Origin of the sequence: Clostridium sp. (assembly GCF_022482905.1) — a bacterium.
Lineage (GTDB): Bacteria > Bacillota > Clostridia > Clostridiales > Clostridiaceae > Clostridium_B.
Window position 1 is genome coordinate 2,883,575 of record NZ_JAKVOI010000001.1, and the last position, 57,671, is coordinate 2,941,245.

Annotated in this window: 49 protein-coding genes, 2 tRNA genes, 7 rRNA genes, 2 pseudogenes and 1 other annotated feature (2 of these 61 running past the window's edge); of the genes and pseudogenes, 9 read left to right on the forward strand and 51 right to left on the reverse strand. The window is 36.8% G+C overall.

The genetic code is table 11. The features are described 5' to 3' along the window. Together LKE46_RS14145 and LKE46_RS14150 are read right to left on the reverse strand one after the other, a co-directional pair. A 16S ribosomal RNA gene (locus tag LKE46_RS14145) occupies window positions 1-1,351 on the reverse strand (it extends 159 nt beyond the left edge of the window). Window positions 1,352-1,763: 412 nt separating this feature from the next. Beyond that, entirely contained in the window at window positions 1,764-2,852 is a 1,089-nt protein-coding gene (locus LKE46_RS14150) for a GntR family transcriptional regulator (RefSeq protein WP_291723660.1), read from the reverse strand. Window positions 2,853-3,143: 291 nt separating this feature from the next. On the opposite strand from LKE46_RS14150, the gene LKE46_RS14155 reads away from it, so the two are divergent. Beyond that, window positions 3,144-4,424: an MFS transporter gene (locus LKE46_RS14155; protein ID WP_291723662.1), complete on the forward strand. Its 1,281-nt coding sequence runs from the start codon at window positions 3,144-3,146 to the stop codon at window positions 4,422-4,424. Window positions 4,425-4,504: 80 nt separating this feature from the next. On the opposite strand, the gene LKE46_RS14160 is transcribed toward LKE46_RS14155, so the two are convergent. After that, the gene (locus LKE46_RS14160) at window positions 4,505-5,875 is read right to left on the reverse strand and encodes a sugar porter family MFS transporter (protein ID WP_291723667.1); all 1,371 of its coding nucleotides are present in this window, start codon (window positions 5,873-5,875) and stop codon (window positions 4,505-4,507) included. A 40-nt stretch (window positions 5,876-5,915) separates the two neighbouring features. Then, the gene (locus LKE46_RS14165) at window positions 5,916-7,520 is read right to left on the reverse strand and encodes a xylulokinase (RefSeq protein ID WP_291723670.1); all 1,605 of its coding nucleotides are present in this window, start codon (window positions 7,518-7,520) and stop codon (window positions 5,916-5,918) included. Window positions 7,521-8,016: 496 nt separating this feature from the next. Between LKE46_RS14165 and araD the strand changes: the two genes are divergently transcribed. The 3 genes from araD (at window position 8,017) to LKE46_RS14180 (ending at window position 11,334) form a co-directional block, all read left to right on the forward strand. Continuing rightward, on the forward strand, window positions 8,017-8,715 hold the full coding sequence (gene araD / locus LKE46_RS14170; protein WP_291723673.1) for an L-ribulose-5-phosphate 4-epimerase: 699 nt from the start codon (window positions 8,017-8,019) through the stop codon (window positions 8,713-8,715). A 21-nt stretch (window positions 8,716-8,736) separates the two neighbouring features. Beyond that, window positions 8,737-10,203, forward strand: a complete 1,467-nt coding sequence (gene araA / locus LKE46_RS14175) for an L-arabinose isomerase (protein ID WP_291723676.1) — start codon at window positions 8,737-8,739, stop codon at window positions 10,201-10,203. Window positions 10,204-10,299: 96 nt separating this feature from the next. Continuing rightward, window positions 10,300-11,334, forward strand: a complete 1,035-nt coding sequence (locus LKE46_RS14180; RefSeq protein WP_291723679.1) for an aldose epimerase family protein — start codon at window positions 10,300-10,302, stop codon at window positions 11,332-11,334. A gap of 47 nt (window positions 11,335-11,381) precedes the next feature. Here LKE46_RS14180 and LKE46_RS14185 read toward each other — a convergent pair whose 3' ends face one another. From LKE46_RS14185 to LKE46_RS14215, 7 genes are all read right to left on the reverse strand, one after another. After that, the gene (locus LKE46_RS14185; RefSeq protein ID WP_291723682.1) at window positions 11,382-12,125 is read right to left on the reverse strand and encodes a peptidylprolyl isomerase; all 744 of its coding nucleotides are present in this window, start codon (window positions 12,123-12,125) and stop codon (window positions 11,382-11,384) included. Window positions 12,126-12,181: 56 nt separating this feature from the next. Then, window positions 12,182-12,257 (reverse strand) — tRNA-Phe (locus LKE46_RS14190). A 6-nt stretch (window positions 12,258-12,263) separates the two neighbouring features. Continuing rightward, a 5S ribosomal RNA gene (rrf, locus tag LKE46_RS14195) occupies window positions 12,264-12,380 on the reverse strand. A 63-nt stretch (window positions 12,381-12,443) separates the two neighbouring features. Further along, window positions 12,444-12,608, reverse strand: a complete 165-nt coding sequence (locus tag LKE46_RS14200; RefSeq protein WP_291722585.1) for a hypothetical protein — start codon at window positions 12,606-12,608, stop codon at window positions 12,444-12,446. Further along, window positions 12,601-15,487: ribosomal RNA gene (locus LKE46_RS14205) — 23S ribosomal RNA — on the reverse strand. The genes LKE46_RS14200 and LKE46_RS14205 overlap by 8 nt, the downstream gene beginning before the upstream one ends. A gap of 460 nt (window positions 15,488-15,947) precedes the next feature. Continuing rightward, window positions 15,948-17,457, reverse strand: a 16S ribosomal RNA gene (locus LKE46_RS14210). Together the 16S, 23S and 5S rRNA genes with 1 tRNA gene alongside form the textbook arrangement of a ribosomal RNA operon. A gap of 395 nt (window positions 17,458-17,852) precedes the next feature. Further along, window positions 17,853-18,986, reverse strand: coding sequence for a pyridoxal-phosphate-dependent aminotransferase family protein (locus LKE46_RS14215; RefSeq protein ID WP_291723685.1), 1,134 nt, complete (start codon window positions 18,984-18,986; stop codon window positions 17,853-17,855). Between the two features lie 173 nt (window positions 18,987-19,159). Here LKE46_RS14215 and LKE46_RS14220 point away from each other — a divergent pair, with 173 nt between their 5' ends. Next, the gene (locus LKE46_RS14220) at window positions 19,160-19,756 is read left to right on the forward strand and encodes a uracil-DNA glycosylase (RefSeq protein WP_291723688.1); all 597 of its coding nucleotides are present in this window, start codon (window positions 19,160-19,162) and stop codon (window positions 19,754-19,756) included. On the opposite strand, the gene LKE46_RS14225 is transcribed toward LKE46_RS14220, so the two are convergent. The 3 genes from LKE46_RS14225 to LKE46_RS14235 form a co-directional block, all read right to left on the reverse strand. Beyond that, on the reverse strand, window positions 19,753-20,583 hold the full coding sequence (locus LKE46_RS14225) for an alpha/beta fold hydrolase (RefSeq protein ID WP_291723692.1): 831 nt from the start codon (window positions 20,581-20,583) through the stop codon (window positions 19,753-19,755). The genes LKE46_RS14220 and LKE46_RS14225 overlap by 4 nt on opposite strands. Beyond that, a complete protein-coding gene (locus LKE46_RS14230) occupies window positions 20,564-21,019 on the reverse strand; it encodes a VanZ family protein (RefSeq protein WP_291723696.1) in 456 nt (151 codons plus the stop codon). The genes LKE46_RS14225 and LKE46_RS14230 overlap by 20 nt, the downstream gene beginning before the upstream one ends. Window positions 21,020-21,093: 74 nt before the next feature. Next, complete coding sequence (locus LKE46_RS14235) at window positions 21,094-21,657, reverse strand: flavodoxin family protein (protein WP_291723699.1); 564 nt, start codon at window positions 21,655-21,657, stop codon at window positions 21,094-21,096. 147 nt (window positions 21,658-21,804) lie between these two features. Between LKE46_RS14235 and LKE46_RS14240 the strand changes: the two genes are divergently transcribed. Further along, window positions 21,805-22,137 carry a winged helix-turn-helix transcriptional regulator gene (locus LKE46_RS14240; RefSeq protein WP_291723702.1) on the forward strand — a complete coding sequence of 111 codons (333 nt, stop codon included), beginning with the start codon at window positions 21,805-21,807 and terminating at the stop codon, window positions 22,135-22,137. Window positions 22,138-22,176: 39 nt separating this feature from the next. On the opposite strand, the gene LKE46_RS14245 is transcribed toward LKE46_RS14240, so the two are convergent. The 3 genes and pseudogenes from LKE46_RS14245 to LKE46_RS14255 form a co-directional block, all read right to left on the reverse strand. Beyond that, entirely contained in the window at window positions 22,177-22,545 is a 369-nt protein-coding gene (locus tag LKE46_RS14245; protein WP_291723707.1) for a VOC family protein, read from the reverse strand. Window positions 22,546-22,634: 89 nt separating this feature from the next. After that, the gene (locus LKE46_RS14250; protein ID WP_291725710.1) at window positions 22,635-23,060 is read right to left on the reverse strand and encodes a TetR-like C-terminal domain-containing protein; all 426 of its coding nucleotides are present in this window, start codon (window positions 23,058-23,060) and stop codon (window positions 22,635-22,637) included. A gap of 6 nt (window positions 23,061-23,066) precedes the next feature. Next, a pseudogene (locus LKE46_RS14255) lies at window positions 23,067-23,246 on the reverse strand (TetR/AcrR family transcriptional regulator); the annotation flags it as partial. 159 nt (window positions 23,247-23,405) lie between these two features. Here LKE46_RS14255 and LKE46_RS14260 point away from each other — a divergent pair. Beyond that, complete coding sequence (locus LKE46_RS14260) at window positions 23,406-24,860, forward strand: MDR family MFS transporter (protein ID WP_291723710.1); 1,455 nt, start codon at window positions 23,406-23,408, stop codon at window positions 24,858-24,860. Between the two features lie 80 nt (window positions 24,861-24,940). On the opposite strand, the gene LKE46_RS14265 is transcribed toward LKE46_RS14260, so the two are convergent. From LKE46_RS14265 to LKE46_RS14280, 4 genes are all read right to left on the reverse strand, one after another. Further along, the gene (locus LKE46_RS14265) at window positions 24,941-27,328 is read right to left on the reverse strand and encodes an ABC transporter permease (RefSeq protein WP_291723713.1); all 2,388 of its coding nucleotides are present in this window, start codon (window positions 27,326-27,328) and stop codon (window positions 24,941-24,943) included. Between the two features lies 1 nt (window position 27,329). Then, window positions 27,330-28,004: an ABC transporter ATP-binding protein gene (locus LKE46_RS14270; RefSeq protein ID WP_291723716.1), complete on the reverse strand. Its 675-nt coding sequence runs from the start codon at window positions 28,002-28,004 to the stop codon at window positions 27,330-27,332. Between the two features lie 68 nt (window positions 28,005-28,072). After that, the gene (locus tag LKE46_RS14275) at window positions 28,073-29,356 is read right to left on the reverse strand and encodes a sensor histidine kinase (protein WP_291723719.1); all 1,284 of its coding nucleotides are present in this window, start codon (window positions 29,354-29,356) and stop codon (window positions 28,073-28,075) included. Then, entirely contained in the window at window positions 29,329-30,021 is a 693-nt protein-coding gene (locus LKE46_RS14280) for a response regulator transcription factor (RefSeq protein ID WP_291723722.1), read from the reverse strand. The genes LKE46_RS14275 and LKE46_RS14280 overlap by 28 nt, the downstream gene beginning before the upstream one ends. Before the next feature lie 111 nt (window positions 30,022-30,132). On the opposite strand from LKE46_RS14280, the gene LKE46_RS14285 reads away from it, so the two are divergent. Continuing rightward, window positions 30,133-30,624 (forward strand): HD domain-containing protein, encoded by a 492-nt coding sequence (locus tag LKE46_RS14285; RefSeq protein WP_291723725.1) that lies wholly within the window; start codon window positions 30,133-30,135, stop codon window positions 30,622-30,624. A gap of 4 nt (window positions 30,625-30,628) precedes the next feature. Here LKE46_RS14285 and LKE46_RS14290 read toward each other — a convergent pair whose 3' ends face one another. From LKE46_RS14290 to LKE46_RS14320, 7 genes are all read right to left on the reverse strand, one after another. After that, window positions 30,629-31,279, reverse strand: coding sequence for a GntR family transcriptional regulator (locus LKE46_RS14290; RefSeq protein WP_291723728.1), 651 nt, complete (start codon window positions 31,277-31,279; stop codon window positions 30,629-30,631). Window positions 31,280-31,378: 99 nt separating this feature from the next. After that, the gene (locus LKE46_RS14295) at window positions 31,379-32,551 is read right to left on the reverse strand and encodes a pyridoxal phosphate-dependent aminotransferase (RefSeq protein WP_291723732.1); all 1,173 of its coding nucleotides are present in this window, start codon (window positions 32,549-32,551) and stop codon (window positions 31,379-31,381) included. Window positions 32,552-32,621: 70 nt separating this feature from the next. Next, window positions 32,622-33,473: a dimethylarginine dimethylaminohydrolase family protein gene (locus tag LKE46_RS14300; RefSeq protein ID WP_291723735.1), complete on the reverse strand. Its 852-nt coding sequence runs from the start codon at window positions 33,471-33,473 to the stop codon at window positions 32,622-32,624. A gap of 24 nt (window positions 33,474-33,497) precedes the next feature. After that, window positions 33,498-34,793, reverse strand: a complete 1,296-nt coding sequence (locus tag LKE46_RS14305) for an aspartate aminotransferase family protein (protein WP_291723738.1) — start codon at window positions 34,791-34,793, stop codon at window positions 33,498-33,500. Window positions 34,794-34,805: 12 nt separating this feature from the next. Further along, window positions 34,806-36,476, reverse strand: coding sequence for a M20/M25/M40 family metallo-hydrolase (locus LKE46_RS14310; protein WP_434735199.1), 1,671 nt, complete (start codon window positions 36,474-36,476; stop codon window positions 34,806-34,808). Window positions 36,477-36,508: 32 nt separating this feature from the next. Further along, on the reverse strand, window positions 36,509-36,868 hold the full coding sequence (locus LKE46_RS14315; RefSeq protein ID WP_291723742.1) for a PilZ domain-containing protein: 360 nt from the start codon (window positions 36,866-36,868) through the stop codon (window positions 36,509-36,511). A 93-nt stretch (window positions 36,869-36,961) separates the two neighbouring features. Next, entirely contained in the window at window positions 36,962-37,948 is a 987-nt protein-coding gene (locus tag LKE46_RS14320) for a phosphoglycerate dehydrogenase (protein ID WP_291723745.1), read from the reverse strand. Between the two features lie 239 nt (window positions 37,949-38,187). On the opposite strand from LKE46_RS14320, the gene LKE46_RS14325 reads away from it, so the two are divergent. Further along, window positions 38,188-38,460 (forward strand): hypothetical protein, encoded by a 273-nt coding sequence (locus LKE46_RS14325; RefSeq protein ID WP_291723748.1) that lies wholly within the window; start codon window positions 38,188-38,190, stop codon window positions 38,458-38,460. Between the two features lie 139 nt (window positions 38,461-38,599). Here LKE46_RS14325 and LKE46_RS14330 read toward each other — a convergent pair. From LKE46_RS14330 to dnaX, 23 genes and pseudogenes are all read right to left on the reverse strand, one after another. Then, a tRNA-Lys gene (locus tag LKE46_RS14330) sits at window positions 38,600-38,675 on the reverse strand. 6 nt (window positions 38,676-38,681) lie between these two features. Continuing rightward, window positions 38,682-38,798 (reverse strand): 5S ribosomal RNA (rrf, locus tag LKE46_RS14335). Window positions 38,799-38,861: 63 nt separating this feature from the next. Then, window positions 38,862-39,026, reverse strand: a complete 165-nt coding sequence (locus LKE46_RS14340) for a hypothetical protein (RefSeq protein ID WP_291722585.1) — start codon at window positions 39,024-39,026, stop codon at window positions 38,862-38,864. Then, window positions 39,019-41,905, reverse strand: a 23S ribosomal RNA gene (locus LKE46_RS14345). Before LKE46_RS14345 ends, LKE46_RS14340 begins: the two co-directional genes overlap by 8 nt. A 460-nt stretch (window positions 41,906-42,365) precedes the next feature. Then, window positions 42,366-43,875: ribosomal RNA gene (locus LKE46_RS14350) — 16S ribosomal RNA — on the reverse strand. 540 nt (window positions 43,876-44,415) lie between these two features. Beyond that, window positions 44,416-45,360 (reverse strand): GNAT family N-acetyltransferase, encoded by a 945-nt coding sequence (locus tag LKE46_RS14355; protein WP_291723751.1) that lies wholly within the window; start codon window positions 45,358-45,360, stop codon window positions 44,416-44,418. Between the two features lie 76 nt (window positions 45,361-45,436). Beyond that, window positions 45,437-46,183, reverse strand: coding sequence for an AAA family ATPase (locus LKE46_RS14360; protein WP_291723753.1), 747 nt, complete (start codon window positions 46,181-46,183; stop codon window positions 45,437-45,439). A gap of 319 nt (window positions 46,184-46,502) precedes the next feature. Then, window positions 46,503-46,852: pseudogene (locus tag LKE46_RS17765) on the reverse strand (transposase). A 10-nt stretch (window positions 46,853-46,862) separates the two neighbouring features. Continuing rightward, on the reverse strand, window positions 46,863-47,066 hold the full coding sequence (locus LKE46_RS17770; protein ID WP_363316099.1) for a winged helix-turn-helix domain-containing protein: 204 nt from the start codon (window positions 47,064-47,066) through the stop codon (window positions 46,863-46,865). 23 nt (window positions 47,067-47,089) lie between these two features. Then, on the reverse strand, window positions 47,090-47,347 hold the full coding sequence (locus LKE46_RS14370; protein WP_291723756.1) for a terminase gpP N-terminus-related DNA-binding protein: 258 nt from the start codon (window positions 47,345-47,347) through the stop codon (window positions 47,090-47,092). Between the two features lie 268 nt (window positions 47,348-47,615). After that, the gene (locus tag LKE46_RS14375; RefSeq protein WP_291723759.1) at window positions 47,616-48,395 is read right to left on the reverse strand and encodes a PhzF family phenazine biosynthesis protein; all 780 of its coding nucleotides are present in this window, start codon (window positions 48,393-48,395) and stop codon (window positions 47,616-47,618) included. A gap of 456 nt (window positions 48,396-48,851) precedes the next feature. Next, complete coding sequence (locus LKE46_RS14380) at window positions 48,852-50,099, reverse strand: DUF1015 domain-containing protein (RefSeq protein ID WP_291723762.1); 1,248 nt, start codon at window positions 50,097-50,099, stop codon at window positions 48,852-48,854. Window positions 50,100-50,134: 35 nt separating this feature from the next. Next, window positions 50,135-51,070 (reverse strand): D-2-hydroxyacid dehydrogenase, encoded by a 936-nt coding sequence (locus LKE46_RS14385; RefSeq protein ID WP_291723766.1) that lies wholly within the window; start codon window positions 51,068-51,070, stop codon window positions 50,135-50,137. Between the two features lie 63 nt (window positions 51,071-51,133). Continuing rightward, a complete protein-coding gene (locus LKE46_RS14390) occupies window positions 51,134-52,204 on the reverse strand; it encodes a pyridoxal-phosphate-dependent aminotransferase family protein (RefSeq protein ID WP_291723768.1) in 1,071 nt (356 codons plus the stop codon). Window positions 52,205-52,335: 131 nt separating this feature from the next. Then, window positions 52,336-52,542: a binding site (T-box leader), on the reverse strand. Window positions 52,543-52,701: 159 nt separating this feature from the next. Continuing rightward, window positions 52,702-53,493, reverse strand: a complete 792-nt coding sequence (locus LKE46_RS14395) for an EFR1 family ferrodoxin (RefSeq protein WP_291723771.1) — start codon at window positions 53,491-53,493, stop codon at window positions 52,702-52,704. Between the two features lie 24 nt (window positions 53,494-53,517). Next, on the reverse strand, window positions 53,518-54,213 hold the full coding sequence (locus tag LKE46_RS14400) for a hydrolase (protein ID WP_291723774.1): 696 nt from the start codon (window positions 54,211-54,213) through the stop codon (window positions 53,518-53,520). Window positions 54,214-54,225: 12 nt separating this feature from the next. Beyond that, on the reverse strand, window positions 54,226-54,759 hold the full coding sequence (locus LKE46_RS14405) for an NAD(+) diphosphatase (protein ID WP_291723777.1): 534 nt from the start codon (window positions 54,757-54,759) through the stop codon (window positions 54,226-54,228). A gap of 125 nt (window positions 54,760-54,884) precedes the next feature. After that, a complete protein-coding gene (gene sfsA, locus LKE46_RS14410; RefSeq protein ID WP_291723780.1) occupies window positions 54,885-55,577 on the reverse strand; it encodes a DNA/RNA nuclease SfsA in 693 nt (230 codons plus the stop codon). Between the two features lie 50 nt (window positions 55,578-55,627). Continuing rightward, window positions 55,628-55,891 (reverse strand): pro-sigmaK processing inhibitor BofA family protein, encoded by a 264-nt coding sequence (locus LKE46_RS14415; protein ID WP_291723783.1) that lies wholly within the window; start codon window positions 55,889-55,891, stop codon window positions 55,628-55,630. Between the two features lie 93 nt (window positions 55,892-55,984). Beyond that, complete coding sequence (locus LKE46_RS14420) at window positions 55,985-56,272, reverse strand: DUF2508 family protein (protein ID WP_291723786.1); 288 nt, start codon at window positions 56,270-56,272, stop codon at window positions 55,985-55,987. 66 nt (window positions 56,273-56,338) lie between these two features. Then, complete coding sequence (recR, locus tag LKE46_RS14425) at window positions 56,339-56,935, reverse strand: recombination mediator RecR (RefSeq protein WP_291723789.1); 597 nt, start codon at window positions 56,933-56,935, stop codon at window positions 56,339-56,341. Window positions 56,936-56,985: 50 nt separating this feature from the next. Beyond that, the gene (locus LKE46_RS14430) at window positions 56,986-57,330 is read right to left on the reverse strand and encodes a YbaB/EbfC family nucleoid-associated protein (RefSeq protein ID WP_291723792.1); all 345 of its coding nucleotides are present in this window, start codon (window positions 57,328-57,330) and stop codon (window positions 56,986-56,988) included. Between the two features lie 70 nt (window positions 57,331-57,400). Further along, window positions 57,401-57,671 carry the end of a DNA polymerase III subunit gamma/tau gene (gene dnaX, locus LKE46_RS14435; protein ID WP_291723795.1) on the reverse strand. The gene runs 1,385 nt beyond the window's last position, so the window shows 271 of its 1,656 coding nt (coding positions 1,386-1,656); its start codon lies beyond the right edge, outside the window — the gene reads right to left on this strand; its stop codon occupies window positions 57,401-57,403.

Sequence of the window (57,671 nt, forward strand, 5' to 3'; positions counted from 1 at the left end):
AACGTATTCACCGCGACATGCTGATTCGCGATTACTAGCAACTCCAGCTTCATGCAGGCGGGTTTCAGCCTGCAATCCGAACTGAGAGCAGTTTTTGAGTTTGGCTCCTCCTCACGGTCTTGCTTCTCTCTGTTCTGCCCATTGTAGCACGTGTGTCGCCCTGGACATAAGGGGCATGATGATTTGACGTCATCCCCACCTTCCTCCGCGTTAACCGCGGCAGTCTCGTTAGAGTGCTCATCTTTCATGTTAGCAACTAACAACAAGGGTTGCGCTCGTTGCAGGACTTAACCTAACATCTCACGACACGAGCTGACGACAACCATGCACCACCTGTCTCCCTGCCCCGAAAGGCTTCGCCTGTCTCCAGGCTATTCAGGGGATGTCAAGTCCAGGTAAGGTTCTTCGCGTTGCTTCGAATTAAACCACATGCTCCGCTGCTTGTGCGGGCCCCCGTCAATTCCTTTGAGTTTTAATCTTGCGATCGTACTTCCCAGGCGGAGTACTTATTGTGTTTACTGCGGCACAGAAGGGGTCGATACCTCCTACACCTAGTACTCATCGTTTACGGCGTGGACTACCAGGGTATCTAATCCTGTTTGCTACCCACGCTTTCGTGCCTCAGCGTCAGTTACAGTCCAGAGAACCGCCTTCGCCACTGGTGTTCTTCCTAATCTCTACGCATTTCACCGCTACACTAGGAATTCCGTTCTCCTCTCCTGCACTCCAGATATCCAGTTTGAAATGCAGCTCCCAGGTTAAGCCCGGGTATTTCACATCTCACTTAAACATCCGCCTACGCACCCTTTACGCCCAGTAATTCCGGACAACGCTCGCCACCTACGTATTACCGCGGCTGCTGGCACGTAGTTAGCCGTGGCTTCCTCTTCTGGTACCGTCATTATCGTCCCAGAAGACAGAGCTTTACAATCCGAAGACCTTCATCACTCACGCGGCGTTGCTGCATCAGGCTTTCGCCCATTGTGCAATATTCCCCACTGCTGCCTCCCGTAGGAGTCTGGACCGTATCTCAGTTCCAATGTGGCCGATCACCCTCTCAGGTCGGCTACGCATCGTTGCCTTGGTAGGCTTCTACCCCACCAACTAGCTAATGCGCCGCGGGTCCATCTCAAAGCGGATTTCTCCTTTTATCCTGAATTCATGCGAATTCAGGTCTTATGCGGTATTAATCTCCCTTTCGGGAGGCTATCCCCCTCTTTGAGGCAGGTTACCCACGTGTTACTCACCCGTCCGCCGCTAAGTCTCCCCCGAAGGGGTTCCTTCGCTCGACTTGCATGTGTTAGGCACGCCGCCAGCGTTCGTCCTGAGCCAGGATCAAACTCTCAATTTAAAAGTTTGTCTCTACTCATTACTGTTTTACTTTACTGCATCTCTGCAGCTCAAAAAAATTGCTGGTTTATTTCTTCAAGTTTTCACTTGTTTCTATTCTGTTTAATTTTCAAGGATCATGTCTCTTCTTTCGCCGCCTCTTTGGACAGCTTTTATAGTATATCATCTCATCTCATGTTTGTCAACATTTTTTTATCTTTTTTTCATTATGCTTCAATGAGTTGATATTACTGACTTCTGTCATCTTTTGAGACAACGAATGTTATTATATCACAGCTTATTATTCTACAATTTATTTATTTTATTATAATACAAGTTTATTTTATCCTTTCTTCTCTTTTCTATTCATTTCTCACTTTTTTATATATGGATACGCTTGGTTATGTTTATATTATTATTGACCATAATTAACTTTAATTTATTGAAGTCGTGGAATTACGCACTATAAGCTTGGGTTCATATAATACAGAATCACTTTTGCTAAATTGATTGTTATTATTAATCAGCTTGATAATTAACTTGGCCGCATCTATTCCCATCTTCTGTTTCGGATGAGTTATTGTAGTAAGCCTCGGAGTAATAATTTTTGATATTTGTGAATCATCAAATCCAATAACAGATATATCTTCAGGAACTTTTAAATTCAAACTATGTACAATATTTACGACCATAAATGCAATTTCATCATTATAACAAAAAATTCCTGTTGGATGCTCATCTTTGCCAATAATTCTTTTAATTCTATCAGGCAATAAACTATCTGTCTCTTCAGATAAATAAGTTACGATCTGATCTTGATGCAGCAAAACATCATTTCTCTGGCACTCTGATATGAAACCATTCATCCTGTGAACACCTTGTAAATCATCCACTTTGAAAATCCCCATTACATTTTTATGCCCCAAATTAAAAAAATACTCAGCCGCTATCTTCCCCCCCTTAAAATCATCTACACATAAATTTGGAGCTTGTATTTGAGGATAAGACGCATTTATCATAATAAATGGAATATTTTGTTCTACAAGATTATTTAAATATCCTGTATTTGGATTTTGATATGAACTTTTCGTAGGCTCCATTATAAGTCCATCTATTTTGTGGGCTAATAAATTATTTAAATTTCTATTTTCGAACATTATGTTGTTTCTTGTAGAAGACAATAAAAGAGAATATGATTTTTCGTAAAGAGTATCTTCAATTCCCCCAATTATATCTGGAAATATATAATTAGAAATAAATGTAGTAAGCACACCTATATTTTTATACCTTTTTAAGTAGGACTCATTTTGTTTAAAATCGGACAGGTATATACCGCTGCCTTGTATTCTATACAAATAATTTTCAGAAGACAAGTCGCTTAAAGCCCTTCTTATAGTATGCCTACTTACTTTAAACAAATCCATCATTTCTGACTCAGTTGGAATCTTTTCATGCGATTTATATTTGCCATCTATTGCCCATTTTATAATCTTTTCCTTGACAACTTCATATTTATGCTTCATAAACTTTTCTCCCGTAATTCCTTAATAATGTTGATTTATTATATTATAGCAAAGGATACCCTATATAAAAAGTTTCATATATAAAAATATATGATATTATTATTTATATAAAATAGTACCTAATCGGAGATGAGATATAATGTTTTACAATTTAGATGTTTTTCTCTGTGCAAGATTTAATGATTGGGCGAAAATTGTACAGAGAAAAATCCATGATGTAAATTAAAATATCGCTCACATTGGATTTTGCACTTTTAAGTTTATTATAAACAACTTAAAAGGAGAAAAACAATGAAAATAAATAAACTTAAAAATTACATAGTATTTTGGTTAAGCCAATCAATTTCACAATTAGGAAGTTCAATGACAAGTTTTACTTTAGTTATTTGGGCATATAAACAGACAAATTCAGCAATGACCGTATCACTTATTACATTTTCTTACTATTTACCATATATTGTTGTAAGCATTTTTGCCGGAGCATTTATTGACAATCATAAGAAAAGAACAATTATTTTATGCTCTGACTGCATAGCAGCTATGTGCTCGATGGTTGTTTTAATATTAACATTTGTCAACAAGTTAGAAATTGTTCATATATATATGGTAAATTTCATTGTTGGATTTATGAATTCTTTTCAATCACCAGCTGAATCAATAACCATCAGTATACTGGTTCCAAAAGATAAATATTTCAAGATAAGTGGGCTGAATTCTTTTTCAAATTCATTGCTTGCCGTGGTTACACCCATGCTTGCTGTTTTTATAAGTTCTTTTATGGGCCTACAAGGGGTTATAATAATTGATCTAATTACCTTTATTTTTGCTTTCACCGTATTGTTGATATTTATAAAAATACCAGAAAAAATAAATAGACAATGTAGTATTTTGTATGGCTGCAAAGAAGGAATATTATTTCTACTTAATCATAAAGGAATATTTTATATAATTATTAGCATGGTATCTTTAAATTTTTTTTCACGATTAACTTACGAGAATATTTTATCTCCAATGATATTGGCAAGAAGTGGTGGAAATACTTATGTTCTTGGAATAGTTAGTGGAATACTTGGTATAGGCGGTATTATAGGAGGAATCGTTGTTTCAACCAAAAAGATTATAGATGACAACGTAAAGCTAATATATTTTTCTGCTGCGTTTTCATTCCTATTTGGTGATTTATTGATGGGGTTAGGACAAACACTATTTATTTGGTGTATAGCAGCTATTATGGCAAGCGTACCAATTCCATTCATAAGTGCCGGACAAAATGTTATTATTTATAATACTATTCCAAAAGAAATTCAAGGGCGAGTTTTTGCTGTCAGAAATACAGTTCAGTTTTGTACTATACCTATTGGTATTATATTAGGGGGATTTTTATCAGATTATATATTTGAGCCGTTTATGAAATCTAACAATATAGTTGCTTTAAATTTACAAAAGGTAGTAGGCTATGGTGCCGGAAGCGGAATGGCTGTTATGTTTTTATTCACAGGCATATTAGGAGCAATTACAAGCATTTTATGGTATAAAAACAAGGATATACAAGATATTAATTCCACATTATAATATTTATTTTCAGTGTATGATAGAAAGCTTTCTATGAATATTTTAATTCTATATCATAGAAAGCTTTTTATAGATAATTATTAATTTTTCATCAATCCAACAACTTTTCCAATTGATCGCTCATACAGGTATGTTTCAATTTCTTCCAGTGATTTTCCTTTTGTTTCATAAAGAAGATATTTAGCAAATATAAATCCTAAAACACAAATTGCAGCAAAGCCAAAGAAAATTACAGACAATCCTACTGTTTCAAGTAATACCGGGAAGAACAGAGCAACTAAAATATTGCCAAACCAGTTGACCGTTGATGCAATACCGGTAGCAATTCCACGAACATTACTTGGAAACAATTCCCCAACTACGATCCACGTAACAGCAGCCCAAGAGTATGCATAAAAGATAACATATATACAGATAAAGAAAAATACAGTCCACATTGCCCATACATGATTGGCTTGAGCAGAAGGATAGATCAGTCCTACCAATAATAAGGAGATTCCCATACCAATAGAACCTGACATAAATAGTGTACGACGTTTAAATTTATCTACAATCAATAATGTTACAATCGTTGCCAATACAAAGACTACACCAATGCCGACTGTACTGATAACCCCACCTAGTTCCGAACCGAAAACCTTTGCTAGAATTTGTGACGAGTAATAAAAAATTGTATTTGCACCTTGAATTTGCTGCAATAGTGTCAATCCACAGCCTGCAATTACAGAAGGCAGTGCCATTTTAGAAAATAAATCCTTAAATGAGCCTGCATCAGAATGCTGTGCATCAATAATTCCTTTATATTCTCTTTCTGCTTCTTCAGGAGAACGTAACATTTGTAGCACCTGTCTGGCTAATTCATTTTTACCGATTCTAACCAAGAATCGTGGTGATTCCGGCAACAAAAATGTTCCAAATAGCAATACCATAGCCGGTACAACAGCACCTCCAAGCATCCAGCGCCATCCTTCAAATACATGCACAAATGCATAATTTATACCATATGCACTGAGCATTCCTATAGTTATCATCAACTGATTTAAACCTGACAGCTTCCCGCGTGTTTCAGCAGGGCTGATTTCTCCCATATACATTGGAACCAAAGCAGATGCACCACCTACAGCCATTCCTAAAATAATACGGGCAATAATCAAAAAACTTGTATTAGTAGAAAATCCAGATCCTATGGCACCGATTGCAAATACAATCGCACTCCACATGATCATTCGGCGGCGACCGAAACGATCTGCCAATGAGGCCATTAGTGAAGCACCAATCATAGCTCCTACAAACAATCCAGAAGTAATCAAACCCTCCAGCCATGGATTAATATTCCACGTGGCCTTAATTCCAGGTAACGCACCGTTAATTATTCCGATATCATACCCAAACATAAATCCTCCAAAAGCTCCAAAGAAGTAAATTAATGTTGGAGATACTTTTTTATTCATTATATTTTTCCTCCCTAATTATTCATTAAATAGTATTTATCTAAGTCAAATAATCCACTGCTGCCTTTTCAATGGGAATTCCTTTTTTATAAAGCTTGATGAACTGTTCAAATCCATCAACATCTTTTTGATCGGGCCTTATTTCCTCAGGCACATAACCTGCAAAAACTTTTTTTGATAAAAATTCTGCCAATGTGGAACTATCTCCCTTGTTTTTTAAATAGCTGGCTAACAATGCAATACCCCATGCACCACCTTCTCCTGCAGTCTTCATAACCGATACAGGAGTATCTACTGCAGCTGCAACCATTGCTTGCCCAACAACAGGTGTTTTGAATAATCCCCCATGTCCAAGTAATTTGTCAAGTTTCACGTTCTCCTCCTTTAAAAGCATATCCATGCCAATTTTCAATGCTCCCAAAGAAGTAAATAGATGTGCCCGCATAAGATTGGGAAGATTAAATTTGCTTTTCGGTTTTCTTACAACCAAAGGTCTACCCTCCGAAACACCTGTGATGTTTTCACCTGCAAGATAGTTATATGCAAGAACTCCGCCGCAATCAGGATCACCCAGAAATGCCTGAGTATAAAGCGCCATATAAAGAAGATCTTTTCGGATCTTTACATTTATAGCTTCTGTAAATTCCCGAAATATATTAACCCATGCATCTATATCAGAATAGCCATTATTTGCATGAACCATACCTACTAAATCTCCCGAAGGTGTTGTTACCAGATCAATCTCTTGATGGACCCTGGTAAGCGGTTTCTCAAGAACTACCATTGCAAAAATTGATGTACCTGCAGAAACATTGCCTGTGCGGGGTGAAACTGAATTTGTTGCAACCATACCTGTACCTGCATCTCCTTCAGGTGGACACAGTGGAATTCCGGCTTGGAGATTTCCGCTTATATCAAGCTTTTTTGCCCCCTCTGGAGTTAAGACACCCGCATTCTCGCCAGCTAATAAAACCTTCGGCAAAAGCTTCTCTACATCTAATGACTGTTTTGTAACTTCTGGCAAATGGTTGAATACCTCTAACATGTGCCTATCATAATTACGTATTCCCATATCAATCGGGAACATTCCTGATGCATCGCCTATGCCCAAAACCTTTTCACCTGTTAATTGCCAGTGAACATAACCTGCCAAGGTAGTCAGAAAATCCAGCTTCTCAATATGTGGTTCATTACGTAGAATAGCCTGATACAAATGAGCTATGCTCCACCTTTCGGGGATATTGAACTCAAATACTTCCGTTAACTTTTTAGCTGCTTCTTCTGTCATGGTATTACGCCAGGTCCTAAATGGGACAAGAAGATTCCCCTGTTTGTCAAATGCCATATATCCATGCATCATTGCTGAAAAACCAATTGAACCAATTTTTGAAAGTGTAACTCCATATTGTTCTTTTACCTCAGCAAAAAGTTTTTGATAACTGTATTGTAGTCCCTTCCAGATTTCTTCCAGTGGATATGTCCAAATCCCGTTTTCTAAGCTTGTTTCCCATTCAAAATTACCACTAGCTAATGGAGAGAAATCATTTGCAATAAGAACTGCTTTAATACGGGTCGAACCAAATTCTATTCCTAACGATGTTTTGCCATTTTGAATTTCTTCAGCTCTTTTTACCTTTATAGTCAATAAAAAAACCTCCTCATTAAAACCTTAAAACAGTAGTAAACGCTTTCTTTATGACAATATTACTATATACATACGTACATGTCAATAAAAAAATATAAAAGGTACGTACTTATTTTTTTATTATTAACCTTCAACATAAGAATCTCCAATGACAAAATAAAAATTGTAAAGCTCTTTATTCCAAATGTTTATATTAACTATTTATTTATAATTTTTTAAAATTTATACCTATAAATTTTAAAAAATTATTGACATTTATAAGTATAAATATTATAGTTATCTTGAAAGTATACAGACAAATAAAAAAAAGTTGCCTGTTTATATGCTGCTAATATTATTTTCTCTTTATGTAAAGGATTACCTCATGGTGCAATAAATATACTTTAATTAAAAAATGGAATTGCAAAATTAGGAATAATTCTTAGTATAATGAGAATCTTACTTGTAATATAACTTTTTTAGAAAGAATTCATAATAGAAAGAAGGTTAATCTCTAATGTTGGAAGATTTAAAAGAGCAGGTGCTGAAAGCCAATTTAATGCTTCCGGAATACCACATGGTAACATTTACCTGGGGAAATGTAAGTGGAATTGATCGGAGCAGCGGATTAGTAGTTATTAAGCCAAGCGGTGTTGAATACAGTAAAATGAAAGCATCCGACATGGTTATAGTAGATCTTGATGGAAATGTAATTGAAGGAAATCTTAATCCTTCAAGTGATACTCCAACTCACCTGATTTTATATAAAAAATTTTCAGATATACTGGGTATAGTCCATACTCATTCTTCATGGGCCGTTGCATTTGCCCAGGCAGGACTTTCCATACCAGCTGCCGGCACAACACACGGTGATTATTTCTATGGGGATATACCCGTAACTCGTCCAATGACTAAAAGTGAAATTGAAGCTGAATATGAAAAGCAAACAGGTTCCGTAATTGTTGAAACCTTTAAACTCAATAATATTAACCCTAATGAAATACCTGGAGTGCTTGTAAATGATCATGGTCCATTTGCATGGGGAACCAGTCCTAAAAATGCAGTTCACAATGCAGTAGTACTGGAAGAGGTAGCAAAAATGACATATCACTCACTGCAGTTAAACCCTTATAACATCAAAATGGATCAAATCTTACTGGACAAACATTTTAAACGCAAGCATGGAAAGAATGCTTATTATGGTCAAAAGAAATAAAATATAGGAGGATCAATAATCATGTTAAAAAACAAGAAAATGGAATTCTGGTTTATAGTAGGAAGTCAATATTTATACGGTAAAGATACACTTACACAGGTTAAAAGTGATTCTATCAAAATTGTAGATGGCTTGAACAAAAGCGGAAATTTACCTTATACTGTTACATTCAAGTCCCTGGCAACTTCTGCAGATGAAATTAAAAAACTTATGAAAGAAGTAAATTACAATGACAACGTAGCCGGCGTAATAACATGGATGCATACTTTTTCACCAGCTAAAATGTGGATAGCAGGTACTAAATTGCTGCAAAAACCTTTGCTCCATTTTGCAACTCAGTTCAATCAACATATACCATGGAATACAATAGATATGGATTTCATGAATTTGAACCAGAGTGCACACGGTGACAGAGAATATGGCTTTATCAATGCAAGATTGAATAAACACAATAAAGTAATTGTAGGTTATTGGGAAAAAACCGAAATTCAAAAAGAAATTGCTGACTGGATGAATGTAGCTGTTGGATACATTGCCAGTCAGGATATAAAGGTGGCACGTTTTGGAGACAATATGCGTAATGTGGCTGTCACTGAAGGAGATAAAATTGAAGCCCAGATCCAGTTTGGCTGGACAGTAGACTATTATGGAATTGGTGATTTGGTTGCTGAAATAAACAAGGTTTCACAAAGTGACATTGACAAAACCTATGAAGATTTTAAAAAGATATATATTATGGATACAGGTGATAATGATCCTGAATTTTATGAAAAACAAGTAAAAGAACAAATAAAAATAGAAATAGCTCTTCGAAATTTCCTGAAAGCCGGAGACTATACTGCATTTAGTACAAATTTTGAAGATTTGTATGGAATGAAACAACTACCAGGCCTTGCTGTTCAGCGCCTGAATGCAGAAGGATATGGCTTTGCCGGTGAAGGTGACTGGAAAACTGCAGCTCTGGATCGTTTAATTAAAATTATGGCTGACAACAAGAAAACAGGTTTTATGGAAGATTACACTTATGAACTAGGTGCAGGCAGTGAAGAAATTTTAGGTGCACATATGCTTGAAGTTGACCCGACTTTTGCCTCCGACAAGCCAAGGGTAGTTGTAAAGCCTCTCGGAATTGGAGACCGTGAAGATCCTGCACGTTTGATTTTTAACGGTTCTACAGGCAAGGGTATTGCAGTGTCAATGTGTGATCTTGGAACACATTACCGTCTTCTCATAAATGAAATAAATGCTGTTGAACCTGCTGAAGATACTCCAAATCTTCCTGTAGCCAAACTGGTATGGAAACCTGAACCGAACTTCAGTGATGGAGTAAAATCCTGGATTTATGCCGGAGGTGGTCACCATACAGTTGTTACCCTGTCATTATCTGCTGAACAAATCTATGACTGGAGCAGAATGGTGAATTTGGAAACAGTTATTATTGACCATAATACAAAATTAAGAGATATTATAAATCAAACTACACGGTAACCATTAACTGGCATATTGATTATTTTTCTATAGATAATCAATATGCCAAATATAAATTTCTGATACTAAAATCTACAATTAAAGGAGTATATTATAATGATAGAAAAAAGTATCCTGGGCTCTTTTGATGGAAATAAGATTTATAAATACACAATTGAAAATATAAAAGGGGTAAAAGTCTCCTGTATATCCTACGGAGCCACCTTAACAGAAATTATTGTGCCGGATCAGTTCAATAACTTTTCAAATATATTGCTTAATTTTGATGACCTGGAAAGTTATATAAATGACAAGTCCATATTCCTGGGTGCTTCAATAGGTCCCGTTGCCGGACGTATTACAAATGGATGTTTTAAAATCAATGGAATCGACTATAAAGTATCCAAAAATGAATCAAATAATACACTTCATGGAGGCAGTCATGGATTCAATACACTTCTATGGAACAGTAAAACCATTGAAGCAAAAGAATCTAACAGCATTATTTTTTACAGAACTATTACAAACAAAGAAGATAGTTTTCCTGGAACAAGAGATATAAAAATAACATATACTTTAAATGATAATAACGATTTGTCAATCACGTTTAATGCTGTAAGCAGCAAGGACACACTTTTTAATCCTACCGTTCATTCATATTTTAACTTGAATAATGATGTCAATCAACTTCTGTCAGGTCACTTCTTAAAGATAAATGCATCGCACTATGCCGAAATCGATAAAAATTTATTGCCAACAGGAATTTTAAGGGATGTTTCAGGAACCCTTTTTGATTTTCGCCAATCAAAAAACCTGAAAGATACATTAAATAAATTAAATAATGACTTAAATATTGATGGATTGGACCATCCATTTAATGTAAATTGTAAAAATGTAGTATGTCTAGTAAATCATAACACAGGAAGACGTTTGGATATAGAATCAGATAGAAATGGATTGATTGTTTATACTCTCAATGGGGTAAAAGGAGTTTGGAAAATACACGGTCAAACGGCAGTGGCACATATGGGAATAGCACTGGAACCACAAACACTTCCAGATGCAATTAATCATACAAATTTTGGAGATATAATATTACCTAAAAATACAAACAAAGAATACAATATTAGGTATCATTTTAGCCTAATTTAAAATACTCCTGGATTAGTCTTTCCAGGAGTATTTTATACAATTTAGATTCACTTTATTTCAACTTTATATTTTTTCCTAAGATCACCGTCAAGCTCTGAATATTTATATGCCTGTCTTTCTTGTAACAACCCTCTTCTTATAGTATCTTTTACTTCATCAAAGGCTATTACGGCAGGTTCTATCTTTTCTTCCACTTTTATAAGATGGTATCCAAACTGAGTTTTTACTGGTTCGCTAATCACTCCTATACCTAAGTTAAAAGCAGTATTTTCAAATTCAGGAACCATTTGCCCTCTGGAGAACCTTCCCAGATTACCACCTTGAGCCTTTGATGGACAACTTGAATACTTTTCGGCTGCTTCCTCAAAAGACATACCCATTGATATATTATTTGAAACTTCCTGAGCTTTTTCAAGACTATCAACTAATATATGTTTTGCACTTATCATTTCTGGAGTTTTATACATATTTTTATTTGCATCATAATAATTCTCAACTTCTTTATCTGTTACACTGACTTCAGCTACAACTTTAGCTATTGCAGTTTGTGTTAAAATCTCTTTTTTTGCTTCCTCTAATTTTTGTAAATATGAACTATCTTCTTCTAGATTCAAATCTCTTGCATAGTTATACACCAATTCAAAAAATACTACTTCATTCAGTAATTGTTTTCTACCCTTTTTTGTGTTTAATTGCATCTGCTTATCAGCAGGAAACTTATTGATTGTATGTTGAATATCACTTTCTTTTATTTCAATTCCATTTACGACTGCAAGTACCTTATCTTCCATACATTTGTCTCCTCTTTATAAGATAAAAAAAGGCTTCAAGTTTTACCTGAAACCTTTGGTGGCCAGACCAGGAATCGAACCAGGGACACGAGGATTTTCAGTCCTCTGCTCTACCGACTGAGCTATCTGGCCATAAAAACCCGGCAGCAACCTACCCTGCCACAGGGCTTCCCCTGCAGTACTCTCGGCACAATGAAGCTTAACCATCCTGTTCGGAATGGGAAGGGGTGTTACCTTCACGTCATAACCACCAGATATTTGACATAAATCATTATCAGCTTCATATCTCTGCGTCAAAGTTCTCACTGCGGTGCTCATTTACGTAAGTAAATTCCGCTCCTCCTTCAAGCTTTTCCTTGATCTATTCGCTGCTAATAATTTATTTACTGTAAACTCTACAGCAAATATTGAAAACATGTGTATTCCATATGGAATACTGCTCTGTTCCCTGAAAATTGCACAGTAAGATGAATGTTTGGTCAAGCCCTCGACCTATTAGTATCAGTCAGCTGAACATGTTGCCATGCTTACACCCCTGACCTATCAACCTCGTGTTCTCCGAGGGGTCTTACCAGCTTACGCTGTGGGAAATCTAATCTTGAGGTGGGCTTCACGCTTAGATGCTTTCAGCGTTTATCCCTTCCCGACATAGCTACCCAGCCATGCTCCTGGCGGAACAACTGGTACACCAGAGGTCAGTCCATCCCGGTCCTCTCGTACTAAGGACAGCTCCTCTCAAATTTCCTGCGCCCGCGACGGATAGGGACCGAACTGTCTCACGACGTTCTGAACCCAGCTCGCGTGCCGCTTTAATGGGCGAACAGCCCAACCCTTGGGACCTACTTCAGCCCCAGGATGCGACGAGCCGACATCGAGGTGCCAAACCTCCCCGTCGATGTGAACTCTTGGGGGAGATCAGCCTGTTATCCCCGAGGTAGCTTTTATCCGTTGAGCGATGGCCCTCCCACGAGGTACCACCGGATCACTAAGCCCGACTTTCGTCCCTGCTCCACCTGTATGTGTCGCAGTCAGGCTCCCTTCTGCCTTTGCACTCTTCGAAGGATTTCCGACCCTTCTGAGGGAACCTTTGGGCGCCTCCGTTACTTTTTAGGAGGCGACCGCCCCAGTCAAACTGCCTGCCTAACAATGTCCCGTGACCAGTTTCATGGCCGCCGGTTAGAATTCCAGTACTGTCAGGGTGGTATCCCAACGTTGGCTCCGCCAGGGCTGGCGCCCCGGTTTCCATGCCTCCCACCTATCCTGTACAGACAATACCGAAACTCAATGCTAAACTGCAGTAAAGCTCTACGGGGTCTTTCCGTCCAATCGCGGGTAGCAAGCATCTTCACTTGCACTACAATTTCGCCGGATTTGTTGTCGAGACAGTGCTCAAATCATTACGCCATTCGTGCGGGTCGGAACTTACCCGACAAGGAATTTCGCTACCTTAGGACCGTTATAGTTACGGCCGCCGTTTACTGGGGCTTAAGTTCATACCTTCGCTTGCGCTTAGTATTCCCCTTAACCTTCCAGCACCGGGCAGGCGTCAGCCCCTATACTTCAGCTTTCGCTTTAGCAGAGACCTGTGTTTTTGATAAACAGTTGCTTGAGCCTATTCTCTGCGGCCCCTTTCGGGGCACTCCTTATCCCTAAGTTACGGAGTTAATTTGCCTAGTTCCTTAACAACAATTCTTCCGATGGTCTTAGGATTCTCTCCTCACCTACCTGTGTCGGTTTGCGGTACGGGCACAAACTTGCTCCATAGAGACTTTTCTTGGCAGTGTGAAATCGGATACTTCTCCTTAATTGGATCCCTGTAACACCTCAGCATTAACCGGATGGGTTTTCCTCCCCGGCCTGCCTCAGTGCTTAGACACACATCCAGTAGTGTGCACATCCTATCCTTCTGCGTCATCCCTTCTGTCAAACGCCAGTTTGCGGTATCGGAATATCAACCGATTGTCCATCGCCTACGCCTTTCGGCCTCGGCTTAGGTCCCGACTAACCCTGGGCGGACGAACCTTCCCCAGGAAACCTTAGGTCTTCGACCAATAAGATTCTCACTTATTTCTCGCTACTTATGCCAGCATACTCTCTCCTGTACAGTCCACAGCTCCTTACGGTACTGCTTCTATCCGTACAGGATGCTCCTCTACCACCCTTTCGGGTCCATAGCTTCGGTGGTAAGTTTTAGCCCCGGACATCTTCGGCGCAGGATCTCTCGACTAGTGAGCTGTTACGCACTCTTTGAATGTGTGGCTGCTTCTGAGCCAACATCCTAGTTGTCTTCGAAATCCCACATCCTTTTCCACTTAACTTACACTTTGGGACCTTAGCTGATGATCTGGGCTCTTTCCCTTTTGACCGAGGATCTTATCATTCCCGGTCTGACTGCCGTGATTCAAGTATATGGCATTCGGAGTTTGATAGGGTTCAGTAACTGTTGTCAGCCCCTAGCCCATTCAGTGCTCTACCTCCACTACTCATTCACGACGCTAGCCCTAAAGCTATTTCGAGGAGAACCAGCTATCTCCGAGTTCGATTGGAATTTCTCCGCTATCCACAGCTCATCCCATGGTTTTTCAACACCAACGTGGTTCGGTCCTCCACGGAATTTTACTTCCGCTTCAACCTGGCCATGGATAGGTCACCCGGTTTCGGGTCTACTGCATGCAACTAGACGCCCTTTTAAGACTCGGTTTCCCTTCGGCTCCGCACCTTAAGTGCTTAACCTTGCTGCATACCGTAACTCGCTGGCTCGTTCTACAAAAAGCACATCGTCGCACGTTAAAGTGCTTCGATCGGTTGTGGACACACGGTTTCAGGTTCTCTTTCACTCCCCTTCCGGGGTTCTTTTCACCTTTCCCTCACGGTACTTCTTCTCTATCGGTCACCAGGTAGTATTTAGCCTTAGGAGGTGGTCCTCCCTCTTTCCCACAAGGTTTCTCGTGTCTCGTGGTACTCTGGTACAGACTGGAACTTTTTCAGCTTTCACCTACAGGGCTTTTACCTTCTATGGCGGAGCCTTCCAGCTCTCTTCACTTAACCTATTGTTCTCTCTGTCTGCCCGAACCCCAGAAACAAGTTCCTGGTTTGGGCTCTTTCCCTTTCGCTCGCCGCTACTTGGAAAATCGATTTTTCTTTCTCTTCCTCCGGGTACTTAGATGTTTCAGTTCCCCGGGTTTACCTCTATAAACCTATGAATTCAGTTTACAGTTCAGTGCTTCCACTGTGGGTTTCCCCATTCGGAAATCTTCGGTTCTCAGACTATTTGCGTCTACCCGAAGCTTATCGCAGCTTATCACGTCCTTCGTCGGCTCCTGGTGCCAAGGCATTCACCATGCGCCCTTTGTAGCTTGACCTAAAGAAAATCCATATTAGCTTCGCATTTCATCGTCAAGTCTTTCGCTGTGGTGCTCACTTACACAAGTAAGCTCCGCTCCTCGCTCAAGCCTTTCCTCGAACTGCTTGCTACTATTAATTTTCCACATATATCTACAAAGGTTATTTCATTAACCTCAGCTTTACTTTACTTTCATGAAGTCTTTCGACTTCTCTTTTTTCTTACTGTACAATTTTCAAGGAACAATTTTGAAGAATATTGAATAACCTGATCCTTCAAAATTAAACAGAATAAAAAATTGTTATTAACTTCGCATCTTTTCGTCAAAATCACTCACTCCGGTGCTCATTTACATAAGTAAACTCCACTCCTCGTTCGCGTTTTTCCTCAATCTGCTCGTTACTATCAATTTTTCAAGTTACTTGCTCAAACAAAATACCAACTTTTATGGAACAGTGTCCTGTTCCTTTTCTCCTTAGAAAGGAGGTGATCCAGCCGCAGGTTCTCCTACGGCTACCTTGTTACGACTTCACCCCAATCACTAACCCCACCTTCGGCCGCGTCCTCCTAAGTTAGACTACGGACTTCGGGTGTTGCCAGCTCTCATGGTGTGACGGGCGGTGTGTACAAGGCCCGGGAACGTATTCACCGCGACATGCTGATTCGCGATTACTAGCAACTCCAGCTTCATGCAGGCGGGTTTCAGCCTGCAATCCGAACTGAGAGCAGTTTTTGAGTTTGGCTCCTCCTCACGGTCTTGCTTCTCTCTGTTCTGCCCATTGTAGCACGTGTGTCGCCCTGGACATAAGGGGCATGATGATTTGACGTCATCCCCACCTTCCTCCGCGTTAACCGCGGCAGTCTCGTTAGAGTGCTCATCTTTCATGTTAGCAACTAACAACAAGGGTTGCGCTCGTTGCAGGACTTAACCTAACATCTCACGACACGAGCTGACGACAACCATGCACCACCTGTCTCCCTGCCCCGAAAGGCTTCGCCTGTCTCCAGGCTATTCAGGGGATGTCAAGTCCAGGTAAGGTTCTTCGCGTTGCTTCGAATTAAACCACATGCTCCGCTGCTTGTGCGGGCCCCCGTCAATTCCTTTGAGTTTTAATCTTGCGATCGTACTTCCCAGGCGGAGTACTTATTGTGTTTACTGCGGCACAGAAGGGGTCGATACCTCCTACACCTAGTACTCATCGTTTACGGCGTGGACTACCAGGGTATCTAATCCTGTTTGCTACCCACGCTTTCGTGCCTCAGCGTCAGTTACAGTCCAGAGAACCGCCTTCGCCACTGGTGTTCTTCCTAATCTCTACGCATTTCACCGCTACACTAGGAATTCCGTTCTCCTCTCCTGCACTCCAGATATCCAGTTTGAAATGCAGCTCCCAGGTTAAGCCCGGGTATTTCACATCTCACTTAAACATCCGCCTACGCACCCTTTACGCCCAGTAATTCCGGACAACGCTCGCCACCTACGTATTACCGCGGCTGCTGGCACGTAGTTAGCCGTGGCTTCCTCTTCTGGTACCGTCATTATCGTCCCAGAAGACAGAGCTTTACAATCCGAAGACCTTCATCACTCACGCGGCGTTGCTGCATCAGGCTTTCGCCCATTGTGCAATATTCCCCACTGCTGCCTCCCGTAGGAGTCTGGACCGTATCTCAGTTCCAATGTGGCCGATCACCCTCTCAGGTCGGCTACGCATCGTTGCCTTGGTAGGCTTCTACCCCACCAACTAGCTAATGCGCCGCGGGTCCATCTCAAAGCGGATTTCTCCTTTTATCCTGAATTCATGCGAATTCAGGTCTTATGCGGTATTAATCTCCCTTTCGGGAGGCTATCCCCCTCTTTGAGGCAGGTTACCCACGTGTTACTCACCCGTCCGCCGCTAAGTCTCCCCCGAAGGGGTTCCTTCGCTCGACTTGCATGTGTTAGGCACGCCGCCAGCGTTCGTCCTGAGCCAGGATCAAACTCTCAATTTAAAAGTTTGTCTCTACTCATTACTGTTTTACTTTACTGCATCTCTGCAGCTCAAAAAAATTGCTGGTTTATTTCTTCAAGTTTTCACTTGTTTCTATTCTGTTTAATTTTCAAGGATCATGTCTCTTCTTTCGCCGCCTCTTTGGACAGCTTTTATAGTATATCATCTCATCTCATGTTTGTCAACATTTTTTTATCTTTTTTTCATTATGCTTCAATGAGTTGATATTACTGACTTCTGTCATCTTTTGAGACAACGAATGTTATTATATCACATGCCCTCATATTTTCTGCAGTAAATATATTCATTATATCGATTTATTATTCTCTACTTATATTATTTACATATTTTCTTCAATATACTTATATTGATACACAAGGTAATGTTGATTCAATACTATAAGCTACTGAGAAAAAATGATGACATATCACATCTGCACTGAAACCCAAAGTTCTCCAATGATTTCTGAAATGCATACAATGTATAGCTGACTCTATCTGGTCTGGCATTTTCACCCATATGCCCTATTCTTATTACTCTGCCTTCCAGATAGCCAAAAGATCCTGCTATCATTACATTATATTTATCCTCCATGTATTTTCTGAGTTCCACGTCTTTTACTCCTTCTGGAACTTCAATTACTGTCACTGTATTGGAATATCCATTTCTTGTATACAGGTTTAATCCCGCTTTCTTTACTGCACTTCTTGCAGCTGCCGCAATTTTATGATGCCTGTCTATTATATCTTTATCTTCGAGTATATTGTCTATGGCTTTCCTGAACCCCAATATATCACTTACAGGTGGTGTATATGGAAACCATTTATCCTTATAATAATTCTTCCAGACAAGCAAATTACAATAAAAAGATGCTATTGGACTTTTCCTGCTCTCCATACAATCAAAGGCATCTTTGCTTATACTTAAAAGTGTAAGTCCCGGAGGTGCTGAAATACATTTCTGAGATGCTCCCACCACTATATCTATATCCCAATCATCTACTTCTAATCTCTCTCCTCCCATGGCTGCAACACTGTCAACTACAGTAAGTATACCCTTCTTTTTAAGTATAGGACAAATTCTGGATATATCATTTAGAACTCCCGATGGAGTATCACAGTGAACTACAGTAGCATATTTAAAATTACTGTCCTTTTCCAAAAAAGCCTTTAACTCTTCTATATCTATCTGTTTCTTTCTATCACCTTTAAAAAATACAACTTGGCCGCCATATAGATTGATGAAATCACTAAATCCCTCTCCAAATATTCCATTATCAATTACGAGAATCCTGTCTCCTTTTTCAGTGAGAGAAGCACAGGCTGCTTCAAGCCCAAGTATTCCTTCACCACTCAATATTCTTACCTCATTTTCGGTATTCAAAAATTGAGCTGTTTTTTCACAGGTTTCTTTATAAAAATCATAAAATTCAAGATCTAAATCCGGATTTGTAAATCTTTTACTTCTAGCCATTCTAACATTTTCACTGACTTCAGTAGGCCCTGGAGTCATTATATAGAAATTTTTCATGGAATTTCACCTCTTATGTATTATTTATAACTATTTAGAGTTGATTATATCATTATTTAAGCCAATGTTAAAATGCACCGATACATTTAATTTAATGTAAATTTTGTTATAATTATATTAGAATATTTTTTATAATTTCATCAAAAAATATAAAAAAAGAAAGGAAGCTTTCTATGGATATTAACAACTATCTAAAGGAAAAAATCAGGCTCATATGTGAAAATTACAGCAACTCACCTGTTGGTGGATATATTACAGGTGACGGTCCCATACCCTGTGATATATTATTTATCGGAGAAGCTCCCGGGAAAACAGAAATAATAGAGGGCAGACCTTTTGTTGGAATGGCTGGAAAGAATTTTGAAAAGTATCTGACTTCTATAGGCCTCACACGTAACAGAGTGAGGATAACAAACACCTGCTTCTTCAGACCCATAAAAATAACTGAAAATAAAAATGGCAGAAATACTGTAAAAAATAGAACTCCAAAGGTCTCTGAAATAAATTTATTCAGGGATATTCTCAAAGAAGAAATTGACTTTGTCAATCCCAAAATAATAATAACTCTTGGAAATATACCTCTAAAAAACCTAACAGAATTCAAATCCATTGGAGAATGCCATGGCAAATTGTCATTTAACAAAGAGTTAAAAACGTATATTTTCCCCATGTATCATCCATCTTCTCTAACCTACAATAGAAATGATGATTTTAGAAACATGTATAATGATGATTGGCTTAAATTAAAAGAAACTCTAATAAAAATTTAGAGTTTCCCACCCTCTTTTTGAATTCTCCTTATCCACTCATCTACCATGTAGTTAAACATATCTTCCTGTTCTATCTGCAAATTATGTCCAGCATTATCAATTACAGCAAAGGTTGCCCTTGGATAGTTGTTTAAAATAGTCCATGCATCCTTGTAACCTACACGTGAATCTTGATGTCCTAAAAGTATAAGGGTCGGTTTCGTAAACTTTTTATCTATTTTATCAACATCAAAAGAAAATTTATATCCATTTTTCTGGAAATATCGCAAAAATTCATGTTTCCCTGCTTCTAAACCTGAAAGTACTTCATCTTTGTACCTCCTATATATTTTCTCACTTTGAAGTACAGATATTGAATTGAAGTTTTCAATTTCATACTCATTTAACTGTGAAAGCAATTTTCTATCTTTTACAAGAATAACATGCTCTGGCAGATCTCTCTTCTTAAAATCGGGTATTATAACCGGACATATCAATAGAAGCCCATCTACCTTTTCAAACATTTTATAAATTATTCCCCTTGATAAATATCCCCCATAGGATTCTCCTGCAAGAAGAAAATTTTCGTCTGGAATAATTTTTCTAATAAAATCTACTATAACATCCAGCATATCATCTGCATTTGTAATCCTTTCAGAGGTACTGCTTTCCCCCATGCCAGGAAGATCCATATATATTCTCTTATAATCCTTCTTATTTAAAAAGGCAGGTTCCATACACCCCATCATCAGCCTGCTGTCTGCAGCATAACCATGAATCATAACAACCGGTTTTCCATTTCCTTTTATATGATAGTTTATTGATATATCATCTATTTTGCATTTCATCTTGAACTGTTCTCCCTTTCTTATACGAATGATAAAAACTCAGAAGGAGTCCTGCAAAACCTCCTGTAGTGTCTATAATAATATCTCTTATTCTAGAAGATCTCCCAGGTATAAACAATTGATGAACTTCATCCATACATGCATACACAAATACTAGAATTAATGAAATTAAAAGAGCTCTTTTGATTTCATGTTTTTTATACACTGCATTAAATATTAATATGTAAAGTATAAGATACTCAATAAAGTGTGAGGCTTTTCTAACCGCAAAGTTTGCCATATTGCCAAATACATTATTAAGATTTACTCCAATTGCATTGAACAAACCAACTACAAATTTGCTCTTCTCATCTGATACGTTTCCAGGTTGATTTGAAAACATAAATATTACTATTATCCATATAATAACAAGTAGCCATTTAATATTTTTATTCATTCTTGAAGCCTTTCCAAATTAATCTTCCTAATTATTATAACATAATCGGGTATTATATATGTTTAAACTATCAATTAGATTAGTGTATGTTCCCCATCCTTGAATGCTCTTAAAGACAACTCATCAAACATTGCTAAATCAGGATTATGACTAGTTCCACAGTAATGAATGCTATCCTCTAACTTCCAACCATATATTTTAAAAATATCATTGACAAATTTAATGCCATCTGCACCTATTTTAGGATCCGGGTTTCCTTGAACAAATATTGTTATTAACTTTTTATCTGGATGTCTAGGTACTAAAGTGTCTTTAAGACCTCCAACCATCGGAAATGTACGATCTAACCAAACTCTTGCCTGACCTGTAATTTGATAATAATAGATTGGAGAACCAAATACAATAGCATCTGCTTCATTAATTGCTTTATACATTGGCCGCAAATAATCGTTAACAGCACATCCGTCATATGTACGGCAATAAAAACATCCTTGGCATCCACGGATTCCAGGATCATTTAAATCAAATTCAATAACCTCGGCACCTTTGGACTTCGCTCCTTTTGCTACTTGTTCTAATAGTTTTGCAGTATATCCATTCTTTCTTGGACTACCTTTGAAAACAACTACTTTTGACATTTCTCAGCGCTCCTTTTAGATATAAAATTTTTTAAATTAAGTCAGTTGTCTATTGACTAACTTCATTATATTAAGTAGCATATAAATCAACAAGTACACAAAAAATGTTTAGTCACTAATATTTATATAAGTAATGGAGGTTGTCTTATGGAAGATTGTTATGTTAGGTACGCTATGGATATTATAGGTGGCAAATGGAAACTCTTAATCATTTGGACTATGTTCCAAAATGGAGTTATTCGATTTAATGAACTACAGAGGAAAGTTAATGGCATATCCAGTCTGATGCTTTCAAAAAACTTAAAAGAACTTGAAGAAGACTCTCTTGTTATTCGTCATCAATATAATGAAATTCCACCAAGGGTAGAATATGAATTGTCAAAACTTAGTCAAAAACTCATAGTCGCTTTAAAGTCTCTAGATAAATGGGGAAATGAAGTTTATAAATATAAAAAACACCTATCTAACATATTTAACTAGAGTATTTTTACTCTGATTAAATTGGCAGACATTTAAATTTTACAAATTAATATTTTTATTATGTTCAACATATTCGATTATGGTACCATCCGGATGTCTTACAGTTAAATTCATTCCTGTTGGAACTTTTTTTAAATCTCTAATGATTATAACACCATTTTTTAATAAGAATTCTCTAAATTCAACAGCAGAGTCTACCAAGAAAGTTGCCTTTGTATCCTTAAATGGTTCTAAAGCTTCTTCAGTACCACCTAAAATTAATATATTTCCTATTTGTGCTAATTCTAAATTCATTTCAGTATGCCTAAATCTTAAATCACAATCTTTATTTAATAATTTTTTATAGAAATCTATAGCTTTATTTATATCATGTACATACAGGCGAGTTAATATTTTTTTTATTCTCATTAACTTATGTCTCCTTTGTAAACTGAGTACTTCACATTATATACAAATACGAATCTTCAGTTGTCAATTAACCTTAAATGACCTTTTTGCTATTGCTGTGTTGAATGTATAAGCGGCATAAAAATGTCATCTACAATCTCAGCTATGGCTTCATCGGATACTGGTTCCAACTTTTTAATCAGCTCATACTGAAGCAGGTCAAGCGGCAGTGAGATGATTCGGGGCGACAGTTTTTCAAGGCAGACTTCACCACGAAGTTCCGCGTTTTTTAAAATCGTCTTCATAGCCACCGTCAGCTTGCCCTCCGACCTTCGTTCGATTATTTGCGGCATGGATGCAACTATATTTTGCCACACCACTGGTTCCATAATAAGTCCCCTGATCGTTTCCGCACCGATTATTTTCAGTGGTTCAACACGTGCACGCAGATAGGTATATACATCGCCGCGTAGACTTCCAGTATCTGGTATTTCATTCGTAATTTTAGGAAAATAATATTTACGTATGGCAGCCATCACAAGTTCAGACTTATCAGACCATCGACGATAAAGGACAGATTTATTTGTTCCCGCCCGAGTTGCAATGCTCTCCATCGTCATTCGTGTATAGCCGGTTTCTAAGAGTTCCCCCCATGCGGAAAGCAGGATTGCCTCTTCCAGAACCTCTCCGCGGCGGCGCGTACCCTTCTTTCGTTTGTCCATCTTTTATTTCCCTCCAGGAATCAACAATAAATGCTCCTCTGCCGTGGAAATATTTATAAAAAACTCCAAGTTTCCTATTGACAAAGGTTTGTATTTATTATATCATAATTTCATAAGAAACTCAACGTTTCTTATTTTAACTATGAAAGGAGTTCTCTTATGAATACAGAAAATGCAAAACCATCAAAAGAAAAACTCGATCCAATCGTGCTCAGGGCTGCTATTGTCCTGGTGGTCGGCGGACTTGCACCGCTGTTTGATTCCACGATGGTCAATGTGGCCATCCATACCATTTCAATCGAAATGAAGGCAACCATTTCTGTTGTGCAGTGGATCACGACGGGATTCGTTCTTGCAATGGGACTGACCGTTCCAATTTCAGGCTGGGCTGTCAAACGATTTGGATGCAAACGATCCTATATCTTTTCCTTGGCAATCTTCTTGATCGGTTCCGTGCTTGCCATGCTGTCCTGGAATATCCAGAGCTTAATCTGTTTTGCCGTTATCCAGGGAATCAGTGCAGGGCTCCTGATGCCAACATTGCAGACAGAGCTTGTACAAATCTCCGGTGGTCGCAATCTCGGGCGGATCATGTCCATCGTCAGCATTCCTGCTCTGCTGGGACCAATCCTTGGCCCGGTGTTAGGAGGAATTATCGTTAATGGCTTAAGCTGGCGCGCAATTTTCTTTGTCAATATTCCAATCTGTATCGTAGCCATCCCGTTAGCTTTGTGGGGAATACCGGCCGATAAGCATGTGGAAAAGGAAGCATCCCTTGATGTGATCGGCATGCTTTTGCTTTCTCCCGCGTTTGCTCTTTTGATCTATGGCATTGCGCAGGTTGCTACGCACGGTGGCTTAAATAGCAGTACAGTCTATGTCCCACTGATCATGGGCATTGTTTTGATGGCATCCTATGTCATCTATGCGCTGAATACAAAACGAGAACCGGCTTTGAATGTACGGCTGTTCAAATCCGCCAATTTTTCCGCTTCCAATATCCTGCTGATCCTGTGCGGGATCATCACGAACGGGGCCATGCTGATGCTTCCGCTCTATTATCAGGAGGTGCGCGGGGCAAGTGCACTGTATGCCGGATTGTGGCTGCTTCCACAGGGAATTGGGATGCTATTCACCAGAAGCTGGGCCGGTAAGGTGGCAGACCGCAACGGTTCACGCAATATCGTGTTGATTAGTCTCGTTGGTATTGCAGTCGGCACTCTGCCATTTGCTTTTGCAGGTGTTGATACGAATCTGATCTTTCTGGCTGCCGCTCTGCTAATCAGAGGGGCGGGACTCGGCGGCTTGCTGATTGCAATCATGATGTCCGCTTATATTGGACTTCCGAGAGAGCAGGTTCCCCATGCGAGTATTGCCACGAGGATCTTTCAAACCATCGGCGGGGCTTTCGGGTCGGCTATCCTTGCTACCGTCGCCCAACAGCAGATGGTGGGCCAGGCTGCCTCCGATCTTCATGCGCTTGCTCATTCCTTCGACGTCTCGTTCTGGTGGGCCATCGGCTTCACCGTGGCGGCTGTGATTCCAACGCTGTTTTTAACCATGTATAAAAAACCAGGATATGAAACAACCTCGCAGGCTGACGGAGAGCAGTGAAATCAGAGTGATTCTTAGGTTCATAGTGATTACCCTTATAAAAAAATCTTTCTCAAGAACCTAAGAATCACTTTATATTATCATTCACTGTACCTGATCCTGTCAATTATGGATTCCTTTTTTAATCTGCTTTCAATAAGGTAGGTTATCAGTATTTCCAGCAAAATAAACACCACAATAATTGCAAGTATAGGTATGAGAGGGAATTCATACTCTGCATAATCCGCTCCTGCCTTTTTAAACAGTTTAAAGCAGAAGTATCCAAGACCGGTTCCAAAAATCACCGACAGTAAAGAACTTATACCAGCATAGTACATGCCCTCTATCTGAAGCATCTGTCTCAGCTGTTTGTTTGACAGCCCCACTGCCTGGAGCATTCCATACTCTCTTTTTCTTGTGAGTATGCTTGTAATCATGGTATTTATGAGATTCAAAATTCCTATGAGGGCTATTATTCCCGTAAAGCTCATTGCTGTTATCTCTATTGCCATAAACTGATCATCCAGTTCCTTCTGCCAGTCCGTATTTGAATCATACATTATCCTGCTGTCCCTATTTACTATAGCTTTGAGCCTGTTTTTTATGGTATCAAATTTACTGCTGTCTATATCTATATAAATGTCAGTTAATTTGTTGTCCCTGTTATCTGCCAGGCTGTCTTTAAATTCTTCTTTCGTAAATACATCCTCATGAGTTATAAATTCATACCCTCCCACAATCAAGCCGGAGCCTGCAATATTGCCGCTTAGTATACCTGCTACGGTGAACTCTTTATTCATGACCTCTCTCAAATTGCCGCTGCTGTCCTCTTTCCTGATTGAAAAAGGTATTTTGTCCCCAACCTTGTATTTGCAGGTAACGCTGCCGTCTTCATTTTTTCTGCCCACTATGAGAACTTCATCTCTGTTTTTCAGATTTTCGCTGGATATATTCCCTCTTATCAGATACTTATTTAACCTGTTCAGTATATAATCATCGTATCCGTATAGAATGCTGCGCGCATTGTTTACAAAAATGCTGGATGTGTTTTTACTTACATGGACATTTTTTACTCCATCCATGCTTTTTATATCATCAATCAATTTTTTATTCAATGGACTTCCATAGGTATTTGTAACTGAAAGGGCAAATTCATATTTAAAATCACGTCTGACAATATTATCTATACTCATGCTTTTTAAAACACTGCATATTATGATAAATAAAACTCCGCTCATGGTCAGAGAAAGCATGGTCATAATCGTACGCTTCTTATTTCTCCACAGATTCAGCCGTGCAATTTTAGCCATGGATATCTTTTTTAATGAAGCCCTCTCCTTTTTACTGGAACTTATTTTTACACCGCTGTATTTCATAGATTCTACAGGAGATATCTTCGAAGACAGCCTCCCTGGTTTTATAAGAGAGATTGCCACTGCAGCCAGACTTATAAATACACATACAATCACAATGTAGGGAGAGGACTTCATTCTTATATTAGAAATCTGTGAAAAAAGATATCCAATCATAAAAGCAGCAATGTGGGCAAGTATACTCCCCAGTGGAATTCCTACCACAGACAGCAGAAGTCCCTCCCTGAATATTATCTTTCTGATCTGTTTCCTGGTGGCTCCCACTGCTGCAAGCAGCCCGAACTGTTTTATCCTTTCAATAACGGATATATAAAATATATTATATATGACCACCACTGTCGTCAGAACAACAATTACTGCTATCACGGCAAACGCCGCCAGCATCATGGGATCTCCTCCTGAGGCATCTATATACATGGAGTTTTTGATTATATTTTTGTCTTTTATCCCAATACTATGACCTACATCAGTGACACTCTTTTCCACGTCTCTATGGTTTTTTATCCTTACAAAGCAGTCCTTTTTTACATTTGGCAAGTTTTCATATACAAATTTTTTTGACACCAGCCCTGTACTCACGTTTTGCTGCTTGTGCATTGTACTGTCCTTCAATATACCACTTAGTACAAAGTCTGCAGCTGAAGAGGTATTTCCATATTCAATATGTATGGTTTCCCCTAAAGCACTTTTTACATTTAATTTTTCAAGTACCCATTTTTCCAGGGCTATCTCAGTGCTTTTTTGTGGAAGCTCACCCTTCTCCAGTTTAATATTTGTCATATCTGCTGCTTTGAAATCTGCGTAAATTAAGGATATATCCGGATAATTGGAATTTTTTCTCTTTACACTCTCAAATGGAATGTATTCTCCTGCACTTTCAATTTTTATGTTGTTCTTCAATATTTCAATCTGCCTGTCATTCACATTTTTGTAGATTCCATGATAATTTCCGGATTGTTCTTCGGTGGAAGCTATTACCATATTTTGAATGCTGTAGATCACTATACCGGAGGCAGTTATGAGACATGTAGCAAGTGCTATGGTTATTATGACAAGAATATTTTTAGTCTTTGAGAATTTTAAATTTTTTCTGGCCAGATTTGATATACAGTTCATTTTACATATCACCTGCCCTTATTTTTCCATCCTCTATTCCAACTATTCTGTCACCCATCTGGGCTATCTTTTCATCATGAGTTATCATTACAAGTGTCTGATTGTATTTTTCCACTGACATTTTAAGCAGCGACATAACTTCCTGGGCAGTTTTGGAATCAAGATTTCCCGTAGGCTCATCTGCAAGCATTATGGAGGGCTTGCTGGCAAGGGCCCTGCAGATGGCAGTTCTCTGCTGTTGTCCGCCTGAAAGTGTATTGGGAAGTGAACTTCTTCTATCATATATGTTTAGAGTTTCCATAAGTTCTCTTATATAATTTTCATCCACCTTCTTATTGTCAAGACCTATTGGCAGCGTCACATTTTCCCATACATTCAGCACAGGCACAAGATTGAAGGCCTGAAATACAAAACCTATATTCCTCCTTCTGAATATAGCCAGATCGTCTTCCTTCATTGAAAATATATCTCTTCCCTCAATATACACATTTCCTGAAGTAGGCCTGTCTAGTCCACCCATCATATGAAGCAGCGTACTTTTTCCCGATCCCGAGGTACCTACTATTACAATAAATTCTCCCTCCTGTACAGTAAAACTTATATCATCCACAGCTTTGACCAAATTTTCACCTCTACCGTAGTATTTCTTTAAAGACTTCGTCTCCAATACCTTCATGTTATTACCTCTCTTTTACATTTGATACACAGATCATAACATGGCAATATTACATATCACTTTCAAACTCACTTACACTTCTGTAAGAAAAGACTAAACCTGCTTCCTTTCCCTACTTCTGAATCCACCATGATATTTCCCCCCTGCTGCTCCAGTATCCTCCTGGTAAGATACAGTCCAACTCCGGATCCTTCACATTCCTGAACCACCCTGGAATTTCCCCTATAAAATCTTTTGAAAATCTTGTTGAAATCTTTCTTTGGTATACCTATTCCATTATCCTCTATATCAATCCTTATAAAAAAATTCGTTTCAACCATACTTATATTGATCTTTCCACCCGAATCCGTGTATTTTATAGCATTTTCAAGCACATTGATTATGGCCTCCTTGGTCCACCTGGGATCATGAAAAACAAAATACTCATCAATATCTTCAGCATCTATCTCTATATTTCTATGAAGTGCTTTTGAATATACTCCCTTTATGGATTTATATATTGTATCCTTTATGGATTTTTTCTCTTTTTTAAATGTGATCATGCCTGCTTCAAGTCTTGACAGCTTTATAAGAGATCCTGTAAGCCATTCAAGTTTTAACGTTTCTTCTTTTATGGTATATAAAAATTCTTTTCTTTCATCTGTATTTATATTTTCATCCTCTATTAGAAGGGAGTTGAAGAGTTTTATGGAGGACAAAGGTGTTTTGATCTGATGTGATATATCTGTAACAAGGGACTTTATATTTTCCTTTTCCCTGTCCAGTTTATTTATATTCAGCTCAAGTATTCTGGTCATTTGATAAAGCCCTGAATATATTTTAGATAAAATCCCCTCTTTATCATTATCAGCCTTTATGGAAAATTTGCCGTCTATTATTTTATCAACTACATTTAAAATTTCCTCAAGTTCTTCTATAATCCTCAGACTGCAGTATCTAAAAATACATATGCCTCCAGCAAGAGGCAGTATAAACACAACCAGATCGTCAATTGCCATAGCATATACATTTTTATTAAATGCAGCATCGTTCCAGGCTTTGACTTCATCATCATATCCATATTTTTTTATGATGCTCTCACCATAATTTAAGTCCTCAGAATTATATTTTTTTAACAGAATGGTTTTTACAATTTCTACTTCATCTTCTGGATGCGATCTTGCAAGAGATCCCACCAATTGTACTGTGGAATTCATCTGATTTACATAGATCTTATTTATCATATAATAATGCAAAAAGCAGACAGCCATGGAAATAAGCATGGTACCTAAAGCCGCTGTTATAAACGCTCTTTTAAATAATGGATTTTCTTTTAAATATTCAATCATATTTTTGCACAGCTCTCTGCCCATATGTATCCTATTCCCCTGACATTTTTTATATATTGAGGATTTGAAGGATCATCTTCTACTTTTTCTCTGAGCCTTCTTATATTTACAGCTATAGTATTTTCATCTATAAAGGTACCGTCTATGGAATAAAGTTTATCCAAAAGCTGATCTTTACTTATTATTTGTCCTGAATTATCCATTAAATATTTCAAAAGTTTTACCTCATTCCTGCTCAGGAACAATTCTTTCCCCTTTTTCAATACCTTCATATCATTTACATAGAAGGCCATATCCCCGGACATGATTTTACTGTTTCCTCCTTTATCACAGTTTCTTCTAAGCAAGGCATTTATCTTCGACATCAGTACCATGAGACTGAAAGGTTTGGCGATATAATCATCTGCACCCAGATCAAGTCCTGTTACAATATCCACTTCCTCATCACAGGCAGTTAAAAATATAATGAGCAAATCACTATTCTTTCTGATTTCACTGCAAAAATCAAATCCATTTCCATCTGGAAGTCCTACATCAAGGATCATAAGATCGACACTCTTACCATATAATATTTTTTTTGCTTCTTCTATACTTCTGGCTGAAAATACTCCATAGCCCTCTTTTTCCAATTTAAAACTAATTCCTCTATTCAATGATCTATCATCTTCCACAAGCAGTATATTTTTCATTATCTTAAAACCTCCATGCTTTTACTAAAATAATATTCAAATTTAATACTATCATTGTGTCTATAAAAATATTATAATAAAATTAACAATTTAAAACCCGGGGAGGAAATTATGTCAGAAATATCTAGTACGGTAATTAAAAAGATGATAACTTATTTTGGAAATGATATTAAAAGAATAAATCATGCTTTAAAAGTATACAGCTTCAGTAAAACCATAGGTGAACTAGAAAAATTGGATGATCACCAGATGTTCATACTTGAACTGGCTTCTATTCTTCATGATATAGGCATTAAGGAAAGTGAGAGAAAATATAACAGCTCGGCAGGAAATTATCAGGAAATTGAAGGTCCCCCTGTAGCTAGAAAATTACTCGAAGATATTGAATTGAATAATAATGTGGTAGACAGAATATGCTTTTTAATAGGCAATCATCACAGCTATAATAAAATTGACGGAATAGATCTTCAGATACTTATTGAAAGTGATTTTTTAGTCAATGCCTACGAAGATAATCTAAAAAGACCTGATATAAACTATATGAACCACAAATATTTTAAAACTCCTTCAGGGAAGGAATTTTTAAGATCAATGTATCTATAACAAGCTATTTCAACATCCTGTTAGATACTTTGATTATATGTATTTTCATATTCTCTGCGGCTTTATTGTATCTTCCATTTTCTATCTCCTTCAGTATTTCTCCATGTTCCTCAATTGCAAGTTTATTATATCGATTCAGACTTCCAGATAATATGAGAAATCTCTGAATTATAGTATTGATGTTTTTTACCATTTCATATATCCATTCATTATCAGTAAATTTTGCTATGCTTACATGAAATTCGTATTCCATCTTTATAAGTTCATCATACTCTTTTTTTATTGATGCTTCCTCTTCCCTTTCTACTATTTTCCTTAAATCTTCAACCTGTGTTCCTTTTATTTTATTTTCAAGGCTCAATACAGCAACTGGTTCCAATGCCTGTCTAACAACAGTTATCTTTTCAACATCCTGCTGGCTCACATTCGATACGATAACATTTCTCGAAGAATTTATATCCACCAGATGCTCATATGCCAGCCGCTTTAAGGCCGCTCTCAAAGGAGTTCTGCTTATTGCCAGCTTCTCTGCCAGCTTTTCTTCTATCAATAATTCTCCAGGTTTGAAGTAATTTGTCATAATGGCATCTTTAATAGTTTCATACGCCTTATCAGTCAATGAAATTTTTGTTCCTATCCTGGGTAATCCATTCAAGCCTATTCCTCCCTTCAGTATCCGTATATGTATACATTTCTATTGAAAAGCAAAACTTTACTTGCATATTTATACAGGTAAAGTTTATCATAATACAATCTAAAATTCAATCTTCACTTTATTCAAGACTTTTTCAATCCTGTCAAAAGCCTTCTTGAGTTTTTCAGCTCCTACGGTACAGGCTATTCTTACATGTCCCTCTCCACATTTTCCAAAAGCTGTACCCGGTATAACAATAACTTTTGCTTCCTGCAGCAGAAGATTAGAAAATTCCAGGGAAGTCATTCCTGTTTCTTTGATATTCGGGAATAGATATATACCTGCTTTAGGTTTCATCACACTCATTCCTTCAATTGAGTTTATCCTTTTATAACAATAGTTCAATCTATTTTTAAATTCTTCTATCATTAAGGGCTGTATCCTCTTTCTCATTCTCAATGCATATATGGCAGCCCTTTGAGATATAGAGGGTGCTGAATAGCATATATTCTCATTGATACTTTTCATACAATTTATTATAAAATCAGGTGCTATAACAAAACCTATTCTCCACCCGCTCATGGCATATCCCTTTGAAAAACTTCCCAGAGTTATAGTCCTTTCCTTCATTCCAGGGAGTGATACCATTGGCACAAATTTATTTTCATAATCAAAAACATCATATATCTCATCTGATATTACCAATAGATCATTATCTACCGCAATTTGGGCTATTTCCTCAAGCAGTTTCCTGTCAAATACGGCTCCCGTAGGATTATTGGGATAATTCAGCATCAAAGCTTTTGTTCTTGGAGTTATACTTGATTTTAATTTATCTGCATCTATGTTAAATTCATTATCTTCAGAGGTATCAATTACGATCATCTTTCCTCCTGCCATCTTTATCTGTTCTTCATATGGTGTAAAATAGGGAGCATGTACTATAACCTCATCACCATCGTCAAGTACTGCCTGCAATGAAAGATATGCTCCATGACATGCACCAACTACAGTCATTATTTCTTCACTTTTAAATGCCAAATCATATTTCTCATTGTACAATTTTACTATTTCCCGTATCAATTCAGGATCTCCTGCCGATTCCGTATATTTGGTATGTCCTTTTTTAGCATCTTCCATTGCTTTTTCACTTATTTCCCAATCAGTTATAAAATCAGGTACACCGAGACTCAAGTCTATTACATCTTCTTGTTTTATAAACTTCTTTGTAGATTCATCCATGATGGTAACTGCATCTTTCCAATGCTTTTTTGAAATAAACCTATGTTCCATAAAGAATCACCTTCCTGTCTAGATCTCTTTAAGACAATCTATATAAGTATTCGTATTTGTATACAACTAGTTAAATCCTGATCAGCGGAAATGTCATACAGTGAGGCCCTCCACCGCTTTTCAATATCTCACTTGCATTCAATTCTAATACATCCAGTCCATTTGCTCTCAGTTTTCTATTAACTTCAGTATTTGATTTCAATGATATAACTTTTCCATTGCCTATGGATTGTAAATTACACTGATGCTTGAAAACACCTTCCTGTGGAATATCAATCAACATAAATCCTCTCTTGTTCAGTATTTCAATGAAAGAATCCGGTAATGCCCGTCTGCATACTACTGCCATTTTCTCTGCCACTATATTAAAGCACATGTCAAGATGCAGATTTTCTTGCGGACATTTGACAGGTACTACACTATAACCAAATTTATTTAATCCTTCCCTTATTTCCTGTATGCCAGTTTCATTTGTTCTTGCCACTGTTCCAATAGCAAGAGTATTATCATCCAAAAACCAAAAATCTCCACCTTCAAAAATTCCTTTTTCCACTCTTGCCACACATGGAACACCTATTTTCTCCATTTCTTTTTCATATTCTTCTGTTTCCCTAAATCTGATTTTTTCTTTAAATTTTCCCAATATATATCCTTCGTATACGCAGCCGCCAAAATCTCTCGCAAAAACTTCATTTGTTATTTCTTCTTTCGGTTCCATCAACTCAACTTCTATGCCATTTTCTTTATATATACTTACGAGTTCCCTGTGTTCCTCAATACACTTCTCTATATCCAGCCCTTTATTCTGTTCAATCCATTTGTTTGCAATAACGTTAATAGGCTGCAGCTTCATATAATCCGGCGGACACAGCAGCACCTTTTTCAATATACCCGTTGAATTTCTTACAAAACCCTTGTTCATTCCATCCTCTCCTTTTAAAAAATATTATATATTGGTATGAAATTTCATGTACTCAGTTATACCTTTCTCCACAATAGTTAATGCACTGTCTATTTCATCCTTTGAAACAATGAGCGGTGCTATAAATCTTATTACATTATGATAAGTTCCACAGGATAAAAGTATAAGATTATTCTCAATGGCAAATTCAATAATATCATCTACTATTTCACTGCAAGGTACCTTGTTGATATCACAAAATTCCATGCCTATCATAAGTCCCATTCCTCTTACATCGCCTATAATTGGATACTTGTCTTTTAATTCAAGCAGTCTTTCTTTTAAATAGTCACCCATTTCCCTGCCATGTGAAATAATTCCTTTTTGCAGTTCATCTATGGTAGCTATAGCAGCAGCACAGGCAACAGGATTCCCCCCAAAAGTTCCTCCGTGAGCTCCAGAAGGCCATTTCTCCATAATTTTCTTTTTACCGATGACAGCACTTAAAGGAAAACCCGATGCTATTGACTTTGCGCATGTAAATATATCGGGTCTGACAGAAAAATTTTCTTGTGCAAACATTTTACCTGTTCTTCCAAACCCTGTCTGTATTTCATCAAATATAAGATATATTCCATACTTGTCACATACTTTCCTAACATACTCTACAAATTTTTCGGGAGGAACTATATATCCACCTTCCCCCTGAACAGGTTCCATTATAATTGCAGCAACACTATAAGGATCAACAAGTCTTTTAAAAATGTCTTCTTCAAACTGTTCTGTACACTCCATGCTGCATGATTCCATTTTCTGCTTATATGGACATCTGAAACAATAGGGATACTCTGCAAAATATACACTTGGCAGAAGTCCCTCATAATTTTTTCTGTATTTTGAATCTGAACCGGTTATGGACACAGTTCCCAGAGTTCTGCCATGAAACGACCCTTTAAAAGAAATAATGGCACTTCTTCCTGTAACATACTTTGCCAGTTTTATTGCTCCTTCATTTGCTTCCGCACCGCTGTTGCTAAAATAAACCATAGTATCATTTCCCGTCAGCTCCACTAATTTTTCTGCAAGTCTGACATAAGATTCATAATATACTACATTATGTCCTCCGTGGATCAGCTGTCTCATCTGTTCTTCAGCTGCCTTTATGACTGAATCATTATTATGCCCTAAATTACAAACTGCCACTCCGCTTGCAAAATCAAGCATTTTCCTTCCATCTTCCGTATACAAATAAGCACCCTTGCCTTTTACAACACCCAATTTAGTCGCTCTTTTAGCAACAGGAGGCATAACCTTCAAACTCCGTTCATATAAACTACTCAAAATATATCTCCCCTAACAATTTAAAAATTTATCTACAGTTTTTAATATCAACTTTGGCAGGACTTCAAATGAATAAGGCTTATATACCCTTTCAGTCCATTTATGTGCATCCTTACCATAACACCCGTAGTTAACTATTGGTATGTTAAGTTTCTTTATCTTTTGTAGTGGCACTTCATAAACTTGTCCCCACCCAGGAAAATTAGAAGTTAACTTATAAAGTTCTTCAAAATCATCATCTATCTTCAAATAGCTGCTGTCAGAAAGACTCGGGAAGAATTTCATCATTTTGAATGATTCCATACATCCATCTTTACCCATCTCATCTATGGATTCTTCTATTTTTTCTATTACTTCTCTTTCTGTCACATCTTCATCTTTTAATACATTATGCGGACAATATGGTGCCGCAAAAAACAGCACTATACATGGTTCTTTATTTTCGTACAATTTAAATACCTTTTCCACCATTTTTAAAGAAATAATCCTCAAATCCATATTCATTTCAAGAAGATTTTCCGTATATTTAGCAAGTTCTTTTTTCAAATTACCGTCAAAATTTTTTTCCACAATTTTACACAGTTCAGAATAGGTCAATATGCTAGGCTGAAAATCTATAGGTGTATATTTTTGGTTTACTTTTTCACAATAAGCTCTATAGCTCTTGTCATTTCTGCTTACTATTTTATCGAAGACTTCTACTGCTGATTTTTTCAACTTTGCCATAGTTTTTTCAGGAGATTCATTGTGAACTGCATAATTAAAATATACAAAAGCTGAAGATGGTGTCTGAACATTATATAACTTCTTTAAATCCTTGAATTTCAGGACAGATGGCGGGAGAGTATATTCTCCGCTATACTCATCACATAATTCCACATTCAAATCAATTTCATTTATAAGCTGCCCTGCCAGTACATCAGGATTCAATCCTTCAAAACACTGACCTACATGAGTTTCTTTTCCAAATATATAAAAGCAGGGAAGTAATTTTCCAACTGTTCCCGTGTAAATATATTTTGCAGTATCACCCTCATACATTGGACATATATAGTCATTATTTATAGCAAGTGAATATTCAAGATTATATTTCTCCTTTAAATCTTCAAGTACATCCAGCGCTTCTATTATTCCCGTATGTTCATTTTCCTCTACCGGATTTGACATAAACAATATATTGCCCTCTATGTCTTTAATTTTTTTTGAAAGTTCTTTTAAAACTATTAGATGTACTGCATCACCGCTTTTCATATCAGATGCTCCTCTACCAAACAGCCATTTTCCACTATCAAGATCTTTCCTTACATCATTTGGAAGATCAAGGTTTTTGAGCTGTCTTTCAAATTCAACTGGATTAAAGGCATATTCGGAAAGCTGTCCAAAATCATCAACTCCAACTGTATCCATATGACCGTGTAAAATAATAGTTTTCCCTGATCTTTTCTTCTCTCCTCTCAAAAATGCAAAAACATTTTTCCTGCCTAACCTATCATTTTTTAGCTCTGTCTGCCAGACATAATCTTCGTTTATTTTAAAATAATCAATACTTTTTATATAATTATAAATTTTATTGCTTATATCAACTTCTCCCTTTGTGCCATTAACACTGGGAACCTTAACCAGATCTATGGTCAAATCCTCAATTTCCTTGCTAATTAAATTTGTTTCCAACAACTCCATCATATACATCACCCCTTAATCATTTTTAATTCTTTCTATAATAATTCTTGTTTTAACATTTCTCTGTATGTATTTTCTAATGCAATAAAATTACCTCCAATAAAATAACCTCTATCATATAAATTTGCATGTGTAACTCTAACTGTTGAAGGTATGCTGATGCTATTATATTTAAATATCAATTCCAATAAATCATTTTTCTTAAATTCAACTTCTGATAAAAAACCTATTCCTGAAATGGATACATCCACAGCAAATACCTGATAGTTGCATTTTGTATAATTAACACCTGTAATTTTAAAATTAGCATCATATTTAATTCTTTTATTTACTCTCTTATCTTTTTTAATTATTTGCTTTCTATTCATCAAATGACTGTAACTATCATTTTTCATAATACTTGTTCACTCCTAAAAAAAATTATTGGACACAAAACATCTAACAGCTTTATATATGTATTTGTATTTGTATACAATTAAAATAACTTTTTAATATCCCCTATCAAGATTGACTATATTTTTTAACTTCTCGCCTGATTTATATCTCTTCATATTCTCAAATACCAATTGATATAATCTCTTTTTAACATTCTGGGAAATCCAAAAATTATGTGGAGTTATAATAACATTATCTAAATTCCATAGACAATTATCCTTCTGTAAGGGCTCTTTTTCAAAAACATCAAGAACAGAAGCCTTTATTTTTCCATTTTCTATATACTTTATCAAACTTTTTTCATCAACTACCTCTCCTCTTGAAGCATTTACAAATATTACACCATCTTTCATTTCACATATGACATTTTGATCCACAAAATGATAAGTTCTATCTGTAAGAGGTAATAGACATATGACTACATCACAACAACCAATTTTGTTTTTAATACTGTCAGAAGGATAGCATTCGTCAAAATATTCAACTTTTCTTCCATTTGTATTAAATCCTAAAATATTTACACCGAAACTATTAAGCCTTTTTGCTGTTTCATAAGCTATATTGCCCGTTCCTATAATTCCAATAGTGCTGCCATGAAGCTCCAGAACAGTAGCGCTGGGTTTCCATAATCTATTCTCTTTATTCTTGTAAAATCTATAGCTTTCTCTGTATATTGAAAGTACGCTTGCTATTATACTTTCCGCAATGGGTATTGCATATCCCTCTCTGTTGTTTGTCACCAAAATACCCTTACTCTTTACATAATCTACAGGTATCTGGTCAAAGCCATCACTGTCAAGTTGAATCCATCTTAAATTTTCAAGTTTACTTACATTAAAATGTAAGAATGGGTTATATGTAAACATAACCTCAACATTCTTCAATTCATTTGAATATTCAAGTTCATTTTCCTTTTTAAAAATAATTTCAAAACCAAGCTTTTCAATTTCCTGAATTTCATTTTTCCCAAGATTAATAGTAAATAGTGCCTTTATTTTCAATCCATCACCCCTTGCTGGTTTATTTAAAACCCCATGCATTATTATATAATTTATAAATATGCTATCACATTTTTATCTATTTTACAATATTTTTATGTAATTCTATCAAAAAACTATTTATGACATTATTTTTATAGCTTATATGGTATAATTTGTTCATTGGCACTAACTAAAAACTCCTATAATTAAATAACTGGATGTGATAAGTTGATTATTAAAAGAAAAAATATATTTTTTATATTCACTCTTGCTTAATGTAACAAAAATATTCAACACACATGTCAAAACAAGTATTTGAAAAAATAAATGTTTATAAAATATATGCAGTAAATGACCTAAAATATAAAAAACCCTTTAAAGTAGATTTTAGTTTAAAACAAAATTTACAGAAAAATATAGGTAATGTAATTTATGTAAATATGACTTACTCAGTTATTATAAAAGATTCGCAAAACAAAGATGTTGGTGCCTCAAAAGATGTGCCTATAAAATTTACTATTAAAAAATTAAACAATACATGGTATATTACTGATAAAGAAGAAGTAGCTTAAAAACATTCAGATATTTATCATGCCCAACCAAAGACGTAATTTTAGTGAAAAATCCAAATCAGATCTTGTAATTGAATTCTTTAAATAAAAAAGTATTGTAAAACTATTTTAAAAAATAATTTTACAATACTTTCTACCTTGGTGGCTCACCGGGGAATCGAACCCCGGACAACATGATTAAAAGTCATGTGCTCTACCAACTGAGCTAGTGAACCATAAAAACCCGGCAGCAACCTACCCTGCCACAGGGCTTCCCCTGCAGTACTCTCGGCACAATGAAGCTTAACCATCCTGTTCGGAATGGGAAGGGGTGTTACCTTCACGTCATAACCACCAGATATTTGACATAAATCATTATCAGCTTCATATCTCTGCGTCAAAGTTCTCACTGCGGTGCTCATTTACGTAAGTAAATTCCGCTCCTCCTTCAAGCTTTTCCTTGATCTATTCGCTGCTAATAATTTATTTACTGTAAACTCTACAGCAAATATTGAAAACATGTGTATTCCATATGGAATACTGCTCTGTTCCCTGAAAATTGCACAGTAAGATGAATGTTTGGTCAAGCCCTCGACCTATTAGTATCAGTCAGCTGAACATGTTGCCATGCTTACACCCCTGACCTATCAACCTCGTGTTCTCCGAGGGGTCTTACCAGCTTACGCTGTGGGAAATCTAATCTTGAGGTGGGCTTCACGCTTAGATGCTTTCAGCGTTTATCCCTTCCCGACATAGCTACCCAGCCATGCTCCTGGCGGAACAACTGGTACACCAGAGGTCAGTCCATCCCGGTCCTCTCGTACTAAGGACAGCTCCTCTCAAATTTCCTGCGCCCGCGACGGATAGGGACCGAACTGTCTCACGACGTTCTGAACCCAGCTCGCGTGCCGCTTTAATGGGCGAACAGCCCAACCCTTGGGACCTACTTCAGCCCCAGGATGCGACGAGCCGACATCGAGGTGCCAAACCTCCCCGTCGATGTGAACTCTTGGGGGAGATCAGCCTGTTATCCCCGAGGTAGCTTTTATCCGTTGAGCGATGGCCCTCCCACGAGGTACCACCGGATCACTAAGCCCGACTTTCGTCCCTGCTCCACCTGTATGTGTCGCAGTCAGGCTCCCTTCTGCCTTTGCACTCTTCGAAGGATTTCCGACCCTTCTGAGGGAACCTTTGGGCGCCTCCGTTACTTTTTAGGAGGCGACCGCCCCAGTCAAACTGCCTGCCTAACAATGTCCCGTGACCAGTTTCATGGCCGCCGGTTAGAATTCCAGTACTGTCAGGGTGGTATCCCAACGTTGGCTCCGCCAGGGCTGGCGCCCCGGTTTCCATGCCTCCCACCTATCCTGTACAGACAATACCGAAACTCAATGCTAAACTGCAGTAAAGCTCTACGGGGTCTTTCCGTCCAATCGCGGGTAGCAAGCATCTTCACTTGCACTACAATTTCGCCGGATTTGTTGTCGAGACAGTGCTCAAATCATTACGCCATTCGTGCGGGTCGGAACTTACCCGACAAGGAATTTCGCTACCTTAGGACCGTTATAGTTACGGCCGCCGTTTACTGGGGCTTAAGTTCATACCTTCGCTTGCGCTTAGTATTCCCCTTAACCTTCCAGCACCGGGCAGGCGTCAGCCCCTATACTTCAGCTTTCGCTTTAGCAGAGACCTGTGTTTTTGATAAACAGTTGCTTGAGCCTATTCTCTGCGGCCCCTTTCGGGGCACTCCTTATCCCTAAGTTACGGAGTTAATTTGCCTAGTTCCTTAACAACAATTCTTCCGATGGTCTTAGGATTCTCTCCTCACCTACCTGTGTCGGTTTGCGGTACGAGCACAAACTTGCTCCATAGAGACTTTTCTTGGCAGTGTGAAATCGGATACTTCTCCTTAATTGGATCCCTGTAACACCTCAGCATTGACCGGATGGGTTTTCCTCCCCGGCCTGCCTCAGTGCTTAGACACACATCCAGTAGTGTGCACATCCTATCCTTCTGCGTCATCCCTTCTGTCAAACGCCAGTTTGCGGTATCGGAATATCAACCGATTGTCCATCGCCTACGCCTTTCGGCCTCGGCTTAGGTCCCGACTAACCCTGGGCGGACGAACCTTCCCCAGGAAACCTTAGGTCTTCGACCAATAAGATTCTCACTTATTTCTCGCTACTTATGCCAGCATACTCTCTCCTGTACAGTCCACAGCTCCTTACGGTACTGCTTCTATCCGTACAGGATGCTCCTCTACCACCCTTTCGGGTCCATAGCTTCGGTGGTAAGTTTTAGCCCCGGACATCTTCGGCGCAGGATCTCTCGACTAGTGAGCTGTTACGCACTCTTTGAATGTGTGGCTGCTTCTGAGCCAACATCCTAGTTGTCTTCGAAATCCCACATCCTTTTCCACTTAACTTACACTTTGGGACCTTAGCTGATGATCTGGGCTCTTTCCCTTTTGACCGAGGATCTTATCATTCCCGGTCTGACTGCCGTGATTCAAGTATATGGCATTCGGAGTTTGATAGGGTTCAGTAACTGTTGTCAGCCCCTAGCCCATTCAGTGCTCTACCTCCACTACTCATTCACGACGCTAGCCCTAAAGCTATTTCGAGGAGAACCAGCTATCTCCGAGTTCGATTGGAATTTCTCCGCTATCCACAGCTCATCCCATGGTTTTTCAACACCAACGTGGTTCGGTCCTCCACGGAATTTTACTTCCGCTTCAACCTGGCCATGGATAGGTCACCCGGTTTCGGGTCTACTGCATGCAACTAGACGCCCTTTTAAGACTCGGTTTCCCTTCGGCTCCGCACCTTAAGTGCTTAACCTTGCTGCATACCGTAACTCGCTGGCTCGTTCTACAAAAAGCACATCGTCGCACGTTAAAGTGCTTCGATCGGTTGTGGACACACGGTTTCAGGTTCTCTTTCACTCCCCTTCCGGGGTTCTTTTCACCTTTCCCTCACGGTACTTCTTCTCTATCGGTCACCAGGTAGTATTTAGCCTTAGGAGGTGGTCCTCCCTCTTTCCCACAAGGTTTCTCGTGTCTCGTGGTACTCTGGTACAGACTGGAACTTTTTCAGCTTTCACCTACAGGGCTTTTACCTTCTATGGCGGAGCCTTCCAGCTCTCTTCACTTAACCTATTGTTCTCTCTGTCTGCCCGAACCCCAGAAACAAGTTCCTGGTTTGGGCTCTTTCCCTTTCGCTCGCCGCTACTTGGAAAATCGATTTTTCTTTCTCTTCCTCCGGGTACTTAGATGTTTCAGTTCCCCGGGTTTACCTCTATAAACCTATGAATTCAGTTTACAGTTCAGTGCTTCCACTGTGGGTTTCCCCATTCGGAAATCTTCGGTTCTCAGACTATTTGCGTCTACCCGAAGCTTATCGCAGCTTATCACGTCCTTCGTCGGCTCCTGGTGCCAAGGCATTCACCATGCGCCCTTTGTAGCTTGACCTAAAGAAAATCCATATTAGCTTCGCATTTCATCGTCAAGTCTTTCGCTGTGGTGCTCACTTACACAAGTAAGCTCCGCTCCTCGCTCAAGCCTTTCCTCGAACTGCTTGCTACTATTAATTTTCCACATATATCTACAAAGGTTATTTCATTAACCTCAGCTTTACTTTACTTTCATGAAGTCTTTCGACTTCTCTTTTTTCTTACTGTACAATTTTCAAGGAACAATTTTGAAGAATATTGAATAACCTGATCCTTCAAAATTAAACAGAATAAAAAATTGTTATTAACTTCGCATCTTTTCGTCAAAATCACTCACTCCGGTGCTCATTTACATAAGTAAACTCCACTCCTCGTTCGCGTTTTTCCTCAATCTGCTCGTTACTATCAATTTTTCAAGTTACTTGCTCAAACAAAATACCAACTTTTATGGAACAGTGTCCTGTTCCTTTTCTCCTTAGAAAGGAGGTGATCCAGCCGCAGGTTCTCCTACGGCTACCTTGTTACGACTTCACCCCAATCACTAACCCCACCTTCGGCCGCGTCCTCCTAAGTTAGACTACGGACTTCGGGTGTTGCCAGCTCTCATGGTGTGACGGGCGGTGTGTACAAGGCCCGGGAACGTATTCACCGCGACATGCTGATTCGCGATTACTAGCAACTCCAGCTTCATGCAGGCGGGTTTCAGCCTGCAATCCGAACTGAGAGCAGTTTTTGAGTTTGGCTCCTCCTCACGGTCTTGCTTCTCTCTGTTCTGCCCATTGTAGCACGTGTGTCGCCCTGGACATAAGGGGCATGATGATTTGACGTCATCCCCACCTTCCTCCGCGTTAACCGCGGCAGTCTCGTTAGAGTGCTCATCTTTCATGTTAGCAACTAACAACAAGGGTTGCGCTCGTTGCAGGACTTAACCTAACATCTCACGACACGAGCTGACGACAACCATGCACCACCTGTCTCCCTGCCCCGAAAGGCTTCGCCTGTCTCCAGGCTATTCAGGGGATGTCAAGTCCAGGTAAGGTTCTTCGCGTTGCTTCGAATTAAACCACATGCTCCGCTGCTTGTGCGGGCCCCCGTCAATTCCTTTGAGTTTTAATCTTGCGATCGTACTTCCCAGGCGGAGTACTTATTGTGTTTACTGCGGCACAGAAGGGGTCGATACCTCCTACACCTAGTACTCATCGTTTACGGCGTGGACTACCAGGGTATCTAATCCTGTTTGCTACCCACGCTTTCGTGCCTCAGCGTCAGTTACAGTCCAGAGAACCGCCTTCGCCACTGGTGTTCTTCCTAATCTCTACGCATTTCACCGCTACACTAGGAATTCCGTTCTCCTCTCCTGCACTCCAGATATCCAGTTTGAAATGCAGCTCCCAGGTTAAGCCCGGGTATTTCACATCTCACTTAAACATCCGCCTACGCACCCTTTACGCCCAGTAATTCCGGACAACGCTCGCCACCTACGTATTACCGCGGCTGCTGGCACGTAGTTAGCCGTGGCTTCCTCTTCTGGTACCGTCATTATCGTCCCAGAAGACAGAGCTTTACAATCCGAAGACCTTCATCACTCACGCGGCGTTGCTGCATCAGGCTTTCGCCCATTGTGCAATATTCCCCACTGCTGCCTCCCGTAGGAGTCTGGACCGTATCTCAGTTCCAATGTGGCCGATCACCCTCTCAGGTCGGCTACGCATCGTTGCCTTGGTAGGCTTCTACCCCACCAACTAGCTAATGCGCCGCGGATCCATCTCAAAGCGGATTACTCCTTTTATCCTGAATTCATGCGAATTCAGGTCTTATGCGGTATTAATCTCCCTTTCGGGAGGCTATCCCCCTCTTTGAGGCAGGTTACCCACGTGTTACTCACCCGTCCGCCGCTAAGTCTCCCCCGAAGGGGTTCCTTCGCTCGACTTGCATGTGTTAGGCACGCCGCCAGCGTTCGTCCTGAGCCAGGATCAAACTCTCAATTTAAAAGTTTGCTTGCTCATCTAAAAATTGTCATCAGCTTCGCATTACTTCGTCAAAACTCTCACTTCGGTGCTCATTTACACAAGTAAACTCCGCTCCTCCTTCAAGTTTTTCCTCGTCCTGCTCGCTCCTGCCAATTTTGGCATGTTACAAATTGTAATATACTGGTTCGATTTCTTAATTACTGCATCTCTGCAGCTCAAAAAAATTGCTGGTTTATTTCTTCAAGTTTTCACTTGTTTCTATTCTGTTTAATTTTCAAGGATCATGTCTCTTCTTTCGCCGCCTCTTTGGACAGCTTTTATAGTATATCATCTCATCTCATGTTTGTCAACATTTTTTTATCTTTTTTTCATTATGCTTCAATGAGTTGATATTACTGACTTCTGTCATCTTTTGAGACAACGAATGTTATTATATCACAGCTTATTATTCTACAATTTATTTATTTTATTATAATACAAGTTTATTTTATCCTTTCTTCTCTTTTCTATTCATTTCTCACTTTTTTATATATGGATACGCTTGGTTATGTTTATATTATTATACTACAGGATTAATCCTGTAGAACGTTATATGATCTCTCCATTTTCCATTTATAAATAAATAACTACTATTAATTCCTAATTCACTAAAGCCACATGCTTTAAGCACCATTTGGGATTTCAAATTATCTATAAGAGTAGAAGCCTCCAATCTATGGAGATTCAACTCTTCAAAGGCATATTTTATAACAAGATTCAAAGCTTCTTTCATATAGCCCTTCCCCTGTTCGTCTTCATCTATGGAATAACCTACAAAAGCATTCTTAAATACTCCTATGACTATGTTTGACATCTGTATTTTACCTATCAATTTTGAATTCTTGTATATACCAAAATTTATATTCTTGCCATTTAAAAAATCCTTATAACTTTCAATAAGATTCTTTTTCTGCGTGTCCAATGTATAAAAATCCTTTTCACGATCAGGTTCAAATCTTTTGAGATAATTTTTATTCTTTAAATAATAGCTGAGAATATCTTTTTCATCTCCAGGTACAAACACTTTGATTTCTATATTTTCCCCTCTTATACGTAAACCTTTATTTATATTAATACTTTTAAACTTGTTGAAATCAAATCCAAACAATATTTCATTCCTATACTTCGCTCCAGACTTTATACTGTTTGATATTATACCTTCGAGTTCAAAACCTAAATCAACAAATGTGTCTATATCTATATTTTCATCCGCCAGTATATTTATTTTATTTAAGTTCATATCCTGAAATAACTGCTTTACAAGTATATCAAGAGAATCCATCAGCAACTTATAACTTGTATTCCCGGACTTATAAAATCTGATTCTAAGCAAGCCATATTTATTCAGCCTGGAAAAATCAATTATAAACACTCTCCCTATAGTTATACCTGAATTATCTCTTATAATATATTCCTTATTGCTATCATTAACTGAATCAATCGACACAAATCGTTTCTTTAGCATTTCTACCTCTCCCAATTATAAACTATGTATATTATAGCATATGCTCTACTCCACATTTAGCAAAACTTTATTCAGCTTAATCATCAATTAAAATATCAATCATCCTATTTTTATTATTTATAAAACTCTTCATAATTTGATAGTTTTCAGTTTCCTCATACTTGACAACCTCTATCTTTTCTTTTATTTCATAGATAGTTGCTTCAGGATAGGCCATAATAATCGGAGAATGTGTTGCAATAATAAATTGTGAGTTCAATTTAGCTAATTCGTGTATTCTCGAAATCATAGACATTTGCCTTGCCGGCGATAATGCTGACTCTGGTTCATCCAATATATACAGTCCATTACCTCCAAATCTATTCATGAATACAGAAAAAAATGATCCACCGTGAGATTGCTTATGCAAGGATTTGCCTCCATAAGAAAAAATTAGCCCTGGACTTTCTCTATCAAGTTCATCAATATTAGTTGCAAGATTATAGAAACTTTCTGCTCTAAGAAAAAATCCATCCTTAGGCTTTCTTACTCCCCTGACTAACCTTATGTAATTATACAATTTCGAATGTGTATCCCTGGAAGAAAAGTTAAAATTGATTGTTCCCCCCTCAGGATTAAATCCACAGGCAACTGCTATGGCTTCTAAAATTGTTGATTTTCCCGAACCATTTTCTCCCACAATAAACGTTACTTTAGGATGAAATGCCAGACTTGATAAATTCTTTATTATAGGTAAGGAATAGGGATATTCTGAAAATGACTTTACTTCATTCCTTTTTAGTTCAATACTTCTCAAAAACTGATTACATTCTAATAATCTCATATTTATCTCCATATTATTATCAATACTGCCTGATTTACAATATATATCCAATTACATCATAATATAAGGGATAAGATTTATCAATATCTTAATCTTATCCCTCTAAATTATTTTATTTAAATTTCAATATAAAGGTCAATATTTTTGAACCTTTTTTCTTGTCCCTTTTCAATAAAATCTCCAATCTTTTTTACTACGTATGCAAACTTTTTTATGATGTCGTCAAAGATTTTTAAGGAAGGACATAGATGGCACATCATATCATAAAAATATTGATATATCTTATGCAAAACATTAATCCGTAGATATTTAACTAACATTATGCATTAGAATTTATTTCAAAAGATTCTATATAGATGGTGGAAGAAATACAAGCTCCAATCGAGGGGTAAGCCTTCAGGAATGGCTGAATGAGTTTTGCATTGTGAATACGAGAATTGTCCAGGATCATTACAATCTTTCCATCAGGATACTCGTGTACTATTTCTTGTAGAAATTTGAGGAATACCTTGCATCATACTTTTCATCTTCACTGAAATATATTTGTCCAGTTTCATAGTTTAATACACCTAGAAGCTTGACTCCTCTATGCTTTCCGGTAGTGGGAATAATTCTTTGTCTGCCTTTGATAAACCATGTTTTTGCTATAGCCTGATAATCCCGAATCATTGACTCATCTTCAAAAAGAATATGGTCGATAGATCCATATATCAGTTTTTTTTAAAAGATCAAACTGCTTCTTGAATTCTTTCTGTTTTGACTCATCAGCTTTTTTCAAAAAATATGTTGGCCGGATGAAACTCAAATTATTTCTGTATAATACTTTAAGCATTCCTCTTTGACAGTAAGAAACACCATAAAATTTCATTACCAGCTGCCTCATTGCTACCTTATTATCGTAGTATCTCAGTTTTTTCTTGCGGTAAAACCTTCTTCATCAGGAGTACTGGTTGTAATTATTTTAACTAGTTCTGATTCTTGATCACCGGTTAAATGACGGGGGACTCCCGAGCTTTTACCCATAGCCAGACCTCTTATCCTGAATAATTTATACTTTTTAACATAAACACCTAGGGTTTGAGAAGATATATTGTTCATATAGGCAACTTCATTAAGCTTGTATCCTTGAAGATAGTTAAGAATGACTATGTATCTTATATGCATTCTCTTATTTGAGTTATTTTTTGATGCTTGGTTGATTTCTCAGTATAATAATTTATTCTATCATGTACCCTTTTCACTCCAGTTCACCATCCTATAGTTAGAATTATTATATTTTTATAATTCCACTATTTAGTGAATTTTATTGCAGAATTTATTGGAATGTTGCTCGTATGTTTCTTACTTTTTATATAGAAGTCATACCTTATCCTCTCTTTAAACTATTATTTTCCTTGTATGCCAATTATAAAAATTAGAATTATTCAATACTTCAAACATTGATATATCCTTCTAAGTAAAAAGCAGCCTCACCTGATATCTCTACTTTATCTCCTAGATCTCTACAATATAAAATTCCACTTCTATCGGATAATTGGCGTGCTAAAAATTTATCTTTATTCAAAACTTTCTTCCAATATGGTATTAATGTACAATGTGCTGAACCTGTTACTGGATCTTCACCTATTACAGAATCTGGAATAAAATACCTTGATACAAAATCAATATCGTTTCCTTTTGATGTAACTATTATTCCAAATGCATTTATTTTTTTTAACTTTTCCATATCTGGATTTAGATTAATGATATCTTCTTCCTTTTCAAAAACCGCCATATAATCTCGTGATTTATATAACTCCAAAGGTTTCTTGCCTAATGCTTCTACTAATTCCTTTGTAATATCACATTTGTTTCCTTCTCTTGATGGAAAAACCATGGTAAGTAGAGTAGCTTTCTTAATAACCTTTAATTTACCACTTTTTGTATCAAAACTTATCTCATTTAAATCTTTTTCTAAATATTGAAATATAACATAAGCAGCCGCTAATGTAGCATGACCACACAAATCTATTTCAAATTCTGGCGTAAACCACCTTAATTCATACATATCTCCTTTCTTAATAAAAAAAGCGGTCTCTGATAAATTATTTTCCTTGGCTATTTTTTGCATTATATTATCATCAATCCATTCTTCTAATGGACACACTGCTGCTGGATTTCCTCTAAATAGTTCATTTGTAAATGCATCAACTTGGTAAATTGGCATTCTCATTTCTATCTCCTTTATTTTCTAAATTTCTCATTTTCAATTCTTATTAGATGACTTATAAAAACAATCTAAATTTCTATACTAATTATATCCTTTTTAATTAAATATGGTATAACAAATAATATCTTTCAATATTTTTTATTTCTTAGTTAATCTTTTTTGGCTGGGACAACTATTATAGTTTTACGACAAAGATTTACGACGCTCTAAAATTTCCAGCATCCGTCTACCCACCTATCCATCCCATTCTTTCTCCCACCAAATCTTCAAAATATTCACATCTTATAATAAAGTCTGAAAAAAATTATCCACAAAACCATCATTTTTACCTTCAATATATTCACATTAATCACATGTTTATTATAATAAAATTTGCAGAAAAATAACATGAGAAACGGGATAAGATTTATCAATATCTTAATCTTATCCCTCTAAATTATTTTCTATTTAAATTTGTATTTATTTTAATTTATGAACAAACAACCCGCTCCTAAGTTTAGGTTCAAACCATGTAGATTTAGGCGGCATTACCCTACCCTCGTCTGCAATTTTCATCAGTTCTTCCAAGGTAACTGGATACATGGAAAATGCCAATTTATATTCTCCGCTGTCTACTTTATTCTCCAGCTCCTTAAGCCCCCTTATTCCTCCTATAAAATCTATTCTGTCATCCTGCCTCGGATCTTCTATACCAAGAATAGGATCAAGTAAATTATTTTGAAGAATAGATACATCTAGATCCGAAACTACATCCCCATTTATATAAACATTTCGTTTCGCAGTAAGTTTATACCATATGCCTTCGATATACATTCCATAGGTATGCTTCTCACAAGGTTTATATTGCCCCCATCCCTTATAAATACTTACTTCAAATTTTTCACTTACCCTGTTTATATAATTTTCAATTGTAAGTCCATTCAAATCTTTAACTACTCTATTATAGTCTATAATATGCAAATCAGAATCAGGAAAAACTACAGACAGAAAAAAATTAAATTCTTCATCTCCAGAATAACTTCCCTTTTCTTTTCTTCTTTTAATACCTACCTTTACGGCTGATGCAGCCCTATGATGACCATCTGCTATATAAAGACTGTCGATTGTTTTGAATATATTTTGTATATCCAAAATTGTATCATCATTGTCTATAATCCATACTGTGTGAATTACCCCATCTTCAGCAGTAAAATTATATATAGGTTTTTTTTGTGTCCATTTTCTTATTATATTTTCAATACCCTCATTATGTCTGTAAGTCATGAATATAGGTCCTGTATTTGCATCACAATAATCAACATGATTTATCCTGTCCATCTCTTTGTCCTGTCTTGTATATTCATGTTTTTTTATGTGATTATTTATATAATCATCAATAGAAGTACATCCTACTATTCCTGTCTGGCTTCTCCCATCCATAGTCAATCTGTAGATATATAAATATGGCTTTTTATCCTGTATCAGTATATTTTGAGAAATCATATTTTGAAGATTTTCTCTTGCTTTTTCATATACGCTTGTATCGTATATGTCTATATTTTTATCCAAATCAATTTCGGCTTTGTCTATATGAAGAAAGGAATACTCATTTCCTTTTACTTCTTCTCTTGCTTCATCACTACTCATGACATCATAAGGAAGAGCAGCAACTTTCCGAGCCAGATCTTCTCTTGGCCTTACAGCTTTAAATGCCTTTATAATAGCCATCTTATCCTCCAATTAATTTCTATGAACAATAAAATTTATTCATTTATAACTTTTTTATGTGCAACACTAAAAAAATTCTCAACTATATTTACTATCTCAATGCCAATCCTTTGCTGTGCCTCCTTAGTTGAACCTGCTATATGAGGTGTTACAGACACTCTTTCATTATTTACAAGTTCCTGATTTGGTTCAGGCTCATTACAAAATACATCAATTCCAGCTCCAGCTACTTTTCCTGAATTAAGTGCATTAACAAGTTCAATCTCATCTATTACCCCGCCTCTAGCACAATTTATTATATATACTCCATCTTTCATTATATTGAACTGCTCTTTTCCAATTACAGCCCTGTTATTTTTGCCAAATGGAATATGGACTGATATATAGTCCGCCTTTTTCAGCAGGTCATTCAACTGATAAAAGGTATAATCGTTATATCCCTTTGCCTTTCCCAATTTATCATAATATATTACTTTCATGCCCATTGCATAGGCCCTTTTTGCAACTTCCTTTGCTATTCTTCCAAAACCTATAAGTCCAAGTGTCTTACCATACAACTCTACACCCTTGTATTTTTTCTTTTCCCATTTTCCCTGTCTCATGGTAATGTTCGAATTGCTTACATATCTTGATATTGTCAGCATATGTGCAATTGTCATCTCTGCTACTGATACAGTGCTTGCATTGGGAGTATTATTTACTTGAATTCCATTTTCTCTTGCATATTCCACATCTATATTGTCGAGTCCTACTCCACCTCTTATTATAAGCTTCAATCTTCCACCTTTTGCAATGTCTATAAGTGACTTCCTTATCTTGGTGGCAGATCTCACTACTATTACATCAAAATTCTTTATCTGTTCTTTTAATTCTTCTTCATCATAATGTTTATCTATAACCTCAAAGCCATCTTCTACAAGTTTATCTACAGCTATTTTTTCCATTCCGTCACTAATCAGTATTTTTATCAATTTAAACCCTCCTAAATAACAAAATATTTTTAAAATTACAAATAAATAAATTCCAACATAATCCTATAATTTGAGTATATCGTTTATATTGTCCAACAATTCCTTTATATCTCCCAGAGTAAACTCGGCCATATGTGCTATTCTAAAAGCTTTTCCCTTTAATTTTCCATAGCCGTTTGAGATTTGAAAGCCTCTTTGCCCAAGCTTTTTATTTAAATCTCCAATATCAATATTCCTGGTATTCTTTATATTTGTTACAGTATTTGATAAATATCTCTCATCTGAATAAAGTGCAAAATATTTTTTTGCCCAGTTTCTTACATATTGAGCCATTTCCAAATGTCTCTTATATCTATTTTCAAGTCCTTCTTCCAGCATTTTATCCAATTGATAATCCAGCGCAAACATGTGCGAAAGTGAAGGAGTCGATGGATACTGATAATCTTTTTTATGGATATAGTCATATAATGACAGCAAATCAAGATAATATCCTCTGAACTTTATCTTTTTTGCTCTCTCCACTGCTTTCTGTGAAAAGGAGCATATGGACATTCCCGGTGGAAGACCTATAGCCTTCTGTGTAGAAGTAAGACATATGTCGACTCCTAGTTTGTCAACCTCGATCTTAGTACCTCCCATGGAACTTACTGTATCAAGACACCAAACTACCTCTGGATATTTCTTCAATACTTCGGCTATTTCCTCAACAGGATTCATAACACCTGTAGAAGTTTCATTATGAGTTATACATAGTACATCATATTTACCTGTAGAAAGTACTTTGTCTACTCTTTCAACATCTACTCCTTTTCCCCATTCTTCTTCAAATAAATCAGAAGCTACATTGTTGCACTCAGCTATCTTGTGCCACCTGCTTCCAAATGCCCCTACTGAAAATACAGCAGCCCTTTTTAGTGTACTGCATCTTATAGCACCTTCCATAAGACCTGTACCTGATGAAGTAGAAAGCAAAATTTCTTCTTTTGTATAGAATACTTTTCTCAACTTGTCACTAATACGTCTTTGAAGTTCTGATGCCTCTTTACTTCTATGTCCTATCATAGGTGTAGCCATTTTTTCTAGTACATCCTGTTCTACTTCTACTGGTCCCGGAATAAATAATTTTTTATGCATTCTTTTACCTCCCAAATAAAGTTGCTTTAATGGTGCAAAGTTATATCTTGCTAAAGTGATTACATTAAAACTATACCATTTTATAGCTTTGATCCCTCAAAACTATAAATATAAAACGCGAGTCAATATCCCATAGGGACGATTGACTCGCGTTGCCACCCTTATTGATTATATTAAAATTCAAACATAATCCTCTCATATTGAATAACGGATTTTCCCGTATTACTCATCGTAATAATCCTCCAAGGCGGATTCACTCAAGATAAAAGTACCAGCTCACACCAAATACCAGCTCTCTAAAACTTTACCTAAGTTACTTTTCTTATCATAGGATACTATATTCTGATTTACTACAATCTCAAATTTATTTATAAGATTGTAATTTATTATAGAATTTAAGATTTAATATGTCAATAGTTTTTCAATAATTTTTTAAATATATTTATTGTTTGCTTTATTATATAATATGAATATCCACTTATAGTTGTGCATGAATTCTATTCATTTATTTTCATTGAACGGAGAATATTTTTCTGGGTTTGATCTATCTTTCTATGTTTATATCTTATTGCATTTATGGGACAAATATGTATACATCTCATGCATAAAATACATTTGCTATTGAATACTGCATGTCCATTTTCAAACGTTATATTCTTTTTAGGACAGTTCATAAGACATATTCCACATTTTCCACACTGTTCTGTTGATGATATATTCTGGGATAATTTTGGAATAGTACTTCTAAAGACTTTATTAAAAAACTTGCTGAATTGAACTCTGAATTCATTATTTGACTCGATTAAAATTTTATCGTGCATAAATTTTTTTACAATATGCTCTATTTTTGCTTCTGCATTTGAAAGTAAATTTTCAATACTACTTTTATCAGGTTTTTTTCCTGCAGCAAAATAATAATTATTCGGCATTTTTATATATGTCTGTATTACAATTCTATATCCCTTTTTTTTGAGATATTTTGACATAAAACATGGTGCGGAAGATGATTTTGCAGATTGCGTAGAATATACTATGGCTTTAATCTTTCTATTATTAGGTTTAATTTGACGTAAAAAATCACACATAATCTTAGGTGGAAATTCTGCATGAACCGGAGACCCTATAACTATAAAATCATTTTTTTTAAAACATTCACTTTCAACTTTCTCCGTATCTTCCACACTTATTAATTTTAAATCTACTCCATAAGTTTTAAAATTGTCTCTAAACCTATCTGCCGCCCATTTAGTATTGCCAGTACCGCTAAAGTAATATAAAACACCCTTCATATTAACTCCTTCTAAATATTTAATTTAATCCTCTCTGTTGTGCTTATACTTTTCTTCATATTTTTCTCTGTATTGTACCATTATTTCACTTAATATATCACTTGCGGTTGGAGGAGTAAATGTTATCGCATTGGCCCCGGCCTTTATGGTTTCCCTTATACTCTCATCCGTAAGCCCTCCTGTAGCTATTATTGGGAAAGTAGGGTATTGCTCTCTTATATTTTTAACTATTTTATCTGTCTTGTCCGCACCAGCTACATTTATTATTGTAGCGCCTGCATCTATTCTTTCTTTTACATTCTCATATTCTGATATCAAAGTTACTATTATAGGTATATCTATCGTCTCTCTTATCTCATGTATAACTTCATTCGATGTATTGCTGTTTACAACGACTCCCATAACCCCTTTAAATTCTGCGTCTAATGCTAAATTAACAACTCTTCTTCCAGGTGCAATTCCTCCTCCTACACCACAAAATACCGGAATATCGGCAGCTGAAACTATAGCATGAGTTATAAGCGGTTGAGGAGTAAAAGGATATATTGCAATAACAGCATCGGCATTCGTATTTTTTATAACAGCTACATCCGTACTAAACACAAAAGATTTTAACCTTTTTCCAAATATTCTTATCCCGCTTGCTTCTCTTATAACCTCCGGCAACTGAATAGCATGTCTCTTTAAAATACCCTTTATTTCCGGTACATACTTAGCCATTTGTATACCCCCTTATAATTCCTTTTCTGAATTATTTTCCACATCATCATTTTTATTACCCAGTATCTTAAGAACTTTTTTTACTATCTTCTTACCTATAACGTCTTCACTCATCTCACAAATAGCATCCTTAAGATTAGCCCATTTTAATCCCTCAACTTCAGATGATTTTCTAATTTCTCCTCCATTATATTTAGCCATAAATGTAAGCATGACTATTTCCTTGTTGTTCACATACTCGCTTCCAAGATACTTCAATTCCTTCACTTTAAGTCCCGATTCCTCAAATACCTCTCTATGAACAGTTTCCTCAACTGTCTCACCGGTTGTAACATAACCTGAAAGCAATACCTTGGAATTTTTATATATATAACTCTGTTTGAGTAATAGTATTTTATCTTCGTTTAATACTGCAACTATAATACATGGTTTGGGTGTATCAAAATAAAATATATCATCATATGGACAGTAGGGTACTCCACCCTCATCCCAGCTATATCTTTCTTCTAACTTTCTTCCACATATAGGACAATATTTGAATTTCATAATTTTTATTTGCTATATAAGCAAATTACACCCCCTTTAAAATAGTGCAACAGCTACTAAAACATGCTTTATTATATTATAATAATATATGTAATATTTTTCAAACATAAACTATAGGTTGACAATCACAATCTAACCTCTATTTCATCTTTTAAAGTTATAAATTTCTCACCCACATTACAATTATAAGCCATTATACCAACACCTTCTTTATATGCCAGTCTAAGAGCTTGTCCAAATTCTTTATCAGTTTTATCATTTGGTGTAAAGTAAATAACATTTTGCATTTGAATCAAAAATAAAATGGCTGCCTCTCTTCCCGACCTTTTTACATCTATAAGTTCAAATACATGTTTTTTGCCTCTCTGCGTAGGAGCATCGGGAAATCTGGTTATACCATTTTCCTCAAGAGTAACTCCTTTTACCTCAAGATAACATTCTTTCACTTCAGTTCCTGAAAGTTTAAAATCGAATCTGCTGTTGCCAAAAGTTTTTTCTCTTTCAATTTTCTCATATTTGACAAATCTATCTATTCTCTTTTCCTTCAAGGCTTCAGCAACTACATTATTTGGTATCTGAGAATCTATATTTATAATATTATTGTTTTTATATGCCCCTATAATATCATATTTGGTTTTTCTATTTGAGCCATCTTCTTCTCTCAATATTACAGATACTCCAGGAATCAAAATCTCCCTGCATCTTCCTGTATTTGGAACATGAACAATTGTGTTAAAACCGTCTATATCCACGTATGCTTCAAATCTATTAGGTCTTTTTAAAAACTTAGCTCTTACTATGTTTTTATTGAATTCCAATTTATCATCTCCGTATAAGAAGTACAATACAATATTTATTAGAATACATTCTAAAAGAACAATTTAAAAACGACTAGAAATATAACCCCAGGTATCCCAAAAAATCCTGCTATAAGTGCGGTAACTGCATTTATACCTATGTAAAATTCGAAATAATTTCCTACAAAATTTACAATTACAAGTAAAAGTGCACCTAATACAGCATTTACAAGCAGTTTAAATAATATCCTTATAGGCCATGAAAATACTTTCACTAATATATACAATCCCAAAATAGCAATTAAAAAATAACCTATATATTCAAACTGAAACATTTACGCATCTCCCCATATCCTATTTATCTACTATTAATTTATATTCTATCAGTAAAAAAGTATTAATACAAAATAGGATATGTTAATTTTCTTTTAAGAAGATTTTTTGACAGTCTGTAAACTTTCAAATATATTTTTTGTATCCACTTTAATTCCATTTCTCTTGGCTTCATTCAATAGATACATATATTTGGCCTTTGCCGCTTCCTCCATATGTATAGCATAATCTACAAGATGCGGTTCTTTTACGGTATCAAAATAAGCACTGCACCTTTCTATTTCTTCTCTTGCCTTTTCTATATCATTTAGTAATTTTCTCTGATTTTTTGTATATCTTGAACTCTTTGAAATTAAAAATCTAAATATATTTCTTTTATTCATAAAAAATCCTCCTAATTTATTTATATTTAAATAATTGACATAAATTAGGAGTATTATACATTTTAACTATATTTCCGTTCTTCCTTCCATAGCCTTTGAAAGTGTAATTTCATCTGAATATTCCAGATCTCCACCTACAGGAATTCCATGAGCAATTCTAGTAACTTTTACACCAAGAGGATTCAATATCTTGGCTATATACATGGCAGTAGCTTCACCTTCAACATTTGGATTTGTAGCCACTATTACTTCCTTTACTTCTCCATTGATCCTTCTTACAAGTTCTTTCAATTTTATATCTTCAGGTCCTCTTCCAGCCATAGGAGATATATTACCGTGAAGGACATGATAAACGCCATTATATTCTTTAATTCTCTCTATAGCCATTATATCCTTTGGCTGCTCAACTACACATATTGTTCCTTTATCTCTATTAGGATTGGAACATATGTCACAGGGATCTGAATCCGTAAAATTTCCACAGACAGAACAATATTTTATAGTTCCTCTAGCCTTGACAAGCGCATCTGCAAACTCTCTTACTTCTTCTCCCGGCAGATTCAATACATAAAGGGTAAGTCTTTGTGCCGTTTTATACCCTATGCCGGGAAGTTTTGCAAATTCCTCTATCAATTTCTCTATAGCTACTGGATAAAAATCCATTTTACTCACCTGCCTCAATTTAAAACCCCACCTTAAAAGATGGGGCTACTCTAAAACATTCCTGGAATATTAAGTCCTCCTGTCAGCTTTTTCATATCAGATGCAGTCTGTTCATCTGCATTTTTCAAAGCTTCATTACACGCAGTAAGAACCAAATCTTCAATCATTTCAACATCATCCGGATCAATTACCTCTGGTTTTATTTTTATGCTCTTTATATATTTTTTTCCGTTTACCACTGCCGTTACAGCTCCTCCGCCGGCAGTAGCCGTAAATTCTTTATTTTCAAGCTCTTCCTGCATATCTTGCATCTGTTTTTGCATTTTCTGGGCCTGTTTCATGAAATTATTCATATTTCCCCCACCGCCAAAGTTGGGGAATCCACCTCTTGCCATATAATTTCCTCCTTAAATCAACTAATATCGATTTTAATTATATCATATTTTCAGTTTATCTATAAATCAATCATTCATCAAGTATTTCCACCATATCTTCTCCAAACGTATCTTTTAATATTTGTTCTTTGGATAGAGGCATATCTTCTATATTTTGTCCTTCAATAATGTAATTCACCCTAACTTTTTCTTTTAATACCTCCGAAAATACTGATTCTACAATTTTCTTATTTTCACTTTTTTCAAGTCGCTGTTTATGAAAAGCATAATTCTCGGTGTACTTTATAGTTATAATTCCATTCAGACATTTTTCCACTTCTCCAGTAGTAAGCGCTGCAAAA

What these genes read in the sequence shown, in the direction of transcription:
- LKE46_RS14355 (WP_291723751.1), bottom strand. Translation starts at nt 45,360, where the DNA reads ATGCTAAAGAAACGATTTGTGTCGATTGATTCAGTTAATGATAGCAAT.
- araD (WP_291723673.1), top strand. Translation starts at nt 8,017, where the DNA reads ATGTTGGAAGATTTAAAAGAGCAGGTGCTGAAAGCCAATTTAATGCTT.
- LKE46_RS14370 (WP_291723756.1), bottom strand. Translation starts at nt 47,347, where the DNA reads ATGCATATAAGATACATAGTCATTCTTAACTATCTTCAAGGATACAAG.
- LKE46_RS14260 (WP_291723710.1), top strand. Translation starts at nt 23,406, where the DNA reads ATGAATACAGAAAATGCAAAACCATCAAAAGAAAAACTCGATCCAATC.
- LKE46_RS14220 (WP_291723688.1), top strand. Translation starts at nt 19,160, where the DNA reads ATGGATATTAACAACTATCTAAAGGAAAAAATCAGGCTCATATGTGAA.
- LKE46_RS14390 (WP_291723768.1), bottom strand. Translation starts at nt 52,204, where the DNA reads ATGCATAAAAAATTATTTATTCCGGGACCAGTAGAAGTAGAACAGGAT.
- LKE46_RS14230 (WP_291723696.1), bottom strand. Translation starts at nt 21,019, where the DNA reads ATGAATAAAAATATTAAATGGCTACTTGTTATTATATGGATAATAGTA.
- LKE46_RS14375 (WP_291723759.1), bottom strand. Translation starts at nt 48,395, where the DNA reads ATGAGAATGCCAATTTACCAAGTTGATGCATTTACAAATGAACTATTT.
- LKE46_RS14315 (WP_291723742.1), bottom strand. Translation starts at nt 36,868, where the DNA reads ATGAAAAATGATAGTTACAGTCATTTGATGAATAGAAAGCAAATAATT.
- araA (WP_291723676.1), top strand. Translation starts at nt 8,737, where the DNA reads ATGTTAAAAAACAAGAAAATGGAATTCTGGTTTATAGTAGGAAGTCAA.
- LKE46_RS14280 (WP_291723722.1), bottom strand. Translation starts at nt 30,021, where the DNA reads ATGAAAAATATACTGCTTGTGGAAGATGATAGATCATTGAATAGAGGA.
- LKE46_RS14380 (WP_291723762.1), bottom strand. Translation starts at nt 50,099, where the DNA reads ATGGCTATTATAAAGGCATTTAAAGCTGTAAGGCCAAGAGAAGATCTG.
- LKE46_RS14285 (WP_291723725.1), top strand. Translation starts at nt 30,133, where the DNA reads ATGTCAGAAATATCTAGTACGGTAATTAAAAAGATGATAACTTATTTT.
- LKE46_RS17770 (WP_363316099.1), bottom strand. Translation starts at nt 47,066, where the DNA reads ATGAGGCAGCTGGTAATGAAATTTTATGGTGTTTCTTACTGTCAAAGA.
- LKE46_RS14405 (WP_291723777.1), bottom strand. Translation starts at nt 54,759, where the DNA reads ATGAAATTCAAATATTGTCCTATATGTGGAAGAAAGTTAGAAGAAAGA.
- LKE46_RS14295 (WP_291723732.1), bottom strand. Translation starts at nt 32,551, where the DNA reads ATGGAACATAGGTTTATTTCAAAAAAGCATTGGAAAGATGCAGTTACC.
- LKE46_RS14155 (WP_291723662.1), top strand. Translation starts at nt 3,144, where the DNA reads ATGAAAATAAATAAACTTAAAAATTACATAGTATTTTGGTTAAGCCAA.
- LKE46_RS14245 (WP_291723707.1), bottom strand. Translation starts at nt 22,545, where the DNA reads ATGAGAATAAAAAAAATATTAACTCGCCTGTATGTACATGATATAAAT.
- LKE46_RS14310 (WP_434735199.1), bottom strand. Translation starts at nt 36,476, where the DNA reads ATGATGGAGTTGTTGGAAACAAATTTAATTAGCAAGGAAATTGAGGAT.
- LKE46_RS14185 (WP_291723682.1), bottom strand. Translation starts at nt 12,125, where the DNA reads ATGGAAGATAAGGTACTTGCAGTCGTAAATGGAATTGAAATAAAAGAA.
- LKE46_RS14275 (WP_291723719.1), bottom strand. Translation starts at nt 29,356, where the DNA reads ATGGGCAGAGAGCTGTGCAAAAATATGATTGAATATTTAAAAGAAAAT.
- LKE46_RS14325 (WP_291723748.1), top strand. Translation starts at nt 38,188, where the DNA reads ATGTCAAAACAAGTATTTGAAAAAATAAATGTTTATAAAATATATGCA.
- LKE46_RS14180 (WP_291723679.1), top strand. Translation starts at nt 10,300, where the DNA reads ATGATAGAAAAAAGTATCCTGGGCTCTTTTGATGGAAATAAGATTTAT.
- LKE46_RS14415 (WP_291723783.1), bottom strand. Translation starts at nt 55,891, where the DNA reads ATGTTTCAGTTTGAATATATAGGTTATTTTTTAATTGCTATTTTGGGA.
- LKE46_RS14240 (WP_291723702.1), top strand. Translation starts at nt 21,805, where the DNA reads ATGGAAGATTGTTATGTTAGGTACGCTATGGATATTATAGGTGGCAAA.
- LKE46_RS14160 (WP_291723667.1), bottom strand. Translation starts at nt 5,875, where the DNA reads ATGAATAAAAAAGTATCTCCAACATTAATTTACTTCTTTGGAGCTTTT.
- LKE46_RS14250 (WP_291725710.1), bottom strand. Translation starts at nt 23,060, where the DNA reads ATGGCTGCCATACGTAAATATTATTTTCCTAAAATTACGAATGAAATA.
- LKE46_RS14320 (WP_291723745.1), bottom strand. Translation starts at nt 37,948, where the DNA reads ATGCATGGGGTTTTAAATAAACCAGCAAGGGGTGATGGATTGAAAATA.
- LKE46_RS14150 (WP_291723660.1), bottom strand. Translation starts at nt 2,852, where the DNA reads ATGAAGCATAAATATGAAGTTGTCAAGGAAAAGATTATAAAATGGGCA.
- LKE46_RS14400 (WP_291723774.1), bottom strand. Translation starts at nt 54,213, where the DNA reads ATGGCTAAGTATGTACCGGAAATAAAGGGTATTTTAAAGAGACATGCT.
- LKE46_RS14265 (WP_291723713.1), bottom strand. Translation starts at nt 27,328, where the DNA reads ATGAACTGTATATCAAATCTGGCCAGAAAAAATTTAAAATTCTCAAAG.
- LKE46_RS14430 (WP_291723792.1), bottom strand. Translation starts at nt 57,330, where the DNA reads ATGGCAAGAGGTGGATTCCCCAACTTTGGCGGTGGGGGAAATATGAAT.
- LKE46_RS14360 (WP_291723753.1), bottom strand. Translation starts at nt 46,183, where the DNA reads ATGAGATTATTAGAATGTAATCAGTTTTTGAGAAGTATTGAACTAAAA.
- recR (WP_291723789.1), bottom strand. Translation starts at nt 56,935, where the DNA reads ATGGATTTTTATCCAGTAGCTATAGAGAAATTGATAGAGGAATTTGCA.
- LKE46_RS14225 (WP_291723692.1), bottom strand. Translation starts at nt 20,583, where the DNA reads ATGAAATGCAAAATAGATGATATATCAATAAACTATCATATAAAAGGA.
- LKE46_RS14300 (WP_291723735.1), bottom strand. Translation starts at nt 33,473, where the DNA reads ATGAACAAGGGTTTTGTAAGAAATTCAACGGGTATATTGAAAAAGGTG.
- LKE46_RS14235 (WP_291723699.1), bottom strand. Translation starts at nt 21,657, where the DNA reads ATGTCAAAAGTAGTTGTTTTCAAAGGTAGTCCAAGAAAGAATGGATAT.
- LKE46_RS14420 (WP_291723786.1), bottom strand. Translation starts at nt 56,272, where the DNA reads ATGAATAAAAGAAATATATTTAGATTTTTAATTTCAAAGAGTTCAAGA.
- LKE46_RS14215 (WP_291723685.1), bottom strand. Translation starts at nt 18,986, where the DNA reads ATGAAAAATTTCTATATAATGACTCCAGGGCCTACTGAAGTCAGTGAA.
- LKE46_RS14395 (WP_291723771.1), bottom strand. Translation starts at nt 53,493, where the DNA reads ATGAAGGGTGTTTTATATTACTTTAGCGGTACTGGCAATACTAAATGG.
- LKE46_RS14270 (WP_291723716.1), bottom strand. Translation starts at nt 28,004, where the DNA reads ATGAAGGTATTGGAGACGAAGTCTTTAAAGAAATACTACGGTAGAGGT.